The sequence below is a fragment of the Peptococcus simiae genome, assembly GCF_046569735.1.
GTDB classification, from domain to species: Bacteria; Bacillota; Peptococcia; order Peptococcales; family Peptococcaceae; genus Peptococcus; species Peptococcus simiae_A.
Genome location: NZ_JBKICG010000002.1, coordinates 57672 through 112366 on the forward strand (window position 1 = coordinate 57672; position 54695 = coordinate 112366).

Sequence of the window (54695 nt, forward strand, 5' to 3'; positions counted from 1 at the left end):
GCCATTTATTATTCATCCTTTCATATCTGCCGCTTGGCTTGGGTTAAAAATAGCGGCGATTTCCTGGGCCATGGAGGTTTTACCTCCGGCGCCGTCGCCGCCGGCCGGAGGGACAAAGGGCTTGAAGCCGCTGCCCTCTGGCTTGGTTTCTTGCCCCTCGTCGGGGTTTTCCTGGGGTGCAAATAAGTAGGGCCGGTGTTCCTGCATGTGGGCCAGTTGCTTGTCTAGGCCCTCTAGCTTGCCGTCTTTGACCAGGAGGGCTTCCCGGTCCAGGAGCTTTTTCACGATGTCGGCGTCATAGGCGCCGCTACCGGTTAGCCCCTTGTCTAGGAGGCTATCAAAGCGAAGGTCTTCCAGTTCCTGGACGCTGGCCTTGTATTTTTCCTCCCAGTCGTTGGCGGACTTCTGAATAGCGTCAATGTCCATGTCCTTGTAGCCCTTGATGGTCTCGTTGGCGTCGACCAGCTGGGCCTGGAGGGTGTCTCTTTCCTTTTTCAGGCCCTCCGTCTTGCCCTGCTCGGCCTTGATGTCTTTTCCGTTTTCTGCCATGACTGCGTCTATTTGCTCTTGGGTTAGGCCTAACTTTTTCAGGGTGTCTGTGTTCATGGGGTCTCCTCTCTCGCCTAGGCTTTTTAGGTCGTCGCCGTGACCGGGCGTTCCCGTTTTAGGTCGGGCAACCAATTTTTAGGTATAGAAAATAGACCTTTTTACGACTTGTCCAGGTCGATTATGGTATACTATTGGCGTTGTCATTACCCATTCCGGCAACGGAAGGGAGGTGCGTTATATGCTAGAAGCCTTAACTTCGCTAATCCTCGCTATCATGGCAAGTATAGCCAGTCACTATATTTGCAAATGGTTGGATAGAGGGGAAAACAAATGACAACCAGCCTAATAAAAAACCACCGGTCAGCCCCCGGTGGTTTTTTATTGCGTATATAACGCCTTAACTTCGCTTGACAGGCGGCAAAGGCTCTGTCTTACTTAGATTATACCACATTTTGAAAGGTTATCAAACATATTGTGCTTAACCCTGCACGGGAGATAGTGGATCACCTCAGGTCTTTTTACGTTCAGTCGCAGGGATGTGCTTGGCGGTCTCTACAAAGCGTACCCCACTGGCGTCAATGATGATAGCGGCCCCGGGGCGTTTTTCCGCTATGATTTCGGCTACCTGTAGGGCTAAGTCCATAAGCCATCCGCTTACTTCTTTCTTGTCCATGGGTTTCTCCTTGGCTAGATAAAGGGCATGATGTCTTTCAAGGTCTTTAAGGTCTCATAGGCCTTTTTCATGAAGCTATTTTCCTGCAGGTAGGAAATGCCTGCGGGGGTAATGCGTGTATCTTCTACGCCCCGGAATTGAACCACTTTTTTACTACCTAGGATAGGCGCCTCGTAGGTATATAGCCCCTCGATGAATCCATCCTTCAGCAGGTGTTCAAGGATGTACCTATAATAGTCCGGGTCTATTTCCTCCGGATAGGCCTCCAGGCGGATAATGCTTTTATCTACCGGCCTGCCCTTTTTCAGACAGTCGTACAAGTAGCTAAGTAAGTAGTAGACGATAACGTGGTAGTCGTCTTTAGCCATGGCTTGCCTCCTTCCAACACAAAAGCCACCCGGGTTGGGTGGCTCGTTATTTGATTACCTTAACTATTTCCTCCGCAGGAATATCATCTGTTTCCCATTCCAGACTGCCATCTGACAAAGGAATATCTATATCGCCCAAGAAAAAAATCTTACCGTCAACATTAAAGACTTCTACAATTTGAGCGGTACGGCCATCTCTCAATAAAACTTTATCGTATTGTTTTATTTTCATTTTCTTATTTCTTCTCCTTTCTCCTTCTGTCAACGACATAAACAGATGTTAGTCTTTTGTTTTCTCCGTCCTCAATCCAGGCCGCTAAAACTTTAGCTATTTTTCCGTTGGCGCCTCTTATTTCAAGTAAGCTCTCATACCTCATACCATAGCCACTATCACCTTTTTTGATAAGTTTAGCCGTTTTTACTTCTTCATATATCTGGTCTCTTAAGTCTGTCCAGTTCTCTATCGTATAACCTAATGCCAATTCAAAGGCCCTTGCTTTATCGGGCGCTTTTGCAGGGTCTAAAGCATATTTGACCAGCTTACTATCCGGTATGTGGTAGCCAAACAACTGCAAATTCATGGCTAGTTGCTTGTCTTTATTATACCGCTTATCAACAGAAGTATCCACCCATTCCTTATAGGTCCTAGCATTAGTCAGGTAGGTCTTGCCGTCTGCATCTCTAGCGGCTCGGGGGCCGTCGGGTAGGAGGTCGTCAAAGTCGGGGTCGTAGGGGGCGGTGGTGGTCCGGCACCAGGGGTGGAAGGGTGGGGCGGTGGCGCCTATTTCCATCTTGCTGGTGGGGAACCGTTTACCGTCCATTTCCTGGCAGATGGTTGAGGTCTTGCTGTCCAGGGTGGCGACGATTTCGTATTGCTTGACGCCGGTGGCCTTGTAGGCTTCTTGGGTGCCGGCGGTGGCGATGGCGTTGGATTCGGTCATAACCAGGCGGCCTATGGCGCTTCTCATGGTCTTTTCCGGGAAGGCGGTAACCAGGGCCTTGACAGTCTCGTCCGGTGGTAGGCTTAGGGCCACTTGCCTGCTGAGGGTTTGGTGGAGGGTATTGACCAGGGTGGCCTGGTCTTTCCACAGGCGCTGGGAGAAGGTGAGGCCATCTACTGCCCATGGCTTCCGGATGGCGGCGTCTAGCCGGGAGAGGGTCATGTCTATATGGGGCATGGCGATAAAGGCGGTATCCTTTAAGCCGGTTAGGGTGGCCTGGTAGGTGTCGCTATACTGCTTTTTTAGGTGGTCGGCCAGGTCTTTGTCATAGCTGCTGTAAAATAGCTGCATTTCTCGTCGGATGGTATCCTTGGCGGCCTGGAGCCGGGATATCCGGACCCGTCTAGAAGCGTTGTCCAGCTCCCGCTCCATCTGGCTGGTTAGGGTGCCGGCCTGCCGGGCCCGCCGGGCAAAGGTTTCCAGGTCCATCCGGTAACCGGCAAGCTCGCCCCGGCTTAGGGCTTCGGCGGCTTTTTGCGGAGACAAGTGGTTTTTATCGGCCATCTTGGACAGGTGGCTGTACATTTCAGTATCTATCTGCCGGAGGGCCTGGTTGTAGGTCCTGGCGATGGCCTGGACTAGGCCCTTATTCTCCTTGTTCCGGGCTTGCTCCAGCTGCTCGGCGCGTCGGCGCCAGTAGGCTTGGGTCATCTGTTGGGTTCACCGCCTTTGGGGCCAGGGGGAAGGCGGACAGGTAGTCGGCGACCTCTTGGGCCTGCTCCTTGTCCAGCCGCTCCTCCTCTTGGTCGACGTCATCCACTAGCGGATGGTGCTCCAGTTGGGTCCGTCGGCTTAGGAGGCCGCTGGAGGCAGTCAGCATCCGGATGGCCGACTCTTCGTTAACCATCATGTTCCGCTTGAAGGCAATGTCAGCTAGGAGGTCCGGCCGGCTAGTTCCATAGGTGGCTAGCTTAAAGAAGTACTGCAGGTGCTCAAATGAGGCCTGCCACTCCAGCTCCATGCCGGCGGCGTCCAGCTCGATGTCGGCGTACATGCTCTTGATGTTCATCTCATTAGGCGCATTGCCGGACCGCTCCTGGCGCATGTCCAAGCCCCGGCCGTTTTCGATGAGCTTTTCCTTTAGGAGTTGGAGGTATACCTGGAAATTGGCCGCATTGACTTCAATATTCAAGGGGTCGACGCTGCCATCCTCGGACAGCTGGAGGACACCGGTCCGGTTCATTTCGCCCCGGACCTCCCTCGGGTCCTCGCCGTCATAGCCCCGGATGACCAGGATGGTGTTCCGGCTGTCCTCCTGCATCTGGTCCCCAAAGGTGGATAAAATCAGGTTGATGTTGTCCTGGAGGGTCTTGACCCGGGATAGGAGGCTGATTTCCTCTGCGTTGTACCTAAAGTAGATAAAGGGGATTTTGCCCCAGTTAAAGCCCTGGGCTTCTGCCTCGTCGTCTGCCGGCTTTAACTCACCGGTATACATATAGGCTTGAGCCTCGATAAACTGCATGTCGGCGTCTTCGTATTTAAAAATCTGTACGCCATTATCGGTATAAAATTCCACGTACCTGGTGTAGGTCATATCCTCCCGGTCGGCGTTCCAGTCCTGGTCGTCCCGGATGCGGATAAGGGCCTGCAGGCTCTCGTGCTCCACATCTTCCCAAACGGGGATGATGTATCGGGCGTCAATTTTCCGGTAACGGAGCCGGCCGTCTTCGATGTAGAGGTATAACCAGCCAATGGCACAATTCATGGCATCCTTGGCGATTTTTATCCAAGTACGCAAAAACCGCCGGTCGACAAAGTCGCTCAAGGCGGTTGCGTATTGGTCGTTATCGTCACAGGTGATGGCTGGCTGCTCGCTTAGGATGTAGTTGACCTTCTGATCTACCAGGAGGGCATACTTGTTGTCCTTGATGATCGTATTCGGTAGGCCGCGGAGGGTCACAAGCCGGCCTGCGTCGTCGACGCCCAGGCGCTGCTTCTCGTCTATCTTCTGCCGGCCCTTGTAGTAGTCCACGCCGGCAAAGGCCATTTTTTTAGCTTCGGACCCCTCCCACTCCTTTAGCTTGTGGACCAGGTAGCCCTTGAGGGCCTTGCCGGTTAAATCACGTACGTCTATGGGTCTCACCTCTTACTTTTTAGCTTAAAATTAGCCCCGCGGATGTGCCGCTCCAGGCTATACCTAGTGGCGTCGATGCAATTATGAACAATATAACCTCCGTTCACTGCAAAATTATGGTGTTCTTGAACCTCGAGATTATACACGTCATCACGGCCGACAAAGGTCACGCTTTTTACGGGCACGTAGTCTATTTGCACAAGCTCTTCCGCAGGTTTCTTGCTGCTGATATCGGTTGGCCTTAAAAAGTTTCCCACAAAAAGCACACTCCTTCTGAATATCGTCTACGCCCGACTGGCGGCGAAAAGCTGATTTACAGGCGTTTGAGCAAAATCTATTCATCCCTGTTGCTTCAGCTCGGTATGATTTGCCGCACTGCAGGCACACAAAATCATCTTTTTGATGCAGCTTTTCCTTGGTTCGTTCATAGTGTTTTTTGTGCCACTCAACGCCTTCATCGCTGCTATGCCATATGCCGGCGTATACACGTGCGTGGTTCACTCTTTTAACTTGTGCCTGATATTCCTCTTGGGTTTTAGCTACACCGTGTAGACTGGCGTGCTCCTCGCCCTTCAACAACTGCAAATTATCAATTCGGTTATTATTTTTATCGCCGTCAATATGATGGATATGGTAGCCCTTGGGGATTTTTCCTTTTTCCAGCTCCCACACATACCTGTGAAGTCTTTTCCGCTCCCCACCAATCTTGCAGGATGACAAATAATAGCCTGTGGACGCGTCTTTAGTAAACTTATATCCGTTAAGTATGACTTGCTTCATATCGCAGCCCCTTTATTTTCACAAGGCAATCTTGGTCTGTTAAGTCACGCACCAGCTTCCATCCATGCTGAGTTAACACCGGATGGTCACCTGTGGCACAAACCTTACCGCCGTCCTCTAGTTCAATCTCAAATATAGGTGTGGATTCCCTTGTTTTCCGAACATCAAAAAAACGCCCCCACTGAGGCCTATTATTTTCATTTACGCAGCACACAAGCCCTTCTGTCCCTACCAAATCAGATATTTTATAGTCGCCTTTATCCGTATGCACTATAGTATCTCCGGCTAGACAATGGTCGTTTTTGCCCGGGTAGTCTGCCCGCCAGTTGCCGTTGGCGTCTTTTTCATACTCATACTCGGCAAACTCCCGGGCGGTATTGGGGCAGCGGACAGGGTCGATATAAATATGCTCTAAATTTTGTAGCCACAAGAAGCCGTGGTCCCGGCTGTCCGGGCCTTTTTTCGCCCGGCTGACCCGGAGGCCCCGGTCCCGGAGCTCTGCATTGCTCCGGGGCTCGTTGTCGGCGGTTATCCGCCGATTGTCTTGGTTTTCAGCGGCGATGGCCTGGTATATCTCGTCAAACTTGGCCCCGACCTTGTAGTACTCATGGAATATGTACAGGGACCGGTGTTTAGCGTCATAATAATTGACCGTATAGACAAAGGGGTCTGTAGCGTAGCCCCAGTCAACGCCCCGGTTCAAGCGGTCAAAGCTCTTGATGGTTGCGTCCGGGATCTCGACCAGGGATAGGTTGGCGAATACCTCGCCACCGGTCCCGGTGACCTCACCTAAAAATTCATGCCGGTAGCGGTCAGGCTTGGCCTGCATGAGGTGCTCTGCCTCAACCAGGAAGGGGTCACCCAGCCACTCGGCCGGAACAGTCAAATAGGTTGAGTGGTGGATAAGCGTATCCGGACGGGTAGTGATGGCATTGGTCCAGCTCTGGACCGACTTGGGCGGGTTAAAGGAGTAAAAAACGGTAAAGGTTGGCCCGCCCCGGAGGAGGGTCTGGTTAATCACGTCTATTTCCTCCTGCCCTTGAAATTCATCGACTTCCTCATACCAGATGTAGCGGATATAGCCATGGGATACCTTGGTGGACTTGAGCTTTTTAGGCTTATCGGCCCCTCGGAAAAGGACCCGTTGGCCGGTTGGCTCATATATGAGCTCCATGGGGCTGACCTTGGCCCGCCACAAGTGGGCGACGCCTAGCTTCTCGATGGCCCACAAGAGCTGCTCAAACACGCTATCCCGGAGGTAGAGGCCTACCTTACGGATGGCCACCGCACTGGCATCCGGATTCTGCATCATGCCCAGGATGATTTCTACTGCTACAAAGGAGGACTTAGTACTGCCCCGGCCGCCCTTGAGCCAGTAGTGGGTGTAGAGGTCTTCCTTGACAGCCTGGTGGACGCCATAAAAGGCCGGGGCGATGAGGTCGGTTAGCTTAACCATCGTCTGCCGGCTTTATGTCATCAATGATCTGCACGGGGACACCGCCGGTAAACTCAACGCGGTTTGCAGCTTTGACGCCGTCCAGCTCGTTGAGCTCTCGGACCGCATTGACGACAGCGTTAGACGTCGACGCCCTGTAGCCGCGCTTGGCAATGTCGGCCTTGCCGGCATTGATCATTAAAATAAGCTCGTGGGCCGCCCGGTCCCGGTCCCAGGCTAGGGCCTTGATGCGCTCCCGGTTGATGGCTTCGTTCAGCTCTGCCACCCGGGTAATGATTTTAGGGTGCTTGGCCATCTGGCTGGCCTGGTTATCAATATAGGACCGCTTGTGCCCGGCTACCTTATAGCCGGCATCAATATAGGACTGGTACTGGGTTTTACCCGCGGCGAGCCCCTGGGCGAAGGCTTCCATCCGAGGGGTTAGCTTTACGGCCATGGGGCCACCTCCTCTCTTAATTTATCTTGATGGCTTTTTTGCCGGTTAAGTCTTCCCACCGGTTGATGATGACCTGGGCGTATACCGGGTCCAGCTCCATCACATAGGCCTGTCGGCCGCACTGCTCACAAGCGATGAGGGTCGTACCCGACCCGGCGAAGGGGTCAAACACTGACTCACCTCGGCGGCTGCTGTTTTTGATTTGCCGGGCGATGAGGGGTATAGGCTTCATGGTCGGATGCTCTCGGCTGGCGGCGGGCTTCTTTTCCTCAATCACAGTAGCGTACTTGTTTAAAGCCCTGTGCAGCTTTTTTATATACTTCTGCGCGTCTTCTAACGTCATCCGGTCAGGGTCTGGTGTGGTATCCTCGACGGTCGTCTGCGTCCGGTCCTCAATAAAGTAATGCCCTGCCCCGGATTTCCAGCCATATAGGCAGGGTTCGTGCCGCCAGTGGTAGTCTTGACGGCCCAGTGTTGCGACGTTTTTTACCCAGACCAGGACTTCGCGGATGACTAGATCTACGCTCCGGCAGGCCTCTAAGAACTCAAACCGTTTCGTATCTGCGTGCCATATATAAAAAACGCCGCCGGGCTTTAAGGCGGACTCAATGTTGGCAAAAGCCGCGGATAAAAACGCTATAAAAGATGCGCTTGTATGGTCGTCGTTATCGATGGTAAGTGCCTCAGCGGTCTTACCCTCATAAGCTATACCGTAGGGTGGGTCGGTAACACAAAGGTCCATATGCACCCCCCCTATAATTTTCTGAACGTCTTCGGGGTCGGTGGCGTCTCCGCACATGAGCCGGTGGCTGCCTAGGGCGTAAATGTCGCCCCGCTTGACGCTGGTCTCCCTGGCAGCCTGCTCGGCCTCCTCCGGGTCCAGACCGTCATCTTCAACAGGCATGAGGTCTAGCTCCTCATCACTAAAGGCAAATGCCGACATGTCTATATCGGACATAGCCGCTAGGTCCATGAGCTCGTCACGGAGGAGGTCTTCCTCCCAGGTGGCCAACTCCGCCACCCTGTTGTCGGCTAGCCGGTAGGCCTTGACCTGCTCCGGGGTCAAATCGTCCGCCAGCACGCAGGGTACCTCGGTCATGCCTAGCGACTCTGCGGCCCTGAGCCTGGTATGGCCGGCTATGATGACACCCTGGGCGTCAATAACAATAGGCTGCTTAAAACCAAATTCTCTAATGCTATTAGCGACGGCAGGGACCGCGGCGTCGTTGTTCCGCGGGTTATTATCGTAGGGTATAACCTCGCTAATGGGCTTTGTAATGATTTTCATCTATGTATCCGCTCCCTAAACGTTAAAAAACGCCAAAATTGCAATTTACACCCGCCGAGGTGGGCTATAAATCTTCATTTTAGCGTTTTTTGCAATAAAAAGGCGCCCTCTCGGGCGCTAAAAGGAGGAAAGGAGGTAAGACAACTATGCTAACTGACCAACTTTTCACACTTACATAATACCATGGTTTCCGCACGAAAAGTTCCCCTTTTTTTCCCATCTTTGCCTAGCCGGCGATGATGCCATATAAAGCAATGGTAAAATTCTTTAAAGCCTCGTCCTTTAGCCGGTAGACCTGGGACTTCTCATAGCCTAGCCGGTCACACAAGCGGTCTACGTGATTTTTAGGCCGGTCTATATAAAAATACTCCAAGACCAGCCTTTCCTCAGGCGGCAAAATAGATAGGGCCCCTTTCAGACGCTGGAGCCTAGTCCAGCGCTCAAGGTGCTGGCTCTTCAGCCGATCTTTTTTGACGATACAGGACAGCCATTCGTCCTCAATCCGTGTGCCGCCGCCACCGCTGACAGGGGTCTGCTCATCTTTGCCGCCGTGTAGCCTAGTCATCCGGGCATCTAGCTCCTCCAGTAGGTCCTCGTAGTTTTCCACATAGTTTTGTAAATACTTGTATTCCTTGAGATCGTTTGCAGCTTCTTTTTTCCAGTTCAAAGTATCACCTCCTGCATATCAATGCCTGTGTAATCCCTTAACCAATCCAGGGCCTCGTCCATGTCAAAGCGGTCAGCTTCATAGTCGGCGTATAAGGCTAGCATGCGGTCTAAGAGTCGGCTGAGCCTCTCCGGTCCAAAGCCATAGGCATCATGAGCGGCCATCAGCGGGATAGCGATGGTCCCAATAACCGCATTCCGCTCGGCTTGCTTCTTAGCTCGTGCTACATCAGCTTGACTGGCTGGCTTGCGTCTGGGGTTGACCCTGCGTTTTTTCTTGGCCACCTGTATCACCTTCTTCGGCCGAACTACACATATCGCATACATAGCGGCCATTAATTAAAAAATAGCTTTCGCCGCACTTCTCCGCCGGGCCATCTAGCTGGTCGGCGCATACATCGCACACTAAAGGTATATCAGCTGTTTGATAGCTCATTGGCATGTCACCTCTACTCCCCGTTACTTCGCACGATTAATGGCGTCAACCAGGCCCTTTGCAGATTTTTCCGCACGATTATCGCACGATTGCATCTCAATTAAAAAATTCACATTGCAGGCAAGATGCCACAGGTGCGGCAGGCCGCTCTCGGCGTCTACCCCGTCCGGGTCCTTAAGGTAGGCGCACAGGTGCCGCATAAGGGCATCCTTGTATCTGTCCGCACTGACCTGTCGCCAGTTATCCGGGCTCCCGTACTTGTCTGTCCCATAGGTCCGCACGGCCCCGACGGCCTCGATGAGGTAGGGGCTCACCAGGGCCAGCCTAGGCTTGCCGGTGTCATTTTTAGCTACTGTCTGCATGTGTTTGGCTCCTTTCTAGGTCTATATATAATCTATGTGTTATTAATCTTCTGCGCTTTTTAGCGCTTTAACCTCGGCTTTGACGGCATCCAATAGGGCCTGTTGCCGCTCGTCCTTGCCGGTCAAGGCAGCCAGGACCCTCTCGTCTATGGTGTCTTTAGCGATGATATGGTATATCCGCACCGGCTTTTCCTGGCCCTGGCGGTACAGGCGGGCGTTGGCCTGCTGGTAGTACTCCAGGCTCCAGGGTAGGCCAAACCAGACGATAATCCGGCCGCCCTGCTGGAGGTTTAGCCCATGCCCCGCGCTCTGTGGGTGGAGGAGTAAAAGCGGCACCTGGCCGGCGTTCCACCTGGCCATGATGTTATCGTCATCTATGGTCTTGGCCTCCTCAAACCGGTGCTGTATCCGGTCCAGGTCGCTCTTAAACTGGTAAAAAACCAGGACCGGCTCCCCCTGGGCCGCCTCGATAAGCTCCTCCAGGGCTTTGATTTTCTCGTCGTGTAGGATTTGCTGGCCTGCGTCCGCCTCTGTATAAGCAAAACCATTGGCCAGTTGGAGTAGCTTACCGGATAGGACGGCGGCGTTGGTGGCGGTGATGGTCTCCCCGCCCAGGGCCATGACGGCGTCCTTGGCCATAGCCTTATAATGCCGCATGGCCTGGTCCGGCAGGGTGACCGGTAGGTCTATATAGGCCCGGTCAGGCAGGTCTAGGTAGTCGGATGCGGCCATGGATATACAAATATCGGATATCTGCTGGTCAATCTCCGGCTCGGCCCCGGGCCTTATCTCGTACAGGGTCACCGGCATGGACGGCCACCGGCGACCGATACAGAAGGTATCCCTAAAAATACTTATGGTCTTGCCTAGCCGCTTGCCCCGGTCTAGGAGGTATAGCTGGGCCCATAGGTCGATATAGGAGTTAGGCGCGGGAGTCCCGGTGAGGCCAATGACCCGGCTGGATAGGGGCCTGACCTTGCGTAGGGCCTTAAAGCGCTTACTCTGGTGGTTTTTAAAGCTGGATAGCTCATCTATGACGATGGCCTCATATGGCCAGTCCTTGCCGTAGTGGTCGACCAACCAGGTAAGGTTATCCCTGCCGATAATGTCTATATCCGCTCCTGTGTCCAGAGCCGCCAGGCGGTCCTTGCGGCTCCCGGCGACGAGGCTATAGGTAAGGTCCTGTAAGTGGTCCCACTTGCCTAGCTCTGCCGGCCAGGTCTCTTCCGCCACCCGCTTAGGGGCGATGACCAGGGCCTTGCTGACGGCCAGGTCGTAGATGAGGTCCTTTAGGACGGTGAGAGTCGTCACTGTTTTGCCCAGGCCCATGTCCAGGAAGAGACCACAGGCCGGATGGCTATGGATCCAGTCGATGGCCGCCAGCTGGTAGGGGTGGGGCTTAAACTTCATAGCCATACCGTCCAAAAAACCGCTTCACACCGTCTACGCCGTACACCGTATAGGGCGGGTGGCCCAGGCGGCTCAACTGCTTATGCACTTCTGCCTGTCGGGGGGTCAGCTTGCCCGTGTGGTCTTTTACCTCGACAAAGACCACCTGCCCGTCGGGCAGGAAAACAATCCGGTCAGGCACCCCTGTGACACCTGGGGAGGTCCATTTGAAAGACTTTCCGCCTATTTTTTTAGCGCATAGGGCCAGGTACTGTTCTATGTCTCTTTCCATGATAATTCTCCTTTCAGGTAAAATGTTTATACTTATAGGAATATTGGTCTTTCTGATCCTGCTTTTTCCATATACTATTATGAATTATAGAATTTCAATATCATATTGGTTATATTTTATAACTCATATACCTAATATTCTATAATTCTATAAATGTTATAAAAAGTATAGGTCAAAGGTCAATTACCATCTAAATACGCTCAACCATGGGAAAAACTAATGACCTCTCTAGTGACCTTTCTGTTTTTAGAAAGGTCACTTGCTTTTTAGCCTAGGGTCAAACGCCCTAAAAAGGTCATTTTCAAAATGCCAATTCGATTTACTTAAATGCGTATATATCCGCGGCGCCTACTCTTACCGTATACCTCGCTGAGCCCCTGCTTGTTTTCACTCCACGCCCATCCAGGCATACGGGCCAAAACCTCATTTATCCTGGCCGCATCTGGCCTTCTGAAGTCGGTTTCCCTCCTCTGGAAACACTCACACCATACTTCCAGGGCGGTCACGCGGTTCCTGCGGACCAGGGTGTCGCTGGCGCCGGCAACGAAGTCGGTGTTGCCGTCCAGCCAGCTGAGCCGGTCGCCCATTGACAGGTCTCTCCAGTTTTCGGGTATCTGCCGGTCTAAAAACTTGGCAATTATATCCAGCTCGGGGTCCTCCTCGCTAAAGGCGGCCTGCCGGGCCTTGGCCAGGACCTCGACATCATAGGGCAGGGTCAGGGGCCAGCCCTCCTTATAGGCGGCGTAGGCCTCGGCCCATATCTGGTCCCGGTCGGCCTCTAGCTCGGTAAATACCGATTTAATCGGCATGAGCTCACCGCAGGCCACAGGCCAAGTCCGCCGGTCCCCGGTCTGGTCCCGGAGGAAAAACTTATCATTGGTCGTCCCCCAGAAAATACACTGCCGAGGAAAGCGGACCGAGTAGTGGCCGTAGGCGGGCCTAAAAATGTCTTCCGTCTTGGATAGGAAGCCCTTAATCCGTTCTTTCTCCGCCTTTTTAAAGGCCGATAGCTCGTCTATCTCGATGAGCCAGGCCCCCTGGAGGGCCTCGTAGGCGTCCTTGCCGTGCATGGTATCCAGCGAGTTGCTGTACCAGGCGCCGCCTAAAATCTTGATGAGGGTACTCTTGCCTAGCCCCTGGGCCCCGGATAGGGTAATCATGGTATCGTACTTAATCCCCGGCTTAAAAATCCGGGCGATGGCGGCGACCAGGTGGGTCTTAGTGACCGTCCTGGTGTATAGTGTATCGTCGGCCCCTAGATAGTCCGGGAGCAGGGGCTCAATGCGGCCCACGCCGTCCCACTCAGGTAAGCCCTCGAAGTACTCTCGGACGGGGTGGTAGGCCAGGTCAATGTAGGCCTTACCTAGCCCCCGGCGGACGACTGCCGCGTTGCTTATCTTGTAGTAGGTCTCCAGGTACCACATGAGCCCGTCGTCGTCGCTGTCGGCCCAGTCGCGGACCTCCTTGCTGTCCGGCCGCCAGGGCACCGGGCCTATGATGGTCTGCCGGCTGCTAAAAAGGTCGTACTTGAGCCGGCCCCGGAGGAGCTTGTCGTGCTTTAAGATGACAACCACGTTGTCTATCGTGGCCACCGGTTTATTTTTGCGGTCCAGCTCGATGTACTTGGCGAACCAGTCCTCGTCGTCCGCATCCGCGGCCCCGTCTTCGGGCGCATCGGTGTAGGCAAATTCCTCGTCCAGTTCCGCCTGTATTTCTGCCCCCAGGGTCCTCTTGACCGCCTCGTCTTCCCTGGCCAGGTCCTGCATGGCCTGGTAGCTGGGCATCTTGACCGTCGGGGTCCCGGCCTTGGCGTCCTTGTCTAGGTCGGCAAACTTATGGAGGCGGACCAGGTCAAAAGCGTTGCATAGCTCGCCCCCTGTCGGGTCGGTCCCGTGGTGACTGTAGGCCCAGAGGTCGTCATATACCACCAGGCCGGCCTCTGCCGACCCGGGGATGTAGGTATACCGGCCATGGCTGGCGGGCTTATAGACATCGGCTAAAAATTTACTGATGGCCTCCTGGATGGTATAGGTCCGGCAGAAGGCCCCGATGACGCCTCTCTTTTCTGTCGGGTCTTGCTGGCGGTCTATGGTCGACCGGACCCTGGCGCTCTCCCGGTCCGACGTCGGCCAGAAGGACGCGTCTTGCCAGTCATCGTAGGAGGCTAGGACCTTGGTTGGGTCCAGCCAGGGGCCGTCTGCCTCCCGGACCAGGGTCTTAAAGGGGGCGTCTTTAGGGATGGCCGGCCAGAACATCATCCGTTCCGGCTCATAGGTCGTGTCGTCAAAAAGGTTGATGCCGATATCCCCGGCCACCCGGCGGGCGATGGCCTCGTACTGGTCGGCCGTCACCGGCTCATCCAGGGGCATAATTAGCCTAAATCTGGGCTTAGTCGGGCTGTTGCTGCAGGTCGGGTATAAAACCCCTGCCACCCTATAAGCGGCCTGGATTTTGACCCACAGGGCGTCTACATCGTCGTTGGCGTAGTCGATATCCAGGGTCAGGAGGCTCCTAAAAGCCACCGCGCCCTTGCGCCGCCGACCCTCTTTAAGCGAGGCCCCTACAAAGCCCCCCTGGTCCTTATAGCGGACCTGGGCGGCCTTACTCATCCGGGCGTACTCTCTCATGGTGCAGGCAACCTGGACGGGGCTCTTAATCCGGGCGATAAAATCACCATAGGAGATGGACTTATTTTGCCAGCGGCTCTCAAACCTTGAGGGCGCCACAGCGATGCTGATGTCTCTTTGTGCTTGCGGCTTACTGTCTGCTGTGGACACTGTCCCACCTCCTAGTCTTTTTGATAAAAGTCACATGTGTACCCGTCAGCCCTTAGCGGTAACCCCGGCGCCCAGGCCAGGGGCTCGCCCATGGTGGTGCAGACGTCACCCAGGGCGGCCTCGGCCCGATCGGCGGCTATCTCGATGATGACCTCGTCGTGGACGTGGAAGATGATGTCGTAGCCCTTAGCGTCCAGGGCCAGCATGGCATGGGCCAGGCAGTCCCGGGCGGTGGCCTGGACGATATTCTCGACCAATTTGCCGCCGTAGGTCTCAGCGGTCATGACCTTCTTGCCGACGACGTCCTCAAAAACAATCTGCTTTGTGCCGGGTCTCTTTTTATGCGGGGCTATCCGGGCCTTGGTATAGGCGATTTTACGGCCCGATGGCAGCTGGATAAAAAGGATCCCGCGGTCCTTAAAAACAGTCAGGTAGTCATTTATCTTGACTGCCTTGCCGGTCCTTAAGGCCTGGAAGCAGGCCGCCTCGGTATTGGCCCAGAAGTCGGCTATCTTAGGATTGGCCTGCCGCCATTGGCGGACCAGGTCCGGGAGCTCGGCCTCCTGGAGGCCCATCTTAAGGGCCCCCATTTGCCTGAGGGCAGGCGGGCCACCCTGGTAGCCCAGGGCCAGCTCGGCCACCTTACCCTTTTGCCGGAGGGGGTCCCCCTTGTGGATCTGGTCCACCGGTACCCCAAACATCTGGCTGGCCGAGGCCTCGTATATCTTGCCGTGGGTCCGGAACACCTCCAGCCGCCAGTCTTCGCCCGCCAGCCAGGATATGACCCTGGCCTCAATGGCGGAAAAGTCTGCGACCACAAACCGCTTGCCCTCTGCCGGGATGATGGCCGTCCGGATGCACTGCCTTAGGATGTCCCCGGGGTCATCGTATAGGAGCTCTAGGAATTCGGCATCGCCGGTTTTGACGACGTCGTGGGCGGTCTCCAGGTCTCTTAAGTGGTTTTGCGGTAGGTTGTGGAGCTGGATGCCTCGGCCGGCCCAGCGGCCTGTCCTGGCCCCAAAAAATTGGATATTGCCCCGGCTCCGGCCGTCACTACACAGGGTATCTAGCATCTTGGTGTACTTAGCCACCGACGTCTTACCGGTCGCCTCCCGGATGTCGAGCACCTCCAGGACCCCCGGGTAGTCCTTAAACCGGTCTCGGAGCTCTGGCATCGCATCTTTGGCGAGGGTCTTCACTTCCTCGCCGGTCTGGTCTTTAATCCAACCTTTAATGGCCGTTAAACTCTTGAGTTTAGCTAGGCCGGTAATCTCGGTAAACCGGGTAAGAGCTCTCGCCTCCCGGTCGTCATTGATTTTAATGGCCGCCCGGGCCAGGTCGGTGTCTATGCGGACGCCGCGGTCGTTGATTTTCTGGTCTAGCGCCCACAGTCTCTTTTCTGCCTCCGGCAGGGGGAAGACCGCCAGCTTATCCCGGATGGCCCTCTCGGCCTCGACGTCTCTGAGGCAGTAGCGCTTAAATGTCTGCCACTTTTCGGGCTCGTCTTCCGGCATGACCCGGGTCCGGTCGTCGTGCTTAGTGGGCCTCCTGGGCTTACAAAACAGCTGTATGAGACTCTTACCGACGTCCATCTTCTGCTGGTCCTCCTCCAGGCCTAGCCGCTTACCCACCGTGTCCAGGCCGCCCATGATGCCGGTCTCCCAGGCATGTATCATGGTGCATTCCCAGGGGCCCGTCTTGGCGCCTAGGTGCTTGTCCAAGGCCACCCGTTCAAATTGGGCGTTAAAGGCTGTCTTTAGGATGGTATCATCAGTTAGGTCCTGGACCAGCGTCTCCGGGATCTCCTCCCCTCGGGCCAGGTCTATAATCTGGACTAGCTCATCGTCGTAGGCGTAGGCGACCAGTAGTATCTTAAAAAGCGGGGCGTCTACATACTTGTAAACGCCCGCTTTAATATCGGCATCTGAGAAGGTCTCGATGTCTATGGCTAGTGTCTTATGATAAGAAGTCGTCATCGTCCAGCACCTCTTCTTCAAAGTTGAAGTCATCTTCTGCAGTGCTGCCGCCGCCTAGGCGCTCGCCGTCCTTGACCTTCTGGATGTTGCCCAGGTTGGCCCCGATGCCCCGGTTGCCAGCGGTGTCGTAGGGGTAGAAGGTCACCATGACGTTTGCCCAGCAGCCGGAGTAGACGTCCATCTCGGTGGCCTTGGCGCCCTTGCCGGTTTCCGGGTCCCGGTAGCGGAGGACGACCTGGGGCGGGTTTTTACTCTTGGCATTGACCCAGTAGTGGCCGGCGTAGTTTTCATCATCCGGCTTTTCTGCGTCGCCGTCCCGCAGGACCGGGTAGCGCATGACCGGTACCTTGCCTTTCCAGTACTTGGTCTTGCCCTCTTCGGTGGCCGCCTTGACGGCGGCGTTAATGATGTCCAGGGTCTTTTTGTCGTCTTTGGGAATGAGGATGGCGGTGCTGTACCGCGGCTCCTGGCCCTCAAAGCTGGTGGGCTCGAAGATGGCGGCGTAGGAGAGCCGGCCGGTGATGCATACTTTTACTGGGTTTTTAGTAGCGTTTGACATAATTATCTATCCTTTCATTATTCGAACGTAAATTCGTTTTCTGGTGAATTTAGGGCCGGGCGTTTATCGCTTTCCGGTGCCAGGGTCGGCTTGCCCGGTGGCTTGGTGACGTACTGGCCGTAGTCGCTGGCAAAGGCCTTTTTGCCGACCAGCTTCTCCAGCGCGGTTAGGGTCTTGAGCTCCTGTGGCTTGTAAATCTCTTCCGCCGCATATACTTTTTTGAGTGCCTCGGCCATAGCCTCCGGGTCTGTAATCTTCCGGTTACTCCGCCCCTCGACCAACTTCCAGCCGGGGATTTCTCCGCCGGCGGTGAGGGTCTCAGTGGCGCCGGTCTCGATATCCGCCAGCCATGCCTTGATGGCATCCACCTGGGCCAGGACGTCGGCAATCTCTGCGGTGTTGAGCTCCGGTCCGGCGCTTTTGCTTTGATAAAATTCCAGGTGCTGGCTGGCCCGGGCCCTGCAGGTGTTTTTTATCTTGCACCAGCGGCACCAGCTGCCGGCCTGGAGGTCACCCTTGCCAGCGTAGGCCAGTTTGGCTTGAGGGGTCACGGTCTCCCGGGCCCACTCGGTGAGCATGCCGGCGCTGACCTCATAGGTGTCTAAAAAATCGAGCCGGGGCTGGACGATGGTCATGCGGACGGTATCGATATCAAACAGCCAGTCATTGGCCAGGTAGGCGCCGAGGCCGTACAGCATGAGCTGGGGGTTTTTGATGGGCGACACGGGGACGCCCTTGCCAAACTTGAGATCGATGATCTCGACCGCCCCCTGACTTAGGATAACCGCGTCCCCGGTACCAAAACCGCCAGGCACGTACTCGGAGAAGTCCAGTCGTTGTTCGATGGCCAGCTCCTCCGCCCCGGCTAAAAAGGTCTCTTTGACATAGTCGGTATATAGCTTGATGTCCTCTTCCATGCCCCGATAAAAGTAGGGCTGCTGGCAGTGCCGGCTAAAATCCGGGTCTCTGGCCTCCATAAAGGCCCGGAGGTCCTCCTCCGCCATGGCATGGGCCAGGGTGCCCTCGGCGGCGTAGCTGCTGCCCTTATCCGCCATGCCCTCGGTAAGCCGCACTGAAGCCGGACAGTGGAGCCAGCGGTCGGCGCTGGATGCTGATAGTAGTGCGTGAGCCATCTTAGCCCACCACCAGGGCATCCAGCTCGGCCATAAGGGCCGGTCGGCGATCTTCCGGTACTTCCGATAGCCGGGCGCCGCCATGGGCCTGGACAATCTCTTTAAGCAGCTGGGCGTTTTCCTTAGTTCTCTTCTGCCTAAAAGCCCGCTGCAGGTCCTCCAGGCTGATTTTTTCCGCCCCCGGGACAGGGGTCTCGGTAGGCGCTGCGGGCGCCGGTGTCGGCGCCGGTGTCGGTTCCGGCTCTGGTGCTGCTGTCGGCTCTGGGGTTGCGGTTGTCCTTACTTCCGGCGCTTTACCGACCAGCAGCTGGCTGACGTGTGTCAGCTCTGCCGGGCTGTCCATCTCTACAGTTAAAATTAGTTTTGCCATGATATCCTCCTTATGATATGCTTAACGTGTGTATTTTTTCCTTTGCCCCTGGGGGAGTTGCCGCTCCTGCCGGGGCTTTTTTTGTGTCTCGATGGCATCTGAGACCCCTGCACTGATGACCGTCAGCGTCAGCCAGACAGTCACCCGGATACCCGCCTGGGTGTGGGTTAGCAGCTCCAGGTCAGCTCTGATAAGCGCTGCCAAAAACATGATGTAGGCAGTAATCATAAGTAGCCGGCCCAGTACTCTAATCGGTAATGTCTTCATTAGCTCTTCTCTCCCTTTCCTGGTCTGCTAGTGCATCCATCATTATTTTGCGAATGGCATTAGCAATCTGGTCCATCAGGATGCCCATTAGGATGATTGCCTTTGCGTTAACTAAGCCTTTTTTTATATCCATATCTAGGTCTTCCATAGTATCTTGGAACTGTTTTGTATAATGCATTAAATCTTCTCGCACGGTGCTTCACCTCCTTTCAAATTTCCATCCCCTTAACCCAGTCCATCAAAGCCTCTCGTCGGACGCCTACCGCACCGGTTTTCCCCCGGCTCTTAATAACCGGCATCCCTTCAGCGGCCCACCGGTCAAAGGTGTTACAACTGTACCCGGTATACTCCGGGAAATCCTTCCGGCGGATAATTTCCGGCATCGCCTGACGCCTCAGCTCTTCCGACTTACTCTCCAGGTAGGCGTCAATTTGCGGCTCCAGCTCTTCCAGCAGTACAGGCGTAAGCAACTTGACAAGTGACGTGATTAAAGTTGACTCAGTGCTCATGACTTTCGCTCCTTTCTTTTTAAGATTTCTCCAAAACAGCCCGTAGCGACTTTTCCACTTTCTTGGGAAGGTCGCTTTTTAAGTCTCTCAAAGCCTCTTTTTTATCTCTACAAGCAAAAAACGCTCTCCCATAATGCTCAAAATCTTCGGCGCCCATTAACTTAAAAGCTTCCAACATGGTCATCAGTTTCACCCCCGCCGCTTGTTTGTGTTTCTGCTATAATCACCTTGAAAGGCTCTCTACCCTTGTCATACTTCTTTTTTATTTGCACTTCCCAGCCCTTGTAAGAACCGCACGGGTAAAGCTTGGCGCCTCGCTCTACTAATTCTTTAAGCAGAGCCTCAGTTGTGTAGTTTTTTAGTTCCATCTACATCGCCTCATCGACTTGTTCAATCAGGGGCAGGTAGCCGGCATCTTTCAAAAGCTTGTATAAAAACAGCCGGCCCTTTTGCGTCCACTTCGTATTCATCCTGACAAAGGTCTTTGCCGGGTCGCTCTTATGTGGGATCTCAATTGTTTCAGAGTGGGTGTAACCCTTGTCGTGGTAGCAAGCGTATAAGAACCACTGTCCCGACTGCTTATACTGGACTTTAAGCTCATGGAGCAAGGCGTTCATGGCCCTAGCACTCTTACCGTAGTCCTTGGCAATCTGCCCGATGGTCACCAGGCTCTTAGACTTTAAAATCCGGTCCGTGTAGTCCGCCTTAGGCTGCAACTCGCCGATGATTTGAGCCTGCTGGTCGCTGTGAATTCTTAATGTAGCCAGCTCCTCTTTAGCAAACTGCAGCGCCCGGGCCATAATCTTTTCTGGGCTGTTGTATTCCTTTTCCACAGCGATGAAGTACTGCCGGGCCTGCTTACCCCTCTCCGTCCGCTGGATCATGGAGAGCTCCTTGGCCATGTCTAGGGTGAGCACGTGGTCAGTCGCTGGGCGGCCTCCTGTACTTTCGCTCAAAAATGAGCAGAAGTCCTGACCCTCGGTAAAACCGTATTCTGTCATCCTGGGAAACCAATCTTTATAAGCCGTCTTCACCTCTAAAAATTCATGTAGCGTTCTCCCGCTGACGGCAATGCGGCCATCGTCTTGGTTGATAATTGGTAATAAATCGTTCATGTGTCATTCTCCTTTCGGCAGTTCAAACTCGAGATAGTTTGCTATCTTTTCAAAGTACGGGCTTCTTCTGCCCGGGTTCGCAAAAAGCTCGTAGATGTATCCAAGGCTTATGCCTAGAGCTTTAGCAAGCCCCGGGAGCGTCCCGTCTGTCTCGAGCAATCGAATTCTGACTTGCTTTTCAAATTCAGATTTCATATCATTCACCTCCTCTCAAAAAACTGATTTCTCACCATCCACCTTAACTTCACTCACTTTTACGGTTAAACCGTAAAACTATTTTAAAAAAATAAGATTCCTATATTCAATTCCATACAAACTTTCTATCTTTTTTATGTTTTGAACATCTGGAAAAGACTGGCTATTTTCCCAACGGCTAAGCGTTTTCGGGGTCACTCCAAGTGCTTCCGCAGCCTCTTTTTGACGTAATCCTTTGTTACAACGGGCTGCTGCTAAAGTGATTTTAAGTTCTCTTGCCTCCGGAGACATAACAGTTCCCCCCTTTCTGAGTAGCTTAAATGCATTATATATTACGGTTAAACCGTTGTCAACGTTTTAACCGTAATATTCTTCTATTTTTCTTTACTTTTTTTCTTTTTTACCGTAAAATATGACTTATAGTGCGATAGGGGGTGTCTGTTTTGAAAAATAATCTCGGCAATAAAGAAATTATGGCAGAAAATATAAAAAGGTATATGGATACGTATGGTGTAGACCGAAACGATTTATGTAAAGCGCTTAGCATAAAATATACAACGCTATCAGATTGGATAAACGCAAAAACTTACCCACGCATCGATAAAATTGAAAAGCTAGCCAATTACTTTAATGTATCTAAAGCAGATTTAGTGGAGCCTGAAGCGCAAAGGTCGGCGGTCGCGGAATATGTTCGTATCCCAATAATTGGCGAGATTGCAGGAGGAATACCCATTGAAGCTATAGAAAACCTAGATGATAATGACTGGGAAGATATACCTCAAGAATGGTTAAATGGTGGAAAAGAGTATTTAGCTTTGAGAGTTCAGGGTGACAGCATGGAGCCTAGGATAGCGGACGGAGACATAGCGATATTAAGAAAACAACCAATGTGCGAAAGTGGAGATATCTGTGCAGTTTACGTTAATGGCTATAATGCGACCTTAAAAAAGATACTTAAAATACCGGACGGATCTATTGTCTTGCAGCCAACAAACCCTAATTACGAGCCTAAAGTATACACCGCCGAGCAGCAAGGATCCCTACCCGTTGTAATTCTAGGCAAGTTAGTTGAATTGAGGGCGAAGTTCTAAAAGACAGCTTCCTGCTCCGCTTAATTTAAAAGGAGGTACAACATGGATTTTACAAATAAGCTTGCATCACTCAAAGAACGGGTTGAGGCTTTAAAGTCAGAAGTCTTAACCGAAGAAGCCACCTGCAACTCTCTAATCCTGCCATTTTTCAGTGCCTTGGGCTATGACCCTTTCTCACTAGATGATGTCATGCCCCAGGCAAGTGTCCCTATCGGCAGAAAGAAAGACGCCCGTGTCGATTATGTTTTGAAAGTAGACGGCGAGCCCGTATGTGTTGTTGAAGCAAAACCTTTAGGCTCTAATTTAAGCGCCGAAAATGACAGTCAATTGCGACATTACTACGCCGCTTCAGTCGCCCGTTTTGGCCTCTTAACTGACGGCAACCAGTACCGCTTCTATACAGACCTAGATAAGCCTAATATCCTTGATGATACCCCCTTCTTAGAATTCAAAATTGAAACCTTAAAAGAGCCTCTCAGCAATGAGTTAGAACGTTTCTGCAAGCAGTCTTTCTCTGAAAATGACATCATAGATCGAGCATCCGACCTTAAAGACCTGACCGCTCTTAGAATCGTTGTGAAAGACCTTTTCGCTACACCTACGGAGGACTTTATCCGTATCTTACTTAATCAAGGCGTTTACGATGGCATGAAAACATCTGCCATAATAAGTCACTATGAACCGCTTGTAAAAAAAGCCCTGGATGACTACATTAGAGAACTCGTAAACACCCGAATTAATGCCGCCCTAGATACCACCTCAGCTGTTCCATCAGAAGAAACGCCTCATGCCGAGAATAAATCACCCGAGCCGGAAAAGAAAAAGATCATAACAACCAAAGAAGAAATTGAATCTTTCTATATTATTAAATCAATCCTGCGCCCCCATATCGACGCCCAGCGGCTTACCTACAAAGATACCCAGCCCTATTTCGCCATCCAAACAGACAATAAATCTACCCGCTGGATTTGCAGGCTTTTTATCCGAGAAAGCAAAAACCACCGGATACAAATTTATACGGGGGATGATAATAATCCCATTTTTAATTTTACCGGCCTAGATAATTTGTACACCTTTGAAAAACAGATTATAGAAGCTGCTAAACGTAGGATTGAGGAATATCCTAAGCCATAAATAAGGAGAGATACTGTGCGCAAGAAAATAATTACAGGAGCCCTTTTATTGGCGCTTACGGTCACCGGATGCGGATCTACGAGCCAGTCCTCCAGTTCTACACCTCCGTCAGATGAAAACCTAGCGTCAAGCGAAATAATGGCTATTGATAAAAACATCACAACAGTCGACATGACCTTCCCTAAAGACATCATTAAGGAACGTTCTGATGCGGATATACAGTCTCGCATTGATCAGCTGGTAGCGGACGGAGATATCGTGTCGGGTAAAATAGGGGAGAATACAGTCACCTATAAAGTGACGAAAAAGCAGCACAAAGAATTTGTTGACGAAGCTGTGAAAATTATCGAAGACACTAATCAGGAACTGATTGATGACCCGAATTCTTTTGTCCAAGATGTTAAGACAAACTCCGGCTATACACGTTATAACATAAGTGTAGATGCGACAGCTTATGAAGAATTTGAAGCCAGTATCACAGCAATAACACTTTGGATGGCAACTGCTTGGTACAGATCAGTAGCAGGTCTTGAAGATACGAACATCCAGGTACGCTACCTTGACGCTTCTACTGGTGAGGTACTTAATGAACTTAACTCAAACGATGCATAAATAGTAATAAAAAAATAGCCCCCACCGCGCGCCAACGCAGTGAGGGCAAAGGGGCCTTATAAAGACCAACAAAACCAAGGTCATTATACCATATAAGGCCCCCTAAACACAAAGGAGGCCTGATTTTTTATGCCTACATACGAAACCTACCAAACAAAAGCAGGGCCCCGCTATAGCGCAGCCATATACGTCACCGGGCCCGACGGGCCTATCCGCAAGAAAAAACGGGGCTTTAAGCTAAAAAAAGACGCAAAAGACTGGGCTGCACGTGAGACACTGAAGTTAAGCCGGCAGACACAACGGAAAATATCCCGCATCCCGACCTTTAGCGATGTCACCGCCGAGTGGCTCATCGAGTATAAAAAGACCGTCAAAGAATCAACCCTGCGCAAAACGCTTGGCTACCTTGACCGCTACATCTTACCGGCCTTTGGCGACCTACCGCTCGATAAGCTCACCCATCATGAGTGTAGTGCCACACTGGGCCAGTGGCAGGAAAAACATAGTAAATACGGAGAGATCGCCAGGCTTGCAAAACGCATATACAAATACGCCATGCAGCGTGACTATGTCGACAGTAACCCTTGGGAGCTCGTATCCATCCCCAGCAAGCAAGTCATCAACCGGCAGGTGGAAAAATCCGACTACTGGACCGCCGATGAGCTCAAAGCCTTTTTAGCAGAAGCAGAAGTCTACGCCGCACACGCAGACCCCTGGCAGCTCAACCCTACCGGGTGGGTAACCTCTCAAGCCTATGCCTTCTTCAGGCTTTTGGCATACACAGGGATTCGCAAAGGCGAAGCCCTGGCCCTGCATAAAGATAGCTACGACCCCAAAGAAAAAACCATAAGCATCACCAGGACCGTGTCTTATGATGTCAATTACAAAACCATCATACAAACACCAAAGACCAGGAGCTCTATCCGCACCATACCTATAGACGATGTGACTGCTAGCCTCCTGGATGCCACCATCTCAGCAGACCCCCTGCCCGATAGCCCATACCTCTTCCATGGGGCCACTGCGGACCCCATCCACCAGAACCGCCCTAGATACTGGCTCCGTCGCATCTGCAAGTCAGCCGACATCCGACCTATTAAAGTACATGGATTAAGGCACACGCACGCCACCCTCATGCTGGAATCCGGCGCCAGCGTAAAAGAAGTCCAAGAACGCCTAGGCCACTCGACCTACTCTATCACCATGGACACCTACGCCCACGTTACAGATGCCGCCCAAAAAACAGCTATAAATCGCTTTACCGAACACCTAAAATAAAAAACTACCCCAAAAACTACCCCACAAAATAAAAAAACCGCTGCGAATGGCTTAACCATCGCAACGGTTTTTATGCTTTACGGGGGCACAAGGATTTGAACCCTGGACCTGCGGTTTTGGAGACCGTTATTCTACCAGCTGAACTATACCCCCATGTTATCAAAGCAAGCTCTGATAATAAAACTCCCCGAGCTGGGCTCGAACCAGCAACCCTTCGGTTAACAGCCGAATGCTCTACCATTGAGCTATCGAGGAATAGGCGTCACATGACGCTTATACATAGTATCATTTTTATGGCTTAAGGTCAATACAAAAGGCGTTTTTTGTCAAAGTTTATGACCCTATAGGGGTTGCCCTTCAGAAAATGTCCGCCGTCAAAAAAGCGTCAAGCTTCATAGACGCCTATCTACACAGAAGTCCTACCAAAAGAACCGGTTAGTGGTCGTTTTTCCGTTTGGCCGCCACAGAGGCCAGTTTTTCATCCATATTATTGTCCTTATCCCGGCGCTCATCAATTTTAATAACCATATAGACCCGGGGAACCCCTTTATCAAAGACCGTCTCCCGCATGGCCTTGATGGCCGCCAGGATATCGTCCATTGATCCCTCCAGGACTGTCCCCATGGGGTTAAGCCGGTAGGTCAGGTCCGGGAAGTCCACCAAAACATCTAAGGCTCCAGCCACATACTGGCTGCAACTGGAACTTTCGCCACCAATAGGAATGAGCGTCAATTCTGCAATCGTCATAAGGATCTCCTTTCTCTCCGCAGTAGCACTATAAAAAGTGTAGCCCTTAGCCCTGGGCCCTGTCAAGACAGTTCATTCCTTAGCCCTGGGCCTGCCAGGGTTAAACTTCTTTGCAGCCCGTATCAGTCATTTTTAAGCCTTTTGCCCTAGCCAACTGCAAAAAGTCCCCCAAAAGTCGAATTGTCTAGGTCCAACTTTTTGGGGGCGCTGCAAGGCTAGTTTTTATTTTTTCCCTGGTCAAGGGCAAAGAGCAGTTCACAAGAGGCCACCTTTTCCTCATTTTGGTTGACGGCCAGGGCCTGGCCCATGCCGATGGGACCCCGTCTCTTGGTCAATTCAACGGAAAGGGTCAGGGTATCCCCCGGCCGGACCGGAGTATGAAACCGGGCCTTGTTGATCCCTGCCAGGAGGGCGATCCCCCCCTGGTCTGGGCCCTGTAAAATGGCCAGGGCGCCGGTTTGGGCCAGGGCTTCAATAATAAGGACCCCGGGCATTACGGCCTTGCCCGGAAAGTGGCCCTGGAAAAACCATTCATTCCCACTGACGGCCCGGAGGGCCTTGGCCGACTGGCCGGGCTTGACCTCTAGGGCCCGGTCTATGAGCAGGAAGGGGGCCCGGTGGGGGAGGATGGCCTGGATGGCTTCAAAGTCAAGCATGGCTTCCCTCCCATTTTTTCAAGACCAGGCAGGCATTATGGCCGCCAAAGCCCAGGGTATTGGTGAGGGCCACCTTGACCGGTTCGCCCCCCTTAGCCAGGGGGATGTCGCAGGCCGGGTCCTGCTGGATGGTGCCGAATTGGCCGGGTGCTGCGTTATGGGCCAGGGCTTGAGCGCAAATCAGGCCCTCCAGGGCCCCGACTGCCCCGAGCAGGTGGCCGGTCAGGGCCTTGGTGGAGCTGACCAGGGGCACTTGCCCTGCAAAGACCCGGTTAAAGACCCGGCTTTCGATTTGATCGTTTAAGGGGGTCGAGGTGCCGTGGGCGTTAATATAGTCTACATCTGCCGGCGTCAGGCCACTTTCTTCGACGGCCTGGCGGATGGCTGCGGCAGCGGCCTCGCCGTCTTCTGCCGGCGCAGTAATATGGTGGGCATCACAGCTTTCGCCGTAGCCGACCAGCTCTGCATAAATCTTGGCCCCCCGGGCCTGGGCATGGTCAGCCTCTTCAAGGACCAGGACAGCGGCCCCTTCGCCCATAACAAAGCCGGACCGGTCCTGGTCAAAGGGGATGGAGGCCCGGTCGGGATCATCCCCCATATGGAGGGCCCGCATGGCGGTAAAGCCCCCTATACCCAGGGGGGTAATGCTGGCTTCGCAGCCACCGACCAGCATGGCATCCTGGTAGCCATCCCGGATCATCCGAAAACCTCGACCTACCGCTGTTGTAGAGGAAGCGCAAGCCGTAGCCACAGACATGGAGGGACCCTTGGCCCCGGCCAGCATGGCCACATGGGCCGCCCCCATATTGGAAATGACCATAGGAATAAAGTAAGGGGTTACCCGGTCAAATTTATTGTCCGGGGCCACCCGGCGGTCTTCCTTTTCAATGGTAGAGAGACCCCCGATGCCTGAGGCGATAATGGTCCCCAGCCGGTAGGGGTCAACAGCCAGGTCCCCTGCGTCCTCGAGGGCTTCCCGGGCGGCAATGAGGGCAAACTGGATATAGGGGTCCAGGTGCCGGGCCTCCTTGCCGGAAAAGTAATCTTCCGACTGGTAGTCTTTTACTTCGGCAGCCAGGGTCACCCGCCGGCCACTTGTATCGTAATGGCTGATGGGGGCCACCCCGTGCCGGCCTTCTACCACGGCCGACCAGGTGCTGGCTGCATCCTTACCAATGCTGTTAATGGTACCGATACCGGTAATGACGACTCGTCTTTTCATACTTCCTCCTACATAGCCATGCCGCCATCTACGGACAGGACTTGCCCGGTAATATAGGCGGCTTTATCATCAAGCAGAAAGGCCACTACATGGGCAACATCTGCCGGAGTACCTACTCGTCCCATGGGAACATGGGACAGGTTTTTTGCCTTGACTTCATCAGGCAGGATGGCTGTCATCTTGGTATCAATATACCCAGGTGCCAGGGCATTGACGGTAATGTTCCGGGGGGCCAGTTCACGGGCCAGGCTCTTGGTCAGACCGATGAGGCCGGCCTTGCTGGCTGCATAATTGCTTTGGGCGGCATTACCCATCAGGCCCACAACAGATGACATGTTCACAATCCGGCCTCGGCGTTGACGCATCATGGGCCGGCAGACGGCCCGGCAGGTGGCGAAGGCAGAATAGAGGTTGGCATTCATGACGGTGAAGTAGTCTTCATCGGTCATCTTCATCAGCATGCCGTCTCTGGTGACGCCAGCATTATTGACCAGGGCGTCGATATGACCCACCGCCTCCAGGGCAGCGGCCACCAGGTCGCTGGCTGCCCCGGGCTGGCTCAGGTCCGCCTGGAGGGGGAGGGCCCCATAGGTCTGGGCCAGGTCATCAGCGGCTTTTTGGTTGGCATGGTAGTGGGCCAGGACCTGCCATCCCGCTTCAGTTAAGGTTTTGACAATTGCTTGGCCTATGTCACCGGTTGCCCCGGTGACCAATGCTGTTTTCTTTTTTTCAGTCATCTTTTCCTCCTAAATGGGCCAGCAGGTCCTCTGCCCCTGCCACTGTTTCCACTGAATGAATGTTTATATCTTTGCCCAGGGTTTTCCGGGCCAGGCCGGTCAGAACCTTGCCCGGGCCGATTTCTATAAAGGTCCGGGCCCCCAGGACGGCGGCCTCTTCAAAGCCTTCCACCAGACGGAGCGGGGAGGTCAGCTGGGCAATTAGGCTCTCTGCCACCCCATCGCCAGCCAGCCGGCTGGCCGAGGCATTGGCCAGCACCGGTATCCGGGGGGCCCGGGGCGGGGTCTTGGCCAGGGCCTCGGCCAGGGTTTCTGCTGCTGGGGCCATAAGGGGGGTATGGAAGGCCCCGCTCACCTGCAGGGGAACAACCCGACGGGCACCGGCGGCCTTGAGCCGCAGGGCAGCCTCTTCCAGGGCGGTCTTTTCGCCACCGATCACCTGCTGGGCTGGGGCGTTGTCATTGGCCAGGGCAATGACCTGGCCGGTCTCAGCTGCCAGGTCGGCACAAATGGCCCCGACCCGGTCCCGGTCCAGACCGAGGATGGCTGCCATGGCGCCGGGCCTCAACTGACCCGCTTCCTGCATGGCAGCCCCCCGGACCTCGAGCAGCTGGACCAGCTGGTCTGCTGAAAAGCTGTCGGCAGCATAAAGGGCACTGTATTCGCCCAGGGACAGGCCCATGGCCATATCCGGGACAAGGCCGCGGGCGGTCAGGTAATCGGTCACCACCGCCGCAAAAAGGCCCATGGCCGGCTGGGTCATAGCCGTTTCATTTAAGCTTTCCTGGGGGCCCCAAAAAGAGGCCTCCCGGATTTGAGGGTAGCGGTCATAAAGGGCCTTGGCCGCCGGGTCGGCTTCATAAAAGTCCAGACCCATGCCGACCGCCTGGCTCCCTTGACCGGCGTAAAGTAGACAGATCATAGGGTCTCTCCTTCCCCGAGGACTTCCGTAAAGATATCGGCGACCGGGGTCTGCCGGTTAATTTTTCCAACATGGGCCCCGCTAAAGAAGAGGCCATTTTCCCAGTCTCCCTGGGCAGAGGCCACCAGGGCCCGGGATATACAATAGGGGGTCGTGGCCGGGTTGCAGGGGCCCAGGCACTTGTAGCAGGTCGCCGGTGGCCGCCGGTCCCCCTGGGCAATGGCCAGGGTCAAGGGGCTTTTCAGGGCCCGGCCGGGCATCCCAACCGGGCTGTCAATGACCATGACGTCCTCGTCCCGGGCCTGGATGATCCGGTCTTTAAAGGCCTGGTCGGCATCGCATTCATCGGTGGCGATAAAGCGGGTGCCCAGCTGGGCAATATCGGCCACTTCCAGGGCCACCTGGACATCGGCCCGGTCCACCAGGCCACCGGCGGCAATGATGGGAATGGACCGGCCCTTTTTTTCTTCATAGGGGGCCAGGGCCTTCCGGACCTCTCTGACCAGGTCAGCCAGGGCCGGTTCCTGGTCGGCTGCTAATTCTTCGTCCTTAAAGCCCAGGTGGCCGCCGGCAAAGGGCCCTTCAACAAGGACCAGGTCCGGTAGCCGGTCGGCGTGCTTGAGCCAGTAGCGACAAATGAGGTTGGCCACCCGGCCGCCAGAAACGACCGGCGCCAAGAGGACCGAGGCCTTGCCGACCAATTTAGGTAATTCCAGGGGCAGGCCGGCGCCGGAGATGATCACATCGACACCGCCGGCCAGGGCTGCATGGACTTGTTCTTTATAATCGCTCACAGCCCGCATGATATTGACCCCAATGAGCCCCCGGTCGCCGGCCCGGTCCCGGGCCTGGCGAATCCGCCGAGTCAGGGCCTTGAGGCTGACCCCCTTGGGGTCAGCCCAGAAGCCCGGCTCGTGGAGGCCGGCGTAGGCAGAGGACAGGACCCCCAGACCGCCGGCCCGGGCCACTGCCCCGGCCAGGCCATCCAGAGAGATACCAATCCCCATGCCGCCCTGGGCCAGAGGGTGGTCTAAATGGTGTCCGTTGATTTCCATGGTCCTTCCGCCTCCCAATCTGCAAGCAGGTCATGCAGGCCCCGGTCCATGTCTGCCATGAGGCCTGCGAAAATATCCTTGAGGGGGCGCACTTGGTCGACCAGGCCGACACTCTGGCCGGCCATCATGGCCCCCTGGTCCTTGTCCCCATGTAAAACAGCCTTGGCCAGGCCACCCAGGGAGAACCGTTCCAGGGTTTCCCAGTCAGCCCCCTCCCGTTCCATCTTTAAGTAGGCCCGGGTCATGGGGTTTTTGAGCATTTGGGTCGCTGTGCCCCCAATCCGCCCAATGGTGACTACATCCTCCAGCCGGGCCCCTAAGATCCGCTGGCGGTAATTGTCATGGATGGGGCATTCCTCGGCGGCCAGTAAGACCGTCCCAATTTGGAAGCCGACTGCCCCCAGGGCATAGGCCGCCAGAGCCTGACGGCCGGTGACAATGCCGCCGGCTGCCACCACAGGCAGGTCTACAGCGGCAATCACCTGGGGCAGGAGGGCCATGGTCGTAAAGGAACCGACATGGCCGCCGGCCTCACAGCCTTCAGCAATCAGGCCATTGACCCCCAGCCGGGCCATCCGTTTGGCCATGAGGGGGGAGGCAATGACCGGCCAGACCTGGCAGCCGGCTTCCTGGAGACGGCTCACATAGGCAGCCGGGCTCCCGGCCCCGGTCGTGACCACCGGGACCTTCTCCCGGATAATCACATCCACCAGGTCATCGCAGTGGGGGTTCATCATCATGAGGTTGACCGCCCAAGTCCGGCCCGGTTCCAGGAGGGCCTTACAGTCACGGATGTTGGCCTCCAGGTGCTGGACTTCCATGCTGCCGGACCCGATAACCCCGAGGCCCCCGGCATTGGATACCTGGGCCGCAAAGGTCCCGGTCGCAATCCGGGCCATCCCGCCCTGAATGAAAGGATAGCGGACATTTAGCAATTCTGTTAATTTATGACCATTCAAAAATGATTCCTCCCCAAGTAAGTCCGGCGCCAAAGCCGGCCAATACAACTTTTTCTCCGCCCACGGGCGGTTTTTCTGTCATCCATTGGTCCAAGGCCAAGGGAATGGAGGCGGCTGAGGTGTTCCCCAGCTCGCCGATATTTAAGTAAAAGCGGTCCTTCGGCAGGTCCAGGTGCTGGGCAACCTTGTCCAGAATCCGCCCGTTGGCCTGGTGCAGGATAAAATGGCTGACCGCCGCCGGCGCCAAGCCGGCCCGGTCAGTCAAGTCCCGGATTAGGGCCGGGACCTGCCGCAAGGCAAAGCGGAAGATGGCCTGGCCATCCATTCGGACCACAGACCGGCCGGTGGCATCCGGCTGGACAGCCAGGGCCTCCGGCTGGGTTCGGACGCCGAACTGGGACGCATACAGGGTTGAGGCCTGTTCCACGATAACGGCCCCGGCCCCGTCGCCAAAGAGGACGGCCGTCCCTCGGTCATCCCAGTCGACCCAGCGGGAGATAATTTCCGCCCCTACTACCAGGGCCCGTTGGCCCGCCGGCCGGGTGGCCAGAAAGCTCCGGGCACAATCCAGGGCCTGGACAAAGCCGGTGCAGGCCCCGTTCAAATCAAAGGCCAGGACCCCTTCACCCAGGCCTAGGGCACCGACCAGGCCGGTGGCCACAGCCGGCATCCGACCGGCGGGGCTGAAGGTCGCCACAATGACCAGGCTGATGGTGGCCGGATCAATGGCTGCCCGGTCCAGGGCCTGGCGGGCCGCTGCCGCAGCCAGGTCCTCGACCCTTTCCCCGGGGCCGGCCAGATGACGAGCATAAATACCGGTCCGGGTCCGGATCCATTCGTCGCTGGAATCCAGCCGGGTGCAGAGGCCTGCATTGCTGACCCGCCGACTGCCGGCCCGGGCCCCTGTGCCTATCATCCGTAAGCCGGCCATCATTTCAGGTCCTCCCGCATCCCCTTGAGGACGGCGATGGCTTCAGACAGGCCCTTGATAAAGGGGGTCCGCATCTGGTCATCTAAGTTTTGCCAGATCCCGTCACAAAGGGCGGTATGAAAGGCCCCATGGGCCTGGACAGCGGCCTGGCCGGAATCCGTCAGGCGGACCCGCAACTTCCGCCGGTCCTTTTCATCCCTGGTCCGGAGGACATAGCCCTTCTTCTCCAATTTTTTAACGGCTGTGGTCACGGTCCCATTGGTTAAAGCAGCGTGCCGGGCCACATCACTCATGGCCCCGTGCTCCCGCTCGCCAATGGCCACCAGCATATGGGCCTCAGCGACGGTGATATCGCCGTCAAACCGGTCCTTTAGCCAGTCTTCTTCAATGCCCAGAATTTGGTTAAAAATATCCACTAAAAAGCGATTCATTGTTTCTTTGGCCTGATTTTCATCCACTGAATACATGGCTCATCCCCACCTTTCGATAACGCCGGTAACGGTTTTCCGGCAGGTCCCGGTCACTCACCTTCCGCAAGCGCTTCAGGCTGTCAGAGAAGGTCTGCCGGATGCTGGCCGCCAGATGGGTAATATCCTGGCCGGCTTCGCCAAAGACCCCGTCACAGATGCCCATATCGTGGAGGTCTGCCGCCTGCAAGTGGAGGGCCTCCGCCGCTTCCGGCGCCCGGCTGGGGTCTTTGAATAAAATACTGGCACAGGCCTCCGGCGATATGACCGAGAAAACGCTGTGCTCCATCATGTAGAGCCGGTCAGCGACGGCCAGGGCCAGAGCCCCACCGGACCCCCCTTCTCCGATAACCAAAGACAGGGTCGGAACCCTGAGGCTGAGCATAGTGGCTAGGCACTCAGCAATGGCTGCCGCCTGGCCCCGGTTTTCTGCCTCAATGCCCGGGTAGGCCCCGGGGGTATCCACCAGGGTGATGACCGGCCGGCCAAATTTTTCCGCCTGCCGCATAAGCCGGATAGCCTTCCGGTAGCCTTCCGGCATGGGCATACCAAAACGAACCCGTTCATTTTCTTCCAGGGTCCGGCCCCGTTCCTGGACCAGAACGGTGACGGCCTGGCCATTTAAGTAGCCTAGCCCCCCGATAATGGCCGGGTCATCGCCGGTCAACCGGTCGCCATGCAGCTCATGGAAGTCATCGATAATGGCCTGTAAAAGCCGGCTCCCATTGATCCGGCCCTGGCTCCGGGCCAGGCGGACGGTTTCATAAGCGGTCACAGGCGACCCTCCTTTCGGTGGATGGTTAAGTAAAACTGTAATTCCCGTCGCAGGTCTTCCCGGGGCACAATGGCGTCAATAAAGCCGTTCTCCAGCTGGGCTGCTGCCCGCTGAAAGCCTTCCGGCAGGTCACCGCCGACTGTTTGTTGGATGACCCGGGGGCCGGCAAAGCCGATGAGGGCACCGGGCTCGGCCAGGGTGATATCCGCCAGGCTGGCAAAACTGGCCATGACCCCACCGGTGGTGGGATCGGTCAGGACCACGATGTATAAGAGGCCGGCGGCATGGAAGTGGTTGAGGGCCTGGCTGGTGCGGGCCATCTGCATGAGGGATAAAATGCCTTCCTGCATCCGGGCCCCGCCGCTGGTGGCGACGATGACCAAGGGGAGCTTGCGCTTGCTGGCGTGTTCAATCAGGCTCACCAGTTTTTCCCCGCAGACCACCCCCATGCTGCCCATCATAAAGCGGCTGTCCATGCAGGCAATGGCCACTGCCAGGCCGTCAATCCGGCCGGTAGCGGTCACCACCGAGTCATTCAGCCCGCTTTGCCGACGGGCCCGGTCCAGCTTGTCGCTATAGCCGGGAAAGGCCAGGGGGTTAGTCGTCTTAAGCCCCTCCTGCCGCTCTTTCATGGTGCCGGGGTCCAGCAGGTTTTCCAACCGGGCATGGGCCGGCATAGGTAGGGTCTGGCCGCAAGCCGGACAGATATAAAGGGCCGCCCGGAGGTCGGCCATGAGGATCCGCCCGCCACATAGGGGGCAGTTGATATTTCGTAAATCATCCCTATCCGGCGCCGGGCGGCGCAGGAGCCGCTCCCGGGCAGCCTGAAAGACCTTGAGCCGGTCCTTCCGCTGGGAAAAAGCATCTTTCATCATAATAAATCCACCAGTTCCTTCAGGTGATCATCTAAAAATTGGCTCGTATAGGCACCACGGATGACATCCCGGTGGTGTAGGATCATAAAATGTAAGTCGGTCGTGGTATCAAGGCCCTCAATAATAATCTCAGACAGGGCCCGCCGCATCCGCCGGATGGCGATTTGCCGACTTTCCCCCCAGACGGTTACCTTAGCCAGGAGGGAGTCATAAAAGGGAGAGACCTCCTCCCCCGGCAACAGGGCCGAGTCCACCCGGACAAAAGGCCCCTCAGGCAGGTGGAGGGATTCGACCCGGCCCACAGAAGGCCGGAAGCCGGTCATCGGGTCCTGGGCATTGATCCGGCACTCGATGGCATGGCCCTGGAGCCGGATGTCCTCCTGGGCCCATTCCAGGGCCAGGCCTTCAGCCAGTCGCAGCTGGGTCCGAACCAGGTCAATGCCGGTCACCCATTCGGTAATGGGGTGCTCGACCTGGAGCCGGGTGTTCATCTCCATAAAGTACCAGTCGCCCTCAGCGGTGACCAAAAATTCAACGGTCCCGACCCCCACATAGTCCACTGCCTGGGCGGCCTGGACCGCCGCCTGGCAAATGGCCTCCCGCAGGCCGGCCGACAGGCGTTGGCAGGGCGTCTCTTCCAGGACCTTTTGGTGGCGGTGCTGGAGGGAGCAGTCCCGCTCACCCAAGTGGACACAGCGGCCGGCCTGGTCACAGGCAATCTGCACCTCGATGTGCTTGGCCCCGGTCAGGTACTTTTCTGCATAGAGCCGGCCGTCGCCAAAGGCTGCTTCCGACTCTCGCCGGGCAGCCAAAAAGGCCTCTTCCAGGCCTTCTGCCGCTTCCACCAGCCGCATGCCCCGACCGCCCCCGCCGGCTGCTGCCTTCAAGAGCAGGGGGTAGCCCCCTTCTTCAGCCACCGCCAGGACCGCTTCCAGACTGGCTGTCGGGCCATCGGACCCCGGAATAACCGGAACCCCGGCTGCCCGCATCCGCTGCCGGGCTGCGATCTTATCCCCCATCTGGGCTATGACCTCTGCGGGCGGCCCGATAAAGACCAGGCCCTGGTCAGCAACCTGTCGGGCAAAGTCTGCCTTTTCAGATAAAAATCCGTAGCCCGGATGAACCGCTTCGGCCTCACAGGCCAAGGCTACGGATAAAATAGCATCTGCATTTAGGTAAGAGGCATTGAGGGCCGCCGGGCCAATACAGACGGCTGTATCCGCCAGGGCTACAGCCAGGCTGCCTGCATCCGGCTCAGCATAGGGGAGGACGGTTTTAATACCCATATCCCGGCAGGTCCGGATGATCCGGACGGCTACCTCGCCTCTGTTGGCAATACATACTGTTTTAAACATCCGCTTCCACCTGTAAGATGACATCATGGTAGCCAATCACCGATCCATTAGTCGGTAAGATGGCAACCACCCGGCCACTAACCGTTGAAGGGATATCATTCATAACCTTCATGGCTTCAATAATCCCAATGGTCTGCCCGACCTCAATGTGGTCACCAACCCGGACAAAGGCATCGGCATCTTCAGCCGGTGCCGCATAAAAAGTCCCTGCTAAAGGGGCTTCCACAGTGGCAAAATCCGGCTCTTCTTCAACCGGGCAGGGGACTTCAGACGCCGCCCCGGGCGCCGGGCTTGCCCCTTGAGGACCGGGAGTGGCTACCTGCACCAGGGGGGCCTTGTTCAGCTTGACGGTCCCGTCAGCGGTTTTCACCGTTAACTGGGCAACCCCGCTCCGGTCAAAGGCCCGCAGTAAACGTTCAATCTCATCAATCGTCATGGCCCTGCCCTTGATTACTGCTGCGCTTTTTCGATGTACTTGACAATGTCCCCAACGGTGGTTAGTTGTTGGCTTTCCTCATCGGAAATGGACAGGCCAAAGGCTTCTTCCAGGTTCATGATCAGTTCCGTTGCGTCGAGGGAGTCAGCGTCCAGGTCTTCCCGCAGGCGGGCCTCCATGGTGACCGCTTCAACATCACAGTTCAGGGTATCTACAATGGCGTCCTTTACTTTGTCAAAAATCATTTTTTATACCTCCTCAGGTTGTCATCAGCATTTGATTACTTTGATTATCAAAGTAATTGCCTCCTATTATAGATAGTTTGACTATCAAAGTAAATAGTTTGACATCCAAAATAATAAATTGTTACTTATTACGGATATCCTGCCTTGCCTCCTTATGTTGACAGAAAAACAAAAGTCCTTGCTTGGCAAATTTTTATATATTTACCAGCTTATTCCTGCTATACTTAAACTAAGTTTTACCCCTTCTTGTAAGGAATGCCCTATGCCAGCAATAGAAAAAAGAAAGGAGTCTACCATGTTTAAGAAGTCCCGCCTTATCCTTGTGGGCCTGGCCTGTCTCCTAGGCCTGTCTGCCGGGACGCCGGCCCTGGCCCAGGAGGCTTCGGCCCCGCCGGCAAATACAGCCGCCCCGGCCAAGCAGGTCGGAGCTGGCGCTAGCCGCCCGGCTGCCATCCGCACCCTTTACACGGACTACTACCAGGGCAACAGCTCCCCTGAAGCCCTTAGCCAGGCTGAAAAAGACCTGGCCAAAATCCCTGCCCCGGACCAGGCTGCTGACCGCCTCGGCCAGGTATCCCCTGAAGACCTGGCCCTTTACAAGTCTTTTTATGCCAAGCAGGCGGTCAAGCCGGTCGAAACCGGTGGCCAGGTTATTTTAAATGGCCAGGCCCTCAGCCCGGAAGACCAGGCCGCCGGCATCAGCCTGGTCGACAATAGCGCCATGATTGCTGACTGGCTCCTGCCCCGGCTCCATTTTTCCGCCGCCCATGATGGCCTCTCTGTGACGGTCACCAGCTTAAACGGTACCATCAGTCGGTGGCACCTGGGCCAAACCGCCTACATGGTTAACCAAAATCCGGCCGTGGCCCCTGTCGCCCCCTATTTGGACGGCCCCTACTTTTACCTCCCCCTCCGGGCCTTGGTGGAAACAGCCGGCACTGTGAATTGGAACGATGACAGTCGCAGCATTACCGCCCTGACCCCGGCCAGGGTCCTCAAACCGGACAAGACCCTGTCCGCCACCGGGCCAACCCCGGCCCTGAAAGCCGAGGCCCCCCAGGTGGACAAGGTCATCGACCGACTGGCGGACGGTAGCCTCCTGACCGGTGATGCCCAGCTCAACAGCGGCGGCTACAGCAAGCTCTACCACCGGGGTCGGGTCATCCTAACGGGCAAGAACAAGCTGGGGGTCCTCACCAATCCAACCCTGATTCCCACAGCCGACCGGCTGGTCTGGCAGGAAACCGCCTCCACAGATAACCCCGGTGGCATGCCCTTTAACCTCTACGAGGCCCCCCTATCCAATCCCGGCCAGGCCCGGCTCATTGCCGACCAGCTTTATCCGGACATCGATAAGCTAGCCGCCAATGAAAACTGGATTGTCTATACCACCGGCTTCAAGGACAAGCCCGGTGCTTCCGCCCAGCTCAAGGCCTATAACCGGAAGACTGGCGACTACCAGGTCCTTGATACCCTTAAGGGCCCCCACCGCTACTACCTGGATGTCCAACTGGACGGGGACAGGGTCGTCTGGACCATCGGCCAGGGAGGCCTGTCTGAGGGCATGGTCCTCTGTGACTTAAATAAGCCCGGAGCGGCCAAGATGATTTCCGAAGGCTATGCCTTCCGTGACCCCGTCCTCAAGGACAACCAGCTCGTAGCCTCCCGGGAAATGCGAACCCTAAAGGGGCGGACGGAGGAGGTCTGGCACTATGACCTCGACGCCGGCCGCTGGACCTGGCGGCTGGACCCGACCCTGGACCTCCTGCCCCAGTCCAAGTCCTTTGTCATTCAGAAGGTCCTCTTCAGCGACCACTACCTGGCTCTCTTCCCTGTTGACCTAGCTGATGACCAGGCCTTCACCAGGCTTTCTGTCCTCGACCTAAAAACCGGCACCCTGGCCCCCCTGGCCTTAAATGAAGGGGCCCTCCCCCTCATCCACGCCGGTAAAGACCGGCCCAATACCAGGCGGATTTCTGCCATCCGGCCCAGTGCCGATGGCAGCCTCCACCTGCAAACCTATGCCCAAGAAAACAGCCAGGCAGATAGCCTCTTTATAAGCATTGCATAAGTAGGGAACCCGGTCTGAAGTCCGACTTCAGACCGGGTTCTTTTTGTTACTTTTGCCAAACTTGTTATTTGTGACAAAGTTGGGTATACTATATGTAGTTGTCTATAACTAACTACTAAGCAAGAAATTTTAAGGAGGAACTTATTATGTCCCAAGTCAAGAAACAAATCCCGGAATTTATTGCTGATGGATATAACCCGAAAAAAGAAGCATTCGTCCAAGTCTCCAACAAGGACTTTGAAGGCCAATGGACCGTTTTAATGTTCTACCCGGCCGACTTTACCTTTGTCTGCCCCACCGAATTGGAAGACATGCAGGGCCAGTATGCCAAGTTACAGGAACTGGGCGTAGAGGTCTACTCCATGTCCACCGATACCCACTTTGTCCATAAGGCCTGGCACGACCATTCAGAGGCCATCAGCAAGCTGGAATACACCATGCTGGCTGACCCCCACAAGTCCATCAGCCGGTCCTTCGACGTCTTAGACGAAGAAGCCGGCCTGGCTCAGCGGGCCACCTTTGTCATCGACCCGGACGGCATCATCCAGACCATGGAAGTCAATGCCGACGGCATTGGCCGGGACGCCAGCCAAATCTACGACAAAATCCGGGCTGCCCAGTTCATCCGTGAAAACCCCGGTGAAGTTTGCCCGGCCAAGTGGAAAGAATCCGGCGAAACCCTGACCCCGGGTCTGGACCTTGTCGGTAAAATCTAATGTTAGATGCCCAGTTAAAGAACCAGGTGAAGGACTACCTCCAGCTGTTGGAAGAAGATGTCCTCATTAGCCTCAGCCTAGATGAATCCGAAAATGCCCAAAAGATGCGGGCCTTTATCGATGACCTGGTGGGCCTGTCTGATAAGCTTGAAGTGGAGGAAAGGCCCCTCAAGTTCACCCCCAGCTTTAGCCTGTCATCCACCAAGGCCAGTGGCGTCAGCTTTGCTGGCATCCCCCTGGGCCATGAGTTTGAGTCCTTCGTCCTGGCCCTGCTCCAGGTCGGTGGCCGGGTGCCAAAAATTGACCCGGCCGAGAAGGATAGAATCCAGGCCCTTGACCGGGACCTGGCCTTTGAAACCGTGGCCAGCCTCAGCTGCCACAATTGCCCGGAAGTGGTCCAGGCCCTAAACATCATGGCTGTGCTCAACTCCAAGATCAGCCATACCATGATTGACGGGTCCATGTTCCAGGACCACGTCAACGCCCTGGGCGTCCTGGCTGTCCCGGCCACCTTCCTCAATGGGGAAAGCTTCTACAACGGGAAAATCAGCCTGGACCAGATCCTGGACCAGGTCACCGGGACCAAGGCCGACCGCCAGCTGGAAGATAAGCCGGTCTATGACCTCCTGGTCATTGGCGGTGGCCCGGCCGGGGCCACGGCTGCTATTTACGGGGCCCGGAAGGGGATTACCACCGGCCTGGTCGCCAGGGACTTCGGGGGCCAGGTCAAGGAAACCCTGGCCATCGAAAACATCACCGGCCTGGCCTATACCGAGGGGCCCCAGTTCATGGCTGATGTCAAGGACCAGCTGGTCAAGTACCAGGTGGACATCCTGGATGAGGTCACCGTGGAAGATATCGCCGAAGGGGCCCCCCTGACGGTCAAAACCGATGCCGGCCAGCTCTCGGCCCGGACAGTGGTCATTGCCACCGGGGCCAAGTGGCGGTTGATCGGTATTCCTGGGGAAATCGAATTCCGCAACAAGGGGGTGGCCTACTGCACCCACTGCGACGGCCCCCTCTTTACCGGCAAGAAGGTCACCGTCATCGGCGGGGGCAACTCCGGCATTGAGGCCGCCATTGACCTGGCCGGCCTGGCCAAGGAAGTCCTGGTCCTGGAATTCCTGCCCGAACTCAAGGCTGACGCCGTCCTCCAGGAAAAACTGGCCAGCCTGGACAATGTCCGGGTGGTCACCAATGCCGAGACCAAGGCCCTCACCGGCGAAGGGATGCTGGAGAAAATCAGCTATGTCGACCGGGTCAGCGGGGAAAGCATTGAAGAAGCCACCGATGGCTGCTTTATCCAGGTGGGCCTGGTCCCGACCACCGACTGGATCAGTCTGGTTGAGAAAAATGGCCGGGGCGAAATCATCACCGACGCCGTCGGCGCCACCAATATCCCCGGCCTCTATGCTGCCGGCGACTGTACGGACACCAGCTTCAAGCAGATTGTCATTGCCCAGGGGACCGGCGCCACCGCTGCCCTGGGGGCCTACAACTACCTGATGAGAACCAGCTAAAGCGATAGAAGTGCATACTCAAGCCACCGGCCCGCCGGTGGCTTTTTTTGGCTTGACCTATCCTGGCAACCGGCTAAAATAATATAATAAACTACCTTTAAAGATAAGGACGGCAACCCTATGAAAAAAACAGCCTGCGAAAAAATCCTCTGGTTGGCCCTGGCCCCCTCCAGCCTGGCCTTTATTAGAAAGGCCTGGAAGGATATCCCCCTTCGCCAGGTCAAAAGACAGGCCAAGGCCAACTATACCGCCATGGTCAACCGCACACCGGACATCGGCCCCTACCGGGAGAACCCCCTAAGGTTATGCTTAGCCGGCGGTATGGTCTGGTTATCAATTTTTGATGCCATGGCCGGGAAGATGACTTCGGAAGACTTTGGCAAAATGATCCAATTCACCTTGGAAGCTTCCTGGCTAAAGGCCCTCTTATCCCGGCAAAACCGCTTTTCCCGCCAGGCCCAGGAAAAAAATCACCGGCAGACCCTGAGGGCCAATGCCGCCTCTGACAGCGCCTTTAATTGGCAGGCGGAAGTCCGCTTGGGCCGGGACGAAAACGAATACACCATGATTTTTCATCAATGCGGCCTGTGTGCCCTGGGCCGGCAAGAGGGGCACGAAGACCTCATCCCCTATATGTGCCAGCTGGACTTTGCCATGATTGACCTGGCTGGGGGCTGCCTTAAAAGAACCGGCACCCTGGCAACCGGGGCCGATTATTGTGACTTTTATATTTATAAAAAGGGGTCCAAGTGGGATGACGCCAGCCCTTAAAGCCCTTGACCGCCTGCCCTGGCTGGATAAAAAGAAAACAAGAACAAATCAAAGCCCTACCGGGTCACTCGATTTCCCGGTAGGGCTTTGATTTGCTTTGGCTTAGTCGGTCAACCTGTATTGTAGCCGCCGGATGATTTCTTCTTGTGCCTGCCTTCCCTCTTTAAAAAAGCGCATGAGGGGATAGCAATGGCAGAGGCCCGGGCCGACGATGACCTGGCAAGGCCTTTGGTAACGGTCATAGGCGGCCTTAAAGTAAGGGGCATAGGCATAGAGGCATTCATGGGACCCATAATAGAAATAGGTCGGGGGAAAGTCTGTAAAGTCCCCCCTGCGCCCATCCAACATAAAATCCGGCAGGTCCTCCTCCCGCTTTAAAATCTGCCGGGCGGTTTGAAAGTAGGCCGCATCAATCAGCACATCCCTCTCCGAATACCTGGCCAGGTCGGCAAGGAGGGCCTGGTCTTCCGGCCGGTCGGGATCAGGCAGGCCGCCCGGCGACACAGCGATGATTTCTTGGGCCATGGGCAGGGGCCGGCCCAGGTCATTATTTAAAAGGAAGATACCCAGAGCCAGGACAGCCCCGGAGGAAAAGCCCAGGACCCGGATCCCCCTTGCCGGATAGGTCGCCAGCATCCTTTCATAGACAGCCAGGCTGGCGGTATAGGACCGGGCCACACTCTGGTCCAGGCAAAGGGGGTAAAGGGGCAGCCAGACATCCTTCCCTGTCCGGGCCATGAGCCGCTCGGCCAGGGAGAAGTCCAGCCGGTCGGGCCCGGTGATCATGCCGCCGCCATACAAGTAGAGGATGGCTTCGGCTTGAGGGGGCCGGCAGGGCTGGAAGCGGATACAGGGGTAGCCGGCAATATCCTCCAGGAGACAGGTATAGCCCTTTTGAGCCGCCCGCCGGCGGAGCCGGTCCGGCCGGAAGGGCTTTCGCGCATTTTGCCTTTTGGCATAGGCCAGGATCTCGGCCGCCGGCTTACGAAAGACCCGCTTGACCCCCGATAGCCGGACCAATCCGGCGAGCAGACGATAGCTAAGGCTCATAGGTCCTCCCTTCTTGCCTGAAAAGCCGGCTGGATGGCCTGCCGCCATGGACTTAGCCCATCCAGCCGAATGCAATATTCACTAACTATTATAAGTATACAACCGGGGCATCTGTCCTGCAAGGTTTTTTAGCAATAACTAACTCCCTTGTCCGCCATGCCTTTTCCAGGGCACAAAAAAGGCGCCTTCCGGCGCCTCAAGTAACGATTATTGATCCATAATAATAAAGACGTATTCCTCAACCGGCCCATGGGCCCCGGTCACCAGGTAACTTTCAATATCCCCGGTGGAAGAAGGACCGCAAATCTGGTTCATACCGGAGGTCAGCCCCTTTTTTTGGTAGCGGGCCTCCAGGAGGTCGGCCACTTGGCTCATGGAGGGGTAGAGTCTGGACAGGGGCAGGAGGCTGACATGGACCGGGGGCAGGAGGCTAAAGCTTTTGGGAATAGCCCGGGAGGCCATCTCGATGACGGCCCCCACATCTGCCAGACCATAGGTCGGGACGGTCAGGCCCAGGTTGGCGTCTTTTAAGAGGTCCACCAGGCTGGCATGGTCATGGTCCTCAGGCCGGTAGACCAGGGGGGTCTTGCCGGCAGCCTTGACTGCCCCTTCCAGGTCCAGGGACCGGGTCATCTCATCATCACAGATGACAATCTTATCCATCCCCGGCCGGGTCAGGACCGGCTTTAAGGCCTCAGCCAGTTGGGCGGTCTGGACCCGGTCCCCGGTAAAGTGACGGATGGGGGCCTGGCTTAGGAACTGGTCAACCAGGGCTTCCGGGCCCAGGTCAGCCAGCCGGTGGTAGGCAGGGCTGGTGGCCGGGTCGGGCCTGGCTGCTTTCTTATGGTTTTTTAGGGCCCCGGTTACGGCCCCTAAAAAGGCTTCACGACTGGTCTCAGTCATGAGAACCATCTCCTTTCAGCTGACGGGCCGCTACTTGGTGGAAGGGCTTGGCCAGGAGGGGCAGGTCCCGCCCCCTGGTCCAGTTGGACAAAATAGGCAGGACATTCCGGCCGTCCAGGTGGTCACCGGAGCCTTGGACCAGGGCCAGGCCCCGCATGAGGGGACGGCCAAAGGCCAGCATGGCCTTGTAGGTCAGCGAACTGCCCAGGGCCAGGCCGGCCCCCTTGAAGATGGCGGCTTCAGGGCTGAGCTGGGCCCGGTCATGGAGGCTTTCCCGATGCTTTAAGATTAGTTCATGCAGGGGGATTTCCACCGGGCAGTTGGCCGTACATTCGCCACAGAGGGTGGACAGGTAGGGCAGGTGGCCGGTCTGGTCCTTGCCGGCCAGGAGCGGGGTCAGGACAATGCCCATGGGGCCTTCGTAAATGGACCCGTAGCCATGGCCGGTAATATGCCGGTAAACCGGGCAGACATTCTGGCAGGTCCCACACCGGATGCAGCGGAGCATATCATGGAAGGGGCCGCCCAGGATATGAGACCGGCCATTGTCAATAATAATAATGTGGACCTGGTCCGGGCCATCGACTTCATCTGCCCGCCGAGGGCCATGGGTAAAGGACAGGTAGCTGGAAGTGGTCAGGCCCAGGACGGACTGGGGCAGGACCTGCATCATAGCATCCAGGTCGCTCATATTAGGAACAATCCGTTCCATGCCCATGAGGACAATCTGGGTCTTGGGCAGGCTGGTGACCATCCGGCCGTTCCCTTCATTGGTCATAATGCAGGTAGACCCGGTAGAGGCAATGGCAAAGTTACAGCCGGTCATGCCAACATCGGCCGCCAGGAATTTTTTCCGCAGGGATTCCCGGGCAAACCGGGTCATTTCCGGGATGTCTGTCGTCCCGGTGTAACCGTACTCAGTGAAGAGCTCGTGGATCCGGTACCGGTCCTTGTGCATGGCCGGGGCCAGGATATGGGAAGGGGTATCCCAGTCGTCCAGCTCCAGGATCCATTCTCCTAGGTCAGTTTCCGTTACCTCAATGCCGGCGGCCTGGAGGGCCGGGTTAATGCCCACTTCCTCGCTCATCATGGACTTGCTCTTGACCACGCTTTTGCCGCCAACGGCCTCAATAATCCCCAGGACAATATCCCGGGCCTCTTGATCGGTCTTAGCCAGGTGGACCTGGCTGCCATTGGCTGTGGCGTGATCAATAAAGGTAGCCAGGTAGTCATCTAAGTGGTCCAGGGTATGGGCCCGGATGGCTGCGGCATAGTCTTTAATGGCCTGCCAGTCCTTTTTCTTTTCTGTGTAAGCGTCTCGACTGGTATTGAAATTATCCTGTGCCAGGGCTGTTGCCTCTCTTGTAAAGGCATTATTCATTGTTTCATCTAACCGTTCTTTAAGCGGCTGTTCCGGGTTAACCAGTATGGCCATGCCCCCACCTCCAATAAAAATCTACTCTACTTCTTTGTTCACATATAAGTTTTGCGCCGCTACCGGACGACGGTCCAGCAGGGCCAGGCAAAAGCCCAGCAGGGAGAATAATAGCACCGAGTAAATGGCCTGGTCAAAGAGCCGCCAGGCCGGCTGTACCCATTGTACCACGACCAGGGCCGCTGCACCAAATAGAAAGGTCAGCCAGCCGCTGGACCGGCGAACCGCCCCCGGAAAGAGGTAGAGGGCCGTCAGGAGGACGGTGTAGGGGGCATACAGGGCCAGGGCCACCATGATGGTACTTAAGATGCCGGACAGGCGCAGGGCCGCCAGGGTGGCCACCAGGACTACAGCCAGGATCACCAGCCGGGTGATGACCATCCGGTGCCGGCGGTTTTCACCGGTCACCAGGTATTTAAAAAGAATATCCTCCGTGCAAATGGTCCCCACCCCGACCAGGAGGCCGGTCGCCGTCGATATGTCTGCTGCCCAAAGGCCGGCCAGGAGCAGGCCGGATAGGATAGGCGGCAGGGTCATGACCATGGTGGGCAGGGCCGCGGCGGTATTGGCCAGGTCCGGAAAGTGGGCCTGGCAGGCAATACCGAAGATAGCGCTTAAAAACCCGCAGGGAATCATAATGGCCGCCCCAAAAAAGGCCCCCCGGCGGGCATCTGCCGGCGTCCGGGCGGCGATGAAGTTCTGCATAACCCCGGTATTGGGCAGGCACTGGAGGGTCATGGTCACACACCAGGCAATAATGACCGCTGCCGGCATCCCCTTGACCAGGGAAAACCAGTGGCTCCCATCACCGCTGATGCCGGCCGGCAGCAGGGCCTGGAGACCGGCCACGCCCCCATTGGACTGGAGGAGGTAGACCACCCCCAAGACCACCCCAAGGTAGATGACCAGCATATTGACCACATTGGACAGGCCCGCTGCCAAGAGGCCACCCATGACCGCCACTGCCGCAAACATCACTGCCGAAAAAATAATCCCAGTGGTCTCGGTAAAGACATTGGGTAAAATGACGCTCAAGATGGCCCCACCGGCGATGATCTGCAGGGCAATGATCACCGTGTTGATAACCACCTGGACCAGCGCCGCCAGGCCCTCAAAGGCGGGGCCAAAGACCGACCCGAGCATCTGGCTGACGGTCTTCTGGTTGGTCATCCGGACCCGGGCCGCTAAAAAGAAGCCGACCAGGATGGGGCCCAAGGCCCAGGCCACATTATACCAGCCGGCCGAAAGCCCACTCTCATAGGCATTTTCCGCCACCCCAATCGTCGAGGCCCCGCCGATGGCCAGGCCGGCAATCATGACCCCAACCAGGGGCCAGGGCAGCTGCTTATCTGCCAAAAGAAAGGCTTCAGAGGTCTTGCCCCGCTGGAATAAGGCTGCCAGCCAGGAGACCCCCAGGAGTACAGCCATGTATACCACTACAATTCCTAAAGTCATTGTCCACGCCTCCATGTCATTGTTTTTTAACGACTATTGTACAGGCTGGCAGGACATTATGAAAATAAAAAAAACTAATACGTTTGCAAATAAAAAAGGGGCTGTTGCAACATAGCCCCTCCAACAAACAAAGTCCCAGCTCAAAACAATGAGGAGGGACTTTGTTTATGGATATATCCATATAAGCTTATAATATATAGCTAAGGAGAATTTTGTAAATCAATTAGGGCTAAGTTTGTCTATAAGCAAGGAGCTGTGCCGAATGATTTTACTCATTCTGACACAGCCCCTTATAAGAGACCGAAGGCCTTGAGATAAATGCCGGCATAGCCGACCAGGGCCAGAATAAAGGCCAGCTGATAGCCAACCCGAACCAGGGCCCCCTCCAACTGGCCGGATAATTCCAAAAGGGCCAGGGCTATCATATTAAAAACACCCAGGGCCAGGCAGATGACCCCCGGGGCAAAGGCCTTGGGCGTCAGGGCCAGCAAAAAGCCGGCCAGGGCCCCCAGGCCTAGGGGCAGGAGGAGGGCCCCCAGGATGGCCAGGTCACGGCCGAGCCGGCCAAAGAAAAGACCCTCATCCCCCCTGTCCGGTCCCCTAGCCCTCATCTTCAATCACATCTTCAGGGTCTTCGATAAAGTACTTCATCCCGATCTTCTTCAGTTCCCGCATGGACCGGAGGGCATCAAAGGAAACATCGTGGGGGGTATCCTGGCCGATAATGGCCAGGAGCTCCTGGATAATTTGGTCATATTCTTCATCAGTCCGGGCGTGGACCATGGTGTAAAGGTTATAGGGGAAGCGGGGGTCCCGGTTCCGCCGGTAGCAATGGGTCACCGCCGGGTGGGCCGCCACTTTCTTACCAATGGCATCGACCTGGTCATCCGGCACATCCCAAACCACCATCACATTGATGGTAAAGCCCACGTTTTTATGGCGGAGGGCAATGGAGATCCGCTTGAGACAGCCCTTGTCCATTAAGGATTGGATGCCGGCCATGAGCTCTTCTTCGCTGATCTGCATTTCCTCAGCCAGGGCAGCGTAGGGTTCGGGTACCAGGGGCAGGTCATTTTGCAGGGCCCGGACGATGGCCCGTTCCCTTTCTGTTACAGGGCTGGACATTAGGCCTCCTCCTTTCCCTTGTCATCGGCCTTGGTCACATCAAAGGTCACATCTATTTTATAGCGTTTGCTCATTTCAAAGCGGAGCATATCTGCCACATAGGGGCTTGCTTCAATGGTATCCAGAATATGGTCCAAGGTGGGCTGGTTGATGGCTATGAGGGTGAACCAGATGCAAAAGTCATGGCTCCGCTCATAGTTGTGGGTCACGCCCGGGTAGCGGTTGATCACCTGGACCGCTTCATCAAAGTGACCTTCCGCCGGGCGGACGGCGATCAGCATGGACCGGTAGCCCAGGGCATGGGAGTTAAAGAAGCCACTCATGCGGCGGATAATATTGTCGGTTTTTAAGCGGGCAATCCGGTGAATGACTTCTTCCTCACTGGTATTGCCGATTTCTTCAGCCATGTCGGCATAGGGCCGGTGGGTCAGGGGGATTCCCCGCTGCAAGATCATTAAAATGGCCCGGTCTAAATCATCCATCTGAACCATGCTTGTATCACTCCTGATTTAAAATACACAGGGGGTCGGCACTCATAAAGTCCCCTTTGTGGTAGTAGGCCGCCCGGGCCCGACAGCCGCCGCAGCTGGCGCCGTATTTGCACTGGCCACACTGGCCGCTGTAGCTTTCGGTCCGGAGGGTTTTGAACACCGGGCTCTCGGCCCAGATTTCATCAAAGGGTTTCTCTTTGACATTGCCGATGGCCATTTTCATATAGGCGCAGGGCTGGACATCCCCCTTGGGGCTGACAATGCAATAGGTAATCCCGGCTAGGCAGCCTTTGCGAAACCGCTGGTCATGGCCGACCTTATCGGCCACCCGGATAAACTGGGGGGCACAGGTGGGCTTGACTTCAATGGGGACTTCCTTGGCCTTGGACATGATCCGGGTCAGGACCCCTTCATAGGCTTCCCGGTCCAGGGCCATGTCGACAATGTCTTCCCCCCGGCCGGTCGGGACCAGGAAGAAGATATGGTGGGCCCGGGCACCGATATCGACGGCGAAGTCCATGATGTCTGTCACTTCGCCCTCATTCCAATCCATGACAGTGGTGTGGATTTGGAAGGGGAGGCCGGCTTTTTTGCAGTTTTCCATGCCCCGGATGGCCGCGGCATGGGCCCCTTCTTTGGCCCGGAGCTTGTCGTGCTTGGCGGCATCCAGGCTATCCAGGGAAATGCCGGCTGCCATGAGGCCCGCTTCCTTTAACCGGCGGGCGGCTTCTTCATCAATCAGGGTCCCGTTAGACCCTAGAACAGGCCGCAGGCCTTGTTCTTTGGCATAGGCAATGAGTTCATAAATATCCGGACGGGCCATAGGCTCCCCGCCGGAAAAAATCATAATATGAAAGCCGGCCCGGGCCACACCATCAATTAAGGCCTTGCCCTGGTCAGTCGTAAGTTCACCGGTATCCTTTTGACCCGACTCCCGGTAGCAGTGGGCACAAAAGAGGTTGCAGTCATTGGTGGTGTTCCAACTCATGATTTTCATTCGGCATCACCTTCCATGAGGGGGTTGGGCATGGCCCGTTCTTCATCGGTCAGGTAGCAAGCCGGGTCAAAGCCCCAAAAGTCGCCGGTCACCGCTTCACCCCGGGCCCGGAAGTTGCCGTTACAAATGGGCAGCCAGTTACAGGCCTGGCATTTTTCATCCAGGAGGGGTTTCCGGTCCTTGAGGCCGGCTAAGATCGGGTTGGACATGTCGGTCCAGATTTCCTTGAAGGGCCGGTCTTTAACGCTGCCCAGGTCATGGTGCTGGGTAAACTGGTCCGGGTGGACATGGCCCAAGTGGTCCACTTCGCCGAAGGCAATCCCGCTCCGGTTGCCCCCGTTCATGGACAGGAGCTGCCAAATTTTGGCGGCCCGGGCCGGGTCCTTGTCCTTGTATTTCAGGTACATGTAGGGGCCATCGGCATGGTTGTCCACCAGGAGGACTTCTTTTTTCAGGCCCCGCTCATCCCATTCGACAACCCGGTCGCAGATTTTATCGACAATGGCCCGGGTTTCTTCATGGGTCAGGTCATCGGTGACCAGGGTTTCCCCCCGGCCGGAATAAACCAAGTGGTAGAAGCAGATCCGGTCAATGTCTTCATTTTCCAGCATATCCAGGACGGCGTCGACGTCATCCATGGTGGACCGGCTGATGGTAAAGCGAAGGCCGACCCGTTGGTTAACAGCCCGGCAGTTGCGGATACCGGCCATGGCTGCGTCAAAGGCCCCTTCCACCCCCCGGAAGGCATCGTTGGTTTCCCGCAGGCCGTCAATAGAAATCCCCACATAGCCGATGCCGTGGTCCTTAATCTTTTGGGCCACTTCCGGGGTAATGAGGGTCCCATTGGTCGACAGGGTGGCCCGGATACCCTTTTCCCGGGCATAGGCGGCCAGGTCAAAGAAGTCCTTGCGGACCAGGGGCTCGCCACCGGAAAAGAGGATGACCGGGACTTTAAAGTCAGCCAGGTCATCGATAAAGGCCTTGGCTTCTTCAGTGGTCAGTTCCCCTTCATACTGCTTGGCCTCTGCATGGGCATAGCAGTGCTTGCATTTTAAGTTGCAGGTCCGGGTATAGTTCCAGGCCACGACCGGGCCCCGGCCTTCAGATACCCCGTGCTTTTGGTTCCGACTTTTCTCCGTATATCTCAGGCTATCCCCAAAGTAGACATCGCCGGTTAGTAATTTTGTTAAGCTTAACAAGCCTCTTCCTCCTTATACATCTTCCTCTAGTGGCTGGGCCCGGTGTAAGACAGCAAGCGCTCCATGCTGGCTGCCAGGGCATCCCTTTTATCAGTAATGGTCTCCCGGGCCTGGGCTGCTGCCTCTGCGTCTTCCCCCACTAAGTCCGCTAAAACATCGTTGGCATCAGCAATGGCGATTTTCATCTCGCTCCACTTGTCCGGGTCATAGTCCTCTTCGTGCAACCGCCCGGTGGCATCAATCAATTGTTGCAGGTGGGTCAGGGTCCCGATAAAGGCCTGCTGGGCAGCCATATCGGCCAGGACCTCGCCCAGGCTGGTCTGGCCATTGGCCTCGGTGACCAGGATGGGGACTTGCAGGCGGAGGCCGGCGGCCAGGACCAGGTCTAAGATCCGCCGGACCTCTTCTTCACTGTAGTCCTTGCTGAAAATAATAGCTGACTGGTCGGCCTCCTGGCCGCTGGGGCTATCTTCCCCTTCGATTAAGGCCTTGAGCGAGTGGCCGGCTGCCTCATCGTCCAAGAGCCGGTAGGCCAGCTTGACCCGGTCAAAAAAGGCCAGGGCCAGGTCCAGGTCTTTGCCGGCTGGGGCTTTATATAAAAGTATCATATTATATACCCTCCATGGTCATTAATTATACCCTTTTTCTTAATGGATTGCTTATCCCTCAGATTACCCTGAGGGGTATTCTTTTTATGGCGTCTTTCTCATTATATACTATTTTTACACCGCCGTCATACCCTGGTCTATGAAGGCTGCCTATAGGTTCAATTACTCCTGCTAAAAAACCCCGCACGCCATGTGCGGGGTCCTTCTCTATACCTTTAAGCCGGTACGCCGGTTTGCTCACCCAGGGTAATCTTTGCCTGGCCCTGCTTGTTCCGTCGCATGACGTCCAGGGTCAGGGTGTCGCCGGCCTTATGATTTTTTAAGATGGCTTGTAAGTCCTCGTAGCCCTTGAGGCTTTTACCGTCTACCCCGGTGATGACATCCCCAGGCAGGATCCCGGCCTGATCAGCAGGGCTCCCTTCAACGGTCTGGACGACCAGGAGGCCACTGGTCTGGTCAATGTTGAGCTGGGCGGCCATCTCTGCGGTCAGGCTATAGCCGGAAATGCCTACAAAGGGTTGGGCGGATGGGGATTCGCCCTTTTCAATTTTATCGACAATCCGCATGACATTATTGACCGGGATGGCGAAACCCAGCCCCTCGACCCCCTCGGCCTGGACCTTGACGCTGTTGATCCCGATGAGCTTACCCTGACCATCGACGAGGGCGCCACCGGAGTTGCCCTGGTTAATGGCGCAGTTGGTCTGGAGGAGGTTGTAGGTTTGGTTGCCCATCTGGATTTCCCGGTTGATTCCGCTGATGATCCCATCGGTGACGGTTTGGGAGAAGGTCTGGCCTAGGGGGTTACCGACGGCCACAGCCAGTTGGCCGACCCGCAGGGCATCGGAATCGCCGATGTCAACAGTCGGGTACCCGCTCCCTTCAATATCCAGAACGGCCAGGTCACTTTCCTGGTCATAGCCGATGACCTTGGCATTTTTTGTACTCCCGTCGGCCAGGGTGACGGTCAACCGGGTGGCCCCGCTGATGACGTGGTAGTTGGTGACCATGGTCCCGTCTTCCCGGATGATGACCCCGCTGCCGGAGGCCTGGTTCATTTCCCCGGTTTGGCCAAAGATGGTGGTCTGCTTGCCAAAGTTATTGACCCCTACCACCGCCGGAACCACCTTTTCAGCAATATCGGCCACGCTGAGGGTCCCTGTATTGCTAACGGTCTTGGTAGCTGTTGCTTTGGGGCCTGACAGGATGGTCCCGCCGGTCTGGGCCTGGCGGTTAAAGAGGGCGTTGCCGGCCCAGCCCCCTACCCCACCGGCCAGCAGGGCGATGAGGACGGTGGCAATCAACCGGGTCAGGCCGGTATTTTTCTTCGGTTTTTCCGCCCGGGCCCTATGCCGCTGGTCATTGACCCGGACCTGGGTCCGGGGGAGGACCCGGTCAGCTTGTGGGGCCGGGTCTGCCGGCCGGCCGGTCACATCTATGGTCGGCTGGTCCGGTCCTTCCTGGCCGTCAGAGGGCCGGTTGGACGGGTTAAAGGGGTTATTCTTATCCTCAAACATCAAATGCCTCCTTAATGGTTCATATGTGGACGTCCACCGGGTCATGGCCCGCCAGCAAGATGGGCAGGCGGTCAGCATGGTCCGGGAGGGCGTCTACAAGGGTCTTCCTTGCTAGTTCAGGTCGGTTGTTCTTCTCACTTAAATGGGCTAAGACCACCAGCCGGGTCCGGTCACCCAGGTGGCCAGCCAGGAGGCGGGCCGCTGTCGCATTGGACAGGTGGCCGTAGGGGCTCAGGATCCGCTCTTTCAGATAAAAGGGGTAGGGGCCGGTCTTGACCAGGTCGACATCATGGTTGGCCTCCAGGACCACCATATCGCTGGCCGCCAGTGCCTGGCCAATGGCCGGGCTGGCCTGTCCGGTATCGGTGACCTGGGTCAGCCTGACCCCCTCGGCTGCAAAACTGAAGCCAATGGGCTGGGCGGCGTCATGGGACAGGCCCAGGAGGCTGACCGACAGGTCCTCAATGGTCTGCGCCCCCTCCGGCAAAATATGGACCAGGCCCCGGTCAAAGGTCCCCAGACCCTGGCCGGCCAAGAGGGCGGCCCAGGTGCCTTCCGTGGCATAGCAGGGAACCGGGTGGCGCCTGAGCAGGGGGCCCAGGCCGGCTATGTGGTCCCGGTGCTCATGGCTGAGAAAAATCCCCCGGACCCGGTCCAGGGACTGGCCCTGGCCGGCTAAGAGTTGCCCTATCCGCCGCATGGATATGCCACAGTCAATGAGCCAGGCACCGGCGGCTGTTGCCAAATAAGCGGCGTTGCCCTTACTGGACGACGCCAGGGATATGTAGTGCATGTCTTGCCTCCTGTATATAGTATACCCGTCTCCGACGGGCCTTTCGTGTGTGAAAAGTTACGGTTCCATCTAGGCTTTGTTAAGAAGATGTCGGCGATATAAAAGTTTGCCCCCGCTGACATTTTTTCCACAAACGTGGTATAATCATCTGATAAAGATGTGGAAGAAAGGAGTCGAAATGAGTTTAAGGGACCTGATTACCGAATACGTCATCAATACCGATGAAATGTCTGCCGGGATTGCCGCCCACTTGACCGGTGGGGTCCAGGACCTCCACTGGGAAGACCGGTTTGACCCGGATACCCTCGAAAGGGCCATCATTGCCGATGGCACCGTCAACGGTGAACGCCCCCGCTTGGCCATTATTGAAGGGGCCGCCCCGGAAACCTACTGTAGCTGCGAGATTTACCGGGCTGCGGAATCGACCGGTTTCTGCCGCCACCAGGTGGCCCTCCTCCGGGCGACCTTTGACGCCCTCAATATGGCCCAGGCAACCGTTGATGAAGACAAGCGGCAGCTAGATGCCGACCAGCTCCTGGCCGCCTACGAGGCCGACCTGTCCCTGGTCAGAGAAAGCCCCCTCGAATTACTGCCTACCCTTGACTTTGACCCGTACACCGGCCGCTTTGCCCTCACCTTTCGCATAGCCAGAGACGAAAGCCATTATATCATAAAAAACCTATCTGATTTTGTGGACCGGTTGACCCATAAGGAAGTCTTCCGCTATGGGAAGTACCTGGAAGTGGCCCATGACCGGCGCTACTTCTCAGAAGGGGCCCAGTTTTATATTGACCTCTTACTGACCAGCCTGGCCCTCTACCGGGAAGCCGGCGGGACCCCGCCGGTCAAACGCTATTTATACCTCACCCCGGGACAATTTGACCGGTTCTTTGACTTCATTGCCCAAAGCGAGGACCCCAGGGTCGACGTCCAGGCCAATGGCAAGGCTACCAGCACCCGAACCCTGACCTATGCCGACCCCAAGGACACCCTCTCCCTCCGCCAGCGGCTGGATGGCCGCTACCAGCTGAGCCTGGAGGCCGGCTACACCCCCTTAAAGCCCGGCGGCCGCTACCGCTACCTCATGACCAAGGAAACCATCATCCGGCCCTCGGCGGTCTACAACCGCTATGTCATGCCCCTTTATGACTTTCTGGATGGCCACGAGGCTAAGACCCTGGTCCTCACCGAGGACGAGGCTGCCGCCTTTTGTGCCAATGCCCTGACCCCCCTGGCCGGCCTCCTCCAGGTGGAGCTCTCCCAGGCCCTCCGCCAGCGCTTTGCCCAAAAGCCCCTGCACGCCCACATGCTGATTTCCTACCCGGCTGAGGACTGCCTGTCCGGTCTCCTGACCTTCCGCTATGGAGATACCAGCTTTAACCCCCTGCTGGCCCAGGACGACAAGGAGGCCCTACGGGACCTGGCCGCTGAAGAGGATATCTTTGCCCTCCTCCGGGCCTACCGGTTTTCGGTCAATGAAGATGAGGTCCTCTTAGTCGGCGAAGAGGCCCTCTACAACTTCCTTTTAGAGGGCTTGCCCCAGCTCATGGCCCTGGCCACCGTCGATATCGAGGAAAGGCTCCGCCGGATCCGGCCGAAGAACCCGGTCATCCCCCAGATGAGTTCCAGCATCAACCATGGGACCATTGAGCTTTCCTTTGACGATACCGAAGTGGACATTCCGGCCCTGGCCGACCTCCTGAAGGCCTACCGGCACGGTCGCCGCTACATCCGCCTGAAAAACGGCCAATTCCTCAACCTGGTCAACCCGGCTGTGGCCGAGCTGGACCAGCTCCTGAATGACCTGGACCTGGACCCGGAAGACTTAACGGAGCCGGACCCCATCGAACTGCCCACTTACCGGGCCGTCCGCCTC

The 54695-nt window shown here is 56.0% G+C and carries 64 protein-coding genes and 2 tRNA genes (2 of these 66 cut by a window edge); 9 read left to right on the plus strand and 57 right to left on the minus strand.

The annotated features are described in order from the left end of the window. The 29 genes from ACLGL1_RS01280 to ACLGL1_RS01420 all read right to left on the minus strand — a co-directional run. Nucleotides 1–5, minus strand: partial view of a hypothetical protein gene (locus tag ACLGL1_RS01280; protein WP_408976953.1) — the beginning only. It extends 922 nt beyond the left edge of the window; 5 of the gene's 927 nt are visible here — the first part of the coding sequence; its start codon is at nucleotides 3–5; its stop codon lies beyond the left edge, outside the window. Nucleotides 6–12: 7 nt separating this feature from the next. Further along, nucleotides 13–606, minus strand: coding sequence for a phage scaffolding protein (locus ACLGL1_RS01285; protein WP_411006987.1), 594 nt, complete (start codon nucleotides 604–606; stop codon nucleotides 13–15). Between the two features lie 451 nt (nucleotides 607–1057). Next, on the minus strand, nucleotides 1058–1222 hold the full coding sequence (locus ACLGL1_RS01290; RefSeq protein WP_411006988.1) for a hypothetical protein: 165 nt from the start codon (nucleotides 1220–1222) through the stop codon (nucleotides 1058–1060). Nucleotides 1223–1236: 14 nt separating this feature from the next. Next, nucleotides 1237–1590 carry a YjcQ family protein gene (locus ACLGL1_RS01295; RefSeq protein WP_411006989.1) on the minus strand — a complete coding sequence of 118 codons (354 nt, stop codon included), beginning with the start codon at nucleotides 1588–1590 and terminating at the stop codon, nucleotides 1237–1239. Nucleotides 1591–1636: 46 nt separating this feature from the next. Further along, nucleotides 1637–1822: a hypothetical protein gene (locus tag ACLGL1_RS01300; RefSeq protein ID WP_411006990.1), complete on the minus strand. Its 186-nt coding sequence runs from the start codon at nucleotides 1820–1822 to the stop codon at nucleotides 1637–1639. Nucleotides 1823–1826: 4 nt separating this feature from the next. Beyond that, a complete protein-coding gene (locus tag ACLGL1_RS01305) occupies nucleotides 1827–3242 on the minus strand; it encodes a minor capsid protein (protein ID WP_411006991.1) in 1416 nt (471 codons plus the stop codon). After that, nucleotides 3178–4674 (minus strand): phage portal protein, encoded by a 1497-nt coding sequence (locus ACLGL1_RS01310; RefSeq protein ID WP_411006992.1) that lies wholly within the window; start codon nucleotides 4672–4674, stop codon nucleotides 3178–3180. Before ACLGL1_RS01310 ends, ACLGL1_RS01305 begins: the two co-directional genes overlap by 65 nt. Then, nucleotides 4671–4931 carry a hypothetical protein gene (locus ACLGL1_RS01315; RefSeq protein ID WP_411006993.1) on the minus strand — a complete coding sequence of 87 codons (261 nt, stop codon included), beginning with the start codon at nucleotides 4929–4931 and terminating at the stop codon, nucleotides 4671–4673. The genes ACLGL1_RS01310 and ACLGL1_RS01315 overlap by 4 nt, the downstream gene beginning before the upstream one ends. Beyond that, nucleotides 4816–5445 (minus strand): HNH endonuclease signature motif containing protein, encoded by a 630-nt coding sequence (locus ACLGL1_RS01320; protein WP_411006994.1) that lies wholly within the window; start codon nucleotides 5443–5445, stop codon nucleotides 4816–4818. Before ACLGL1_RS01320 ends, ACLGL1_RS01315 begins: the two co-directional genes overlap by 116 nt. Next, nucleotides 5426–6901 carry a PBSX family phage terminase large subunit gene (locus tag ACLGL1_RS01325; RefSeq protein WP_411006995.1) on the minus strand — a complete coding sequence of 492 codons (1476 nt, stop codon included), beginning with the start codon at nucleotides 6899–6901 and terminating at the stop codon, nucleotides 5426–5428. The genes ACLGL1_RS01320 and ACLGL1_RS01325 overlap by 20 nt, the downstream gene beginning before the upstream one ends. Then, entirely contained in the window at nucleotides 6894–7337 is a 444-nt protein-coding gene (locus tag ACLGL1_RS01330; protein ID WP_411006996.1) for a hypothetical protein, read from the minus strand. Before ACLGL1_RS01330 ends, ACLGL1_RS01325 begins: the two co-directional genes overlap by 8 nt. Before the next feature lie 16 nt (nucleotides 7338–7353). Then, nucleotides 7354–8625 (minus strand): DNA modification methylase, encoded by a 1272-nt coding sequence (locus tag ACLGL1_RS01335; protein WP_411006997.1) that lies wholly within the window; start codon nucleotides 8623–8625, stop codon nucleotides 7354–7356. Nucleotides 8626–8851: 226 nt separating this feature from the next. Further along, nucleotides 8852–9292 (minus strand): DUF1492 domain-containing protein, encoded by a 441-nt coding sequence (locus ACLGL1_RS01340; RefSeq protein ID WP_411006998.1) that lies wholly within the window; start codon nucleotides 9290–9292, stop codon nucleotides 8852–8854. Then, nucleotides 9289–9576 (minus strand): hypothetical protein, encoded by a 288-nt coding sequence (locus ACLGL1_RS01345; RefSeq protein ID WP_411006999.1) that lies wholly within the window; start codon nucleotides 9574–9576, stop codon nucleotides 9289–9291. The genes ACLGL1_RS01340 and ACLGL1_RS01345 overlap by 4 nt, the downstream gene beginning before the upstream one ends. A gap of 174 nt (nucleotides 9577–9750) precedes the next feature. Then, on the minus strand, nucleotides 9751–10089 hold the full coding sequence (locus ACLGL1_RS01350; RefSeq protein ID WP_411007000.1) for a dATP/dGTP diphosphohydrolase domain-containing protein: 339 nt from the start codon (nucleotides 10087–10089) through the stop codon (nucleotides 9751–9753). Between the two features lie 42 nt (nucleotides 10090–10131). Further along, complete coding sequence (locus ACLGL1_RS01355) at nucleotides 10132–11499, minus strand: DEAD/DEAH box helicase (RefSeq protein WP_411007001.1); 1368 nt, start codon at nucleotides 11497–11499, stop codon at nucleotides 10132–10134. Further along, on the minus strand, nucleotides 11489–11770 hold the full coding sequence (locus ACLGL1_RS01360) for a VRR-NUC domain-containing protein (protein WP_411007002.1): 282 nt from the start codon (nucleotides 11768–11770) through the stop codon (nucleotides 11489–11491). The genes ACLGL1_RS01355 and ACLGL1_RS01360 overlap by 11 nt, the downstream gene beginning before the upstream one ends. Before the next feature lie 323 nt (nucleotides 11771–12093). After that, complete coding sequence (locus tag ACLGL1_RS01365) at nucleotides 12094–14547, minus strand: VapE domain-containing protein (protein ID WP_411007003.1); 2454 nt, start codon at nucleotides 14545–14547, stop codon at nucleotides 12094–12096. Nucleotides 14548–14558: 11 nt separating this feature from the next. Next, a complete protein-coding gene (locus ACLGL1_RS01370) occupies nucleotides 14559–16523 on the minus strand; it encodes a DNA polymerase (protein ID WP_411007004.1) in 1965 nt (654 codons plus the stop codon). Then, the gene (locus ACLGL1_RS01375) at nucleotides 16504–17082 is read right to left on the minus strand and encodes a DUF2815 family protein (protein ID WP_411007005.1); all 579 of its coding nucleotides are present in this window, start codon (nucleotides 17080–17082) and stop codon (nucleotides 16504–16506) included. Before ACLGL1_RS01375 ends, ACLGL1_RS01370 begins: the two co-directional genes overlap by 20 nt. A 17-nt stretch (nucleotides 17083–17099) precedes the next feature. After that, nucleotides 17100–18215: a DUF2800 domain-containing protein gene (locus tag ACLGL1_RS01380; RefSeq protein WP_411007006.1), complete on the minus strand. Its 1116-nt coding sequence runs from the start codon at nucleotides 18213–18215 to the stop codon at nucleotides 17100–17102. A 1-nt stretch (nucleotide 18216) separates the two neighbouring features. Beyond that, nucleotides 18217–18585, minus strand: a complete 369-nt coding sequence (locus ACLGL1_RS01385) for a hypothetical protein (RefSeq protein ID WP_411007007.1) — start codon at nucleotides 18583–18585, stop codon at nucleotides 18217–18219. A gap of 21 nt (nucleotides 18586–18606) precedes the next feature. Next, nucleotides 18607–18852 (minus strand): hypothetical protein, encoded by a 246-nt coding sequence (locus ACLGL1_RS01390; RefSeq protein ID WP_411007008.1) that lies wholly within the window; start codon nucleotides 18850–18852, stop codon nucleotides 18607–18609. Continuing rightward, nucleotides 18833–19045, minus strand: a complete 213-nt coding sequence (locus ACLGL1_RS01395; protein ID WP_408978025.1) for a hypothetical protein — start codon at nucleotides 19043–19045, stop codon at nucleotides 18833–18835. Before ACLGL1_RS01395 ends, ACLGL1_RS01390 begins: the two co-directional genes overlap by 20 nt. Before the next feature lie 16 nt (nucleotides 19046–19061). Further along, a complete protein-coding gene (locus ACLGL1_RS01400) occupies nucleotides 19062–19361 on the minus strand; it encodes a hypothetical protein (protein WP_408978026.1) in 300 nt (99 codons plus the stop codon). A 161-nt stretch (nucleotides 19362–19522) separates the two neighbouring features. After that, entirely contained in the window at nucleotides 19523–19729 is a 207-nt protein-coding gene (locus ACLGL1_RS01405; RefSeq protein ID WP_408978028.1) for a hypothetical protein, read from the minus strand. Continuing rightward, complete coding sequence (locus ACLGL1_RS01410) at nucleotides 19730–20476, minus strand: phage antirepressor KilAC domain-containing protein (RefSeq protein ID WP_408978029.1); 747 nt, start codon at nucleotides 20474–20476, stop codon at nucleotides 19730–19732. It lies immediately after the preceding gene. Between the two features lie 3 nt (nucleotides 20477–20479). Then, nucleotides 20480–20671, minus strand: coding sequence for a hypothetical protein (locus ACLGL1_RS01415; protein WP_408978030.1), 192 nt, complete (start codon nucleotides 20669–20671; stop codon nucleotides 20480–20482). A gap of 78 nt (nucleotides 20672–20749) precedes the next feature. Beyond that, nucleotides 20750–20962: a helix-turn-helix domain-containing protein gene (locus ACLGL1_RS01420; protein WP_411007009.1), complete on the minus strand. Its 213-nt coding sequence runs from the start codon at nucleotides 20960–20962 to the stop codon at nucleotides 20750–20752. Nucleotides 20963–21114: 152 nt separating this feature from the next. Between ACLGL1_RS01420 and ACLGL1_RS01425 the strand changes: the two genes are divergently transcribed. The 4 genes from ACLGL1_RS01425 (at nucleotide 21115) to ACLGL1_RS01440 (ending at nucleotide 24786) form a co-directional block, all read left to right on the plus strand. Beyond that, a complete protein-coding gene (locus tag ACLGL1_RS01425; RefSeq protein WP_411007010.1) occupies nucleotides 21115–21762 on the plus strand; it encodes a LexA family protein in 648 nt (215 codons plus the stop codon). Between the two features lie 42 nt (nucleotides 21763–21804). After that, nucleotides 21805–22896, plus strand: a complete 1092-nt coding sequence (locus tag ACLGL1_RS01430; protein ID WP_411007011.1) for a type I restriction endonuclease — start codon at nucleotides 21805–21807, stop codon at nucleotides 22894–22896. Between the two features lie 15 nt (nucleotides 22897–22911). Further along, complete coding sequence (locus ACLGL1_RS01435) at nucleotides 22912–23508, plus strand: hypothetical protein (RefSeq protein ID WP_411007012.1); 597 nt, start codon at nucleotides 22912–22914, stop codon at nucleotides 23506–23508. Nucleotides 23509–23637: 129 nt separating this feature from the next. Further along, complete coding sequence (locus ACLGL1_RS01440; RefSeq protein ID WP_411007013.1) at nucleotides 23638–24786, plus strand: tyrosine-type recombinase/integrase; 1149 nt, start codon at nucleotides 23638–23640, stop codon at nucleotides 24784–24786. Between the two features lie 80 nt (nucleotides 24787–24866). On the opposite strand, the gene ACLGL1_RS01445 is transcribed toward ACLGL1_RS01440, so the two are convergent. From ACLGL1_RS01445 to acpP, 16 genes are all read right to left on the minus strand, one after another. Beyond that, nucleotides 24867–24939: transfer RNA gene (locus tag ACLGL1_RS01445), tRNA-Trp, on the minus strand. A gap of 30 nt (nucleotides 24940–24969) precedes the next feature. Then, nucleotides 24970–25041: transfer RNA gene (locus ACLGL1_RS01450), tRNA-Asn, on the minus strand. 180 nt (nucleotides 25042–25221) lie between these two features. Next, nucleotides 25222–25533 (minus strand): MTH1187 family thiamine-binding protein, encoded by a 312-nt coding sequence (locus ACLGL1_RS01455; protein WP_411007014.1) that lies wholly within the window; start codon nucleotides 25531–25533, stop codon nucleotides 25222–25224. A 215-nt stretch (nucleotides 25534–25748) separates the two neighbouring features. Further along, nucleotides 25749–26189, minus strand: a complete 441-nt coding sequence (gene fabZ, locus ACLGL1_RS01460; protein WP_411007015.1) for a 3-hydroxyacyl-ACP dehydratase FabZ — start codon at nucleotides 26187–26189, stop codon at nucleotides 25749–25751. Beyond that, the gene (gene fabF / locus ACLGL1_RS01465) at nucleotides 26182–27411 is read right to left on the minus strand and encodes a beta-ketoacyl-ACP synthase II (protein ID WP_411007016.1); all 1230 of its coding nucleotides are present in this window, start codon (nucleotides 27409–27411) and stop codon (nucleotides 26182–26184) included. Before fabF ends, fabZ begins: the two co-directional genes overlap by 8 nt. 8 nt (nucleotides 27412–27419) lie before the next feature. Continuing rightward, complete coding sequence (gene fabG, locus ACLGL1_RS01470; RefSeq protein WP_411007017.1) at nucleotides 27420–28148, minus strand: 3-oxoacyl-[acyl-carrier-protein] reductase; 729 nt, start codon at nucleotides 28146–28148, stop codon at nucleotides 27420–27422. After that, on the minus strand, nucleotides 28141–29070 hold the full coding sequence (locus tag ACLGL1_RS01475; RefSeq protein WP_411007018.1) for an ACP S-malonyltransferase: 930 nt from the start codon (nucleotides 29068–29070) through the stop codon (nucleotides 28141–28143). Before ACLGL1_RS01475 ends, fabG begins: the two co-directional genes overlap by 8 nt. After that, complete coding sequence (locus ACLGL1_RS01480; RefSeq protein ID WP_411007019.1) at nucleotides 29067–30125, minus strand: NAD(P)H-dependent flavin oxidoreductase; 1059 nt, start codon at nucleotides 30123–30125, stop codon at nucleotides 29067–29069. The genes ACLGL1_RS01475 and ACLGL1_RS01480 overlap by 4 nt, the downstream gene beginning before the upstream one ends. Beyond that, nucleotides 30101–31084, minus strand: coding sequence for an NAD(P)H-dependent flavin oxidoreductase (locus ACLGL1_RS01485; RefSeq protein ID WP_411007020.1), 984 nt, complete (start codon nucleotides 31082–31084; stop codon nucleotides 30101–30103). The genes ACLGL1_RS01480 and ACLGL1_RS01485 overlap by 25 nt, the downstream gene beginning before the upstream one ends. Next, nucleotides 31071–32018 carry a beta-ketoacyl-ACP synthase 3 gene (locus ACLGL1_RS01490; protein WP_411007021.1) on the minus strand — a complete coding sequence of 316 codons (948 nt, stop codon included), beginning with the start codon at nucleotides 32016–32018 and terminating at the stop codon, nucleotides 31071–31073. The genes ACLGL1_RS01485 and ACLGL1_RS01490 overlap by 14 nt, the downstream gene beginning before the upstream one ends. Beyond that, a complete protein-coding gene (locus tag ACLGL1_RS01495) occupies nucleotides 32015–32482 on the minus strand; it encodes a MarR family winged helix-turn-helix transcriptional regulator (protein WP_411007022.1) in 468 nt (155 codons plus the stop codon). The genes ACLGL1_RS01490 and ACLGL1_RS01495 overlap by 4 nt, the downstream gene beginning before the upstream one ends. Continuing rightward, nucleotides 32466–33257: a carboxyltransferase subunit alpha gene (gene accA / locus ACLGL1_RS01500; RefSeq protein ID WP_411007023.1), complete on the minus strand. Its 792-nt coding sequence runs from the start codon at nucleotides 33255–33257 to the stop codon at nucleotides 32466–32468. Before accA ends, ACLGL1_RS01495 begins: the two co-directional genes overlap by 17 nt. After that, nucleotides 33254–34132 carry an acetyl-CoA carboxylase, carboxyltransferase subunit beta gene (gene accD / locus ACLGL1_RS01505; protein ID WP_411007024.1) on the minus strand — a complete coding sequence of 293 codons (879 nt, stop codon included), beginning with the start codon at nucleotides 34130–34132 and terminating at the stop codon, nucleotides 33254–33256. Before accD ends, accA begins: the two co-directional genes overlap by 4 nt. Then, on the minus strand, nucleotides 34129–35487 hold the full coding sequence (locus tag ACLGL1_RS01510; RefSeq protein ID WP_411007025.1) for an acetyl/propionyl/methylcrotonyl-CoA carboxylase subunit alpha: 1359 nt from the start codon (nucleotides 35485–35487) through the stop codon (nucleotides 34129–34131). Before ACLGL1_RS01510 ends, accD begins: the two co-directional genes overlap by 4 nt. Beyond that, nucleotides 35480–35923, minus strand: a complete 444-nt coding sequence (locus ACLGL1_RS01515) for an acetyl-CoA carboxylase biotin carboxyl carrier protein (protein ID WP_411007026.1) — start codon at nucleotides 35921–35923, stop codon at nucleotides 35480–35482. The genes ACLGL1_RS01510 and ACLGL1_RS01515 overlap by 8 nt, the downstream gene beginning before the upstream one ends. 14 nt (nucleotides 35924–35937) lie before the next feature. Further along, on the minus strand, nucleotides 35938–36168 hold the full coding sequence (gene acpP, locus ACLGL1_RS01520) for an acyl carrier protein (RefSeq protein ID WP_411007027.1): 231 nt from the start codon (nucleotides 36166–36168) through the stop codon (nucleotides 35938–35940). 295 nt (nucleotides 36169–36463) lie between these two features. Between acpP and ACLGL1_RS01525 the strand changes: the two genes are divergently transcribed. From ACLGL1_RS01525 to ACLGL1_RS01540, 4 genes are all read left to right on the plus strand, one after another. Further along, nucleotides 36464–38239, plus strand: coding sequence for a hypothetical protein (locus ACLGL1_RS01525; protein WP_411007028.1), 1776 nt, complete (start codon nucleotides 36464–36466; stop codon nucleotides 38237–38239). Nucleotides 38240–38385: 146 nt separating this feature from the next. Further along, entirely contained in the window at nucleotides 38386–38955 is a 570-nt protein-coding gene (gene ahpC, locus ACLGL1_RS01530) for an alkyl hydroperoxide reductase subunit C (RefSeq protein ID WP_411007029.1), read from the plus strand. Further along, nucleotides 38955–40475, plus strand: coding sequence for an alkyl hydroperoxide reductase subunit F (gene ahpF / locus ACLGL1_RS01535; RefSeq protein ID WP_411007030.1), 1521 nt, complete (start codon nucleotides 38955–38957; stop codon nucleotides 40473–40475). The genes ahpC and ahpF overlap by 1 nt, the downstream gene beginning before the upstream one ends. 120 nt (nucleotides 40476–40595) lie before the next feature. Then, nucleotides 40596–41246: an L-2-amino-thiazoline-4-carboxylic acid hydrolase gene (locus ACLGL1_RS01540; protein WP_411007031.1), complete on the plus strand. Its 651-nt coding sequence runs from the start codon at nucleotides 40596–40598 to the stop codon at nucleotides 41244–41246. A gap of 102 nt (nucleotides 41247–41348) precedes the next feature. On the opposite strand, the gene ACLGL1_RS01545 is transcribed toward ACLGL1_RS01540, so the two are convergent. The 12 genes from ACLGL1_RS01545 to ACLGL1_RS01600 form a co-directional block, all read right to left on the minus strand. Beyond that, nucleotides 41349–42296: an alpha/beta hydrolase gene (locus ACLGL1_RS01545; protein WP_411007032.1), complete on the minus strand. Its 948-nt coding sequence runs from the start codon at nucleotides 42294–42296 to the stop codon at nucleotides 41349–41351. 207 nt (nucleotides 42297–42503) lie between these two features. Beyond that, complete coding sequence (locus ACLGL1_RS01550) at nucleotides 42504–43199, minus strand: LutC/YkgG family protein (protein ID WP_411007033.1); 696 nt, start codon at nucleotides 43197–43199, stop codon at nucleotides 42504–42506. Then, entirely contained in the window at nucleotides 43192–44634 is a 1443-nt protein-coding gene (locus ACLGL1_RS01555; RefSeq protein ID WP_411007034.1) for a LutB/LldF family L-lactate oxidation iron-sulfur protein, read from the minus strand. Before ACLGL1_RS01555 ends, ACLGL1_RS01550 begins: the two co-directional genes overlap by 8 nt. 21 nt (nucleotides 44635–44655) lie before the next feature. Beyond that, nucleotides 44656–46089, minus strand: a complete 1434-nt coding sequence (locus ACLGL1_RS01560; RefSeq protein WP_411007035.1) for a sodium:solute symporter family protein — start codon at nucleotides 46087–46089, stop codon at nucleotides 44656–44658. 290 nt (nucleotides 46090–46379) lie between these two features. Further along, nucleotides 46380–46700: a hypothetical protein gene (locus ACLGL1_RS01565; RefSeq protein WP_411007036.1), complete on the minus strand. Its 321-nt coding sequence runs from the start codon at nucleotides 46698–46700 to the stop codon at nucleotides 46380–46382. Next, entirely contained in the window at nucleotides 46690–47214 is a 525-nt protein-coding gene (locus ACLGL1_RS01570; RefSeq protein WP_411007037.1) for an Lrp/AsnC family transcriptional regulator, read from the minus strand. Before ACLGL1_RS01570 ends, ACLGL1_RS01565 begins: the two co-directional genes overlap by 11 nt. Further along, nucleotides 47214–47705: an AsnC family transcriptional regulator gene (locus ACLGL1_RS01575; protein ID WP_411007038.1), complete on the minus strand. Its 492-nt coding sequence runs from the start codon at nucleotides 47703–47705 to the stop codon at nucleotides 47214–47216. Before ACLGL1_RS01575 ends, ACLGL1_RS01570 begins: the two co-directional genes overlap by 1 nt. A 7-nt stretch (nucleotides 47706–47712) precedes the next feature. Beyond that, the gene (gene nirJ2, locus ACLGL1_RS01580) at nucleotides 47713–48702 is read right to left on the minus strand and encodes a putative heme d1 biosynthesis radical SAM protein NirJ2 (protein WP_411007039.1); all 990 of its coding nucleotides are present in this window, start codon (nucleotides 48700–48702) and stop codon (nucleotides 47713–47715) included. Further along, nucleotides 48699–49901 (minus strand): radical SAM protein, encoded by a 1203-nt coding sequence (locus ACLGL1_RS01585; protein ID WP_411007040.1) that lies wholly within the window; start codon nucleotides 49899–49901, stop codon nucleotides 48699–48701. Before ACLGL1_RS01585 ends, nirJ2 begins: the two co-directional genes overlap by 4 nt. 26 nt (nucleotides 49902–49927) lie before the next feature. Beyond that, a complete protein-coding gene (locus ACLGL1_RS01590) occupies nucleotides 49928–50509 on the minus strand; it encodes a hypothetical protein (RefSeq protein ID WP_411007041.1) in 582 nt (193 codons plus the stop codon). Between the two features lie 215 nt (nucleotides 50510–50724). After that, nucleotides 50725–52026 (minus strand): S1C family serine protease, encoded by a 1302-nt coding sequence (locus ACLGL1_RS01595; protein ID WP_411007042.1) that lies wholly within the window; start codon nucleotides 52024–52026, stop codon nucleotides 50725–50727. A 19-nt stretch (nucleotides 52027–52045) separates the two neighbouring features. After that, complete coding sequence (locus tag ACLGL1_RS01600; protein WP_411007043.1) at nucleotides 52046–52819, minus strand: MBL fold metallo-hydrolase; 774 nt, start codon at nucleotides 52817–52819, stop codon at nucleotides 52046–52048. A gap of 178 nt (nucleotides 52820–52997) precedes the next feature. Here ACLGL1_RS01600 and ACLGL1_RS01605 point away from each other — a divergent pair, with 178 nt between their 5' ends. Further along, nucleotides 52998–54695 carry the 5' portion of a DEAD/DEAH box helicase gene (locus ACLGL1_RS01605; RefSeq protein WP_411007044.1) on the plus strand. It continues 1527 nt past the right edge of the window, so the window shows 1698 of its 3225 coding nt (coding positions 1–1698); its start codon is at nucleotides 52998–53000; its stop codon lies beyond the right edge, outside the window.

Coding starts and splice junctions, on each gene's coding strand:
- ACLGL1_RS01540 (WP_411007031.1), top strand. CDS start 40,596: ATGAAAAAAACAGCCTGCGAAAAAATCCTCTGGTTGGCCCTGGCCCCC.
- ACLGL1_RS01525 (WP_411007028.1), top strand. CDS start 36,464: ATGTTTAAGAAGTCCCGCCTTATCCTTGTGGGCCTGGCCTGTCTCCTA.
- ACLGL1_RS01570 (WP_411007037.1), bottom strand. CDS start 47,214: ATGTCCAGCCCTGTAACAGAAAGGGAACGGGCCATCGTCCGGGCCCTG.
- ACLGL1_RS01600 (WP_411007043.1), bottom strand. CDS start 52,819: ATGCACTACATATCCCTGGCGTCGTCCAGTAAGGGCAACGCCGCTTAT.
- ACLGL1_RS01590 (WP_411007041.1), bottom strand. CDS start 50,509: ATGATACTTTTATATAAAGCCCCAGCCGGCAAAGACCTGGACCTGGCC.
- ACLGL1_RS01480 (WP_411007019.1), bottom strand. CDS start 30,125: ATGGAAATCAACGGACACCATTTAGACCACCCTCTGGCCCAGGGCGGC.
- ACLGL1_RS01595 (WP_411007042.1), bottom strand. CDS start 52,026: ATGTTTGAGGATAAGAATAACCCCTTTAACCCGTCCAACCGGCCCTCT.
- nirJ2 (WP_411007039.1), bottom strand. CDS start 48,702: ATGAAAATCATGAGTTGGAACACCACCAATGACTGCAACCTCTTTTGT.
- ACLGL1_RS01415 (WP_408978030.1), bottom strand. CDS start 20,671: ATGAAATCTGAATTTGAAAAGCAAGTCAGAATTCGATTGCTCGAGACA.
- ACLGL1_RS01430 (WP_411007011.1), top strand. CDS start 21,805: ATGGATTTTACAAATAAGCTTGCATCACTCAAAGAACGGGTTGAGGCT.
- ACLGL1_RS01400 (WP_408978026.1), bottom strand. CDS start 19,361: ATGAGCACTGAGTCAACTTTAATCACGTCACTTGTCAAGTTGCTTACG.
- ACLGL1_RS01290 (WP_411006988.1), bottom strand. CDS start 1,222: ATGGACAAGAAAGAAGTAAGCGGATGGCTTATGGACTTAGCCCTACAG.
- fabF (WP_411007016.1), bottom strand. CDS start 27,411: ATGAAAAGACGAGTCGTCATTACCGGTATCGGTACCATTAACAGCATT.
- ACLGL1_RS01335 (WP_411006997.1), bottom strand. CDS start 8,625: ATGAAAATCATTACAAAGCCCATTAGCGAGGTTATACCCTACGATAAT.
- ACLGL1_RS01390 (WP_411007008.1), bottom strand. CDS start 18,852: ATGAAGACATTACCGATTAGAGTACTGGGCCGGCTACTTATGATTACT.
- ACLGL1_RS01330 (WP_411006996.1), bottom strand. CDS start 7,337: ATGGCCGTAAAGCTAACCCCTCGGATGGAAGCCTTCGCCCAGGGGCTC.
- ACLGL1_RS01350 (WP_411007000.1), bottom strand. CDS start 10,089: ATGCAGACAGTAGCTAAAAATGACACCGGCAAGCCTAGGCTGGCCCTG.
- ACLGL1_RS01420 (WP_411007009.1), bottom strand. CDS start 20,962: ATGTCTCCGGAGGCAAGAGAACTTAAAATCACTTTAGCAGCAGCCCGT.
- ACLGL1_RS01375 (WP_411007005.1), bottom strand. CDS start 17,082: ATGTCAAACGCTACTAAAAACCCAGTAAAAGTATGCATCACCGGCCGG.
- ACLGL1_RS01555 (WP_411007034.1), bottom strand. CDS start 44,634: ATGGCCATACTGGTTAACCCGGAACAGCCGCTTAAAGAACGGTTAGAT.
- acpP (WP_411007027.1), bottom strand. CDS start 36,168: ATGATTTTTGACAAAGTAAAGGACGCCATTGTAGATACCCTGAACTGT.
- ACLGL1_RS01575 (WP_411007038.1), bottom strand. CDS start 47,705: ATGGTTCAGATGGATGATTTAGACCGGGCCATTTTAATGATCTTGCAG.
- ACLGL1_RS01355 (WP_411007001.1), bottom strand. CDS start 11,499: ATGAAGTTTAAGCCCCACCCCTACCAGCTGGCGGCCATCGACTGGATC.
- ACLGL1_RS01545 (WP_411007032.1), bottom strand. CDS start 42,296: ATGAGCCTTAGCTATCGTCTGCTCGCCGGATTGGTCCGGCTATCGGGG.
- ACLGL1_RS01370 (WP_411007004.1), bottom strand. CDS start 16,523: ATGACGACTTCTTATCATAAGACACTAGCCATAGACATCGAGACCTTC.
- ACLGL1_RS01440 (WP_411007013.1), top strand. CDS start 23,638: ATGCCTACATACGAAACCTACCAAACAAAAGCAGGGCCCCGCTATAGC.
- ACLGL1_RS01295 (WP_411006989.1), bottom strand. CDS start 1,590: ATGGCTAAAGACGACTACCACGTTATCGTCTACTACTTACTTAGCTAC.
- ACLGL1_RS01380 (WP_411007006.1), bottom strand. CDS start 18,215: ATGGCTCACGCACTACTATCAGCATCCAGCGCCGACCGCTGGCTCCAC.
- ahpF (WP_411007030.1), top strand. CDS start 38,955: ATGTTAGATGCCCAGTTAAAGAACCAGGTGAAGGACTACCTCCAGCTG.
- ACLGL1_RS01560 (WP_411007035.1), bottom strand. CDS start 46,089: ATGACTTTAGGAATTGTAGTGGTATACATGGCTGTACTCCTGGGGGTC.
- ACLGL1_RS01475 (WP_411007018.1), bottom strand. CDS start 29,070: ATGATCTGTCTACTTTACGCCGGTCAAGGGAGCCAGGCGGTCGGCATG.
- ACLGL1_RS01300 (WP_411006990.1), bottom strand. CDS start 1,822: ATGAAAATAAAACAATACGATAAAGTTTTATTGAGAGATGGCCGTACC.
- ACLGL1_RS01385 (WP_411007007.1), bottom strand. CDS start 18,585: ATGGCAAAACTAATTTTAACTGTAGAGATGGACAGCCCGGCAGAGCTG.
- ACLGL1_RS01405 (WP_408978028.1), bottom strand. CDS start 19,729: ATGGAACTAAAAAACTACACAACTGAGGCTCTGCTTAAAGAATTAGTA.
- ahpC (WP_411007029.1), top strand. CDS start 38,386: ATGTCCCAAGTCAAGAAACAAATCCCGGAATTTATTGCTGATGGATAT.
- ACLGL1_RS01285 (WP_411006987.1), bottom strand. CDS start 606: ATGAACACAGACACCCTGAAAAAGTTAGGCCTAACCCAAGAGCAAATA.
- ACLGL1_RS01565 (WP_411007036.1), bottom strand. CDS start 46,700: ATGAGGGCTAGGGGACCGGACAGGGGGGATGAGGGTCTTTTCTTTGGC.
- ACLGL1_RS01320 (WP_411006994.1), bottom strand. CDS start 5,445: ATGAAGCAAGTCATACTTAACGGATATAAGTTTACTAAAGACGCGTCC.
- ACLGL1_RS01495 (WP_411007022.1), bottom strand. CDS start 32,482: ATGTATTCAGTGGATGAAAATCAGGCCAAAGAAACAATGAATCGCTTT.
- ACLGL1_RS01410 (WP_408978029.1), bottom strand. CDS start 20,476: ATGAACGATTTATTACCAATTATCAACCAAGACGATGGCCGCATTGCC.
- ACLGL1_RS01550 (WP_411007033.1), bottom strand. CDS start 43,199: ATGACTGAGACCAGTCGTGAAGCCTTTTTAGGGGCCGTAACCGGGGCC.
- ACLGL1_RS01325 (WP_411006995.1), bottom strand. CDS start 6,901: ATGGTTAAGCTAACCGACCTCATCGCCCCGGCCTTTTATGGCGTCCAC.
- ACLGL1_RS01510 (WP_411007025.1), bottom strand. CDS start 35,487: ATGTTTAAAACAGTATGTATTGCCAACAGAGGCGAGGTAGCCGTCCGG.
- accD (WP_411007024.1), bottom strand. CDS start 34,132: ATGATGAAAGATGCTTTTTCCCAGCGGAAGGACCGGCTCAAGGTCTTT.
- ACLGL1_RS01490 (WP_411007021.1), bottom strand. CDS start 32,018: ATGATGGCCGGCTTACGGATGATAGGCACAGGGGCCCGGGCCGGCAGT.
- ACLGL1_RS01515 (WP_411007026.1), bottom strand. CDS start 35,923: ATGACGATTGATGAGATTGAACGTTTACTGCGGGCCTTTGACCGGAGC.
- ACLGL1_RS01305 (WP_411006991.1), bottom strand. CDS start 3,242: ATGACCCAAGCCTACTGGCGCCGACGCGCCGAGCAGCTGGAGCAAGCC.
- ACLGL1_RS01455 (WP_411007014.1), bottom strand. CDS start 25,533: ATGACGATTGCAGAATTGACGCTCATTCCTATTGGTGGCGAAAGTTCC.
- ACLGL1_RS01360 (WP_411007002.1), bottom strand. CDS start 11,770: ATGGAAAGAGACATAGAACAGTACCTGGCCCTATGCGCTAAAAAAATA.
- fabZ (WP_411007015.1), bottom strand. CDS start 26,189: ATGCTTGACTTTGAAGCCATCCAGGCCATCCTCCCCCACCGGGCCCCC.
- fabG (WP_411007017.1), bottom strand. CDS start 28,148: ATGACTGAAAAAAAGAAAACAGCATTGGTCACCGGGGCAACCGGTGAC.